General features: G+C 60.0%; 52 protein-coding genes and 2 tRNA genes (1 of these 54 only partly in view). 39 read left to right on the top strand and 15 right to left on the bottom strand.

Translation table 11 applies throughout. The features are described from left to right. The 6 genes from nuoK to IGW03_RS15785 all read left to right on the top strand — a co-directional run. Positions 1–299: the 3' portion of an NADH-quinone oxidoreductase subunit NuoK gene (gene nuoK, locus IGW03_RS15810; protein WP_040040991.1), read on the top strand. 10 nt of this gene lie to the left of the window's left edge; 299 of the gene's 309 nt are visible here — the last part of the coding sequence; its start codon lies beyond the left edge, outside the window; its stop codon occupies positions 297–299. Between the two features lie 28 nt (positions 300–327). Further along, positions 328–2,403: an NADH-quinone oxidoreductase subunit L gene (gene nuoL / locus IGW03_RS15805; protein ID WP_194723532.1), complete on the top strand. Its 2,076-nt coding sequence runs from the start codon at positions 328–330 to the stop codon at positions 2,401–2,403. Between the two features lie 27 nt (positions 2,404–2,430). Then, positions 2,431–3,921: an NADH-quinone oxidoreductase subunit M gene (locus IGW03_RS15800; protein WP_194723531.1), complete on the top strand. Its 1,491-nt coding sequence runs from the start codon at positions 2,431–2,433 to the stop codon at positions 3,919–3,921. A 48-nt stretch (positions 3,922–3,969) separates the two neighbouring features. After that, complete coding sequence (gene nuoN, locus IGW03_RS15795) at positions 3,970–5,451, top strand: NADH-quinone oxidoreductase subunit NuoN (protein ID WP_194723530.1); 1,482 nt, start codon at positions 3,970–3,972, stop codon at positions 5,449–5,451. A gap of 14 nt (positions 5,452–5,465) precedes the next feature. Continuing rightward, on the top strand, positions 5,466–5,771 hold the full coding sequence (locus IGW03_RS15790; protein ID WP_194723529.1) for a DUF2818 family protein: 306 nt from the start codon (positions 5,466–5,468) through the stop codon (positions 5,769–5,771). A gap of 67 nt (positions 5,772–5,838) precedes the next feature. Continuing rightward, positions 5,839–6,387, top strand: a complete 549-nt coding sequence (locus tag IGW03_RS15785) for an NUDIX domain-containing protein (RefSeq protein ID WP_194723528.1) — start codon at positions 5,839–5,841, stop codon at positions 6,385–6,387. A 72-nt stretch (positions 6,388–6,459) separates the two neighbouring features. On the opposite strand, the gene IGW03_RS15780 is transcribed toward IGW03_RS15785, so the two are convergent. Continuing rightward, entirely contained in the window at positions 6,460–8,136 is a 1,677-nt protein-coding gene (locus IGW03_RS15780) for an electron transfer flavoprotein-ubiquinone oxidoreductase (protein ID WP_194723527.1), read from the bottom strand. A 162-nt stretch (positions 8,137–8,298) separates the two neighbouring features. Between IGW03_RS15780 and IGW03_RS15775 the strand changes: the two genes are divergently transcribed. Then, positions 8,299–9,075: an SDR family oxidoreductase gene (locus IGW03_RS15775; RefSeq protein ID WP_194723526.1), complete on the top strand. Its 777-nt coding sequence runs from the start codon at positions 8,299–8,301 to the stop codon at positions 9,073–9,075. 40 nt (positions 9,076–9,115) lie between these two features. Continuing rightward, positions 9,116–9,529, top strand: coding sequence for an acyl-CoA thioesterase (locus tag IGW03_RS15770; protein ID WP_194723525.1), 414 nt, complete (start codon positions 9,116–9,118; stop codon positions 9,527–9,529). Positions 9,530–9,570: 41 nt separating this feature from the next. Here the strand turns inward: IGW03_RS15770 and IGW03_RS15765 are convergent, their stop codons facing one another. Then, positions 9,571–10,131 carry a LuxR C-terminal-related transcriptional regulator gene (locus IGW03_RS15765; protein ID WP_194723524.1) on the bottom strand — a complete coding sequence of 187 codons (561 nt, stop codon included), beginning with the start codon at positions 10,129–10,131 and terminating at the stop codon, positions 9,571–9,573. 130 nt (positions 10,132–10,261) lie between these two features. Between IGW03_RS15765 and IGW03_RS15760 the strand changes: the two genes are divergently transcribed. Beyond that, positions 10,262–10,960: a CoA transferase subunit A gene (locus tag IGW03_RS15760; protein ID WP_151634072.1), complete on the top strand. Its 699-nt coding sequence runs from the start codon at positions 10,262–10,264 to the stop codon at positions 10,958–10,960. A 14-nt stretch (positions 10,961–10,974) separates the two neighbouring features. Next, positions 10,975–11,628: a 3-oxoacid CoA-transferase subunit B gene (locus tag IGW03_RS15755; RefSeq protein ID WP_194723523.1), complete on the top strand. Its 654-nt coding sequence runs from the start codon at positions 10,975–10,977 to the stop codon at positions 11,626–11,628. Between the two features lie 142 nt (positions 11,629–11,770). On the opposite strand, the gene IGW03_RS15750 is transcribed toward IGW03_RS15755, so the two are convergent. Beyond that, positions 11,771–12,565 carry a 3-hydroxybutyrate dehydrogenase gene (locus tag IGW03_RS15750; protein WP_194723522.1) on the bottom strand — a complete coding sequence of 265 codons (795 nt, stop codon included), beginning with the start codon at positions 12,563–12,565 and terminating at the stop codon, positions 11,771–11,773. A gap of 112 nt (positions 12,566–12,677) precedes the next feature. On the opposite strand from IGW03_RS15750, the gene IGW03_RS15745 reads away from it, so the two are divergent. The 3 genes from IGW03_RS15745 to IGW03_RS15735 are packed head-to-tail and all read left to right on the top strand — an operon-like array spanning position 12,678 to position 16,234. Beyond that, on the top strand, positions 12,678–13,559 hold the full coding sequence (locus IGW03_RS15745) for an alpha/beta fold hydrolase (RefSeq protein ID WP_194723521.1): 882 nt from the start codon (positions 12,678–12,680) through the stop codon (positions 13,557–13,559). Positions 13,560–13,594: 35 nt separating this feature from the next. Next, on the top strand, positions 13,595–13,957 hold the full coding sequence (locus IGW03_RS15740; protein ID WP_194723520.1) for a RidA family protein: 363 nt from the start codon (positions 13,595–13,597) through the stop codon (positions 13,955–13,957). 12 nt (positions 13,958–13,969) lie between these two features. Then, entirely contained in the window at positions 13,970–16,234 is a 2,265-nt protein-coding gene (locus tag IGW03_RS15735) for a RelA/SpoT family protein (protein WP_194723519.1), read from the top strand. Positions 16,235–16,283: 49 nt separating this feature from the next. Here the strand turns inward: IGW03_RS15735 and IGW03_RS15730 are convergent, their stop codons facing one another. Next, positions 16,284–17,216: a cation diffusion facilitator family transporter gene (locus tag IGW03_RS15730; protein ID WP_194723518.1), complete on the bottom strand. Its 933-nt coding sequence runs from the start codon at positions 17,214–17,216 to the stop codon at positions 16,284–16,286. Between the two features lie 104 nt (positions 17,217–17,320). Here IGW03_RS15730 and IGW03_RS15725 point away from each other — a divergent pair. From IGW03_RS15725 to IGW03_RS15640, 18 genes are all read left to right on the top strand, one after another. Beyond that, a tRNA-Val gene (locus IGW03_RS15725) sits at positions 17,321–17,397 on the top strand. Positions 17,398–17,610: 213 nt separating this feature from the next. Next, entirely contained in the window at positions 17,611–19,518 is a 1,908-nt protein-coding gene (gene thrS, locus IGW03_RS15720) for a threonine--tRNA ligase (RefSeq protein WP_194723517.1), read from the top strand. A 59-nt stretch (positions 19,519–19,577) separates the two neighbouring features. After that, positions 19,578–20,099 (top strand): translation initiation factor IF-3, encoded by a 522-nt coding sequence (gene infC, locus IGW03_RS15715; protein WP_194723610.1) that lies wholly within the window; start codon positions 19,578–19,580, stop codon positions 20,097–20,099. A gap of 174 nt (positions 20,100–20,273) precedes the next feature. Continuing rightward, positions 20,274–20,471 carry a 50S ribosomal protein L35 gene (rpmI, locus tag IGW03_RS15710; RefSeq protein ID WP_132259957.1) on the top strand — a complete coding sequence of 66 codons (198 nt, stop codon included), beginning with the start codon at positions 20,274–20,276 and terminating at the stop codon, positions 20,469–20,471. Positions 20,472–20,493: 22 nt separating this feature from the next. Then, the gene (gene rplT, locus IGW03_RS15705; RefSeq protein ID WP_194723516.1) at positions 20,494–20,853 is read left to right on the top strand and encodes a 50S ribosomal protein L20; all 360 of its coding nucleotides are present in this window, start codon (positions 20,494–20,496) and stop codon (positions 20,851–20,853) included. Positions 20,854–21,080: 227 nt separating this feature from the next. After that, positions 21,081–22,097: a phenylalanine--tRNA ligase subunit alpha gene (pheS, locus tag IGW03_RS15700; protein WP_194723515.1), complete on the top strand. Its 1,017-nt coding sequence runs from the start codon at positions 21,081–21,083 to the stop codon at positions 22,095–22,097. Between the two features lie 170 nt (positions 22,098–22,267). Next, entirely contained in the window at positions 22,268–24,694 is a 2,427-nt protein-coding gene (gene pheT, locus IGW03_RS15695) for a phenylalanine--tRNA ligase subunit beta (protein WP_194723514.1), read from the top strand. A gap of 40 nt (positions 24,695–24,734) precedes the next feature. Next, positions 24,735–25,148, top strand: coding sequence for an integration host factor subunit alpha (locus tag IGW03_RS15690; protein WP_194723513.1), 414 nt, complete (start codon positions 24,735–24,737; stop codon positions 25,146–25,148). 10 nt (positions 25,149–25,158) lie between these two features. Further along, complete coding sequence (locus IGW03_RS15685) at positions 25,159–25,581, top strand: MerR family transcriptional regulator (RefSeq protein ID WP_194723512.1); 423 nt, start codon at positions 25,159–25,161, stop codon at positions 25,579–25,581. An 837-nt stretch (positions 25,582–26,418) separates the two neighbouring features. Then, positions 26,419–27,870, top strand: coding sequence for a sigma-54 interaction domain-containing protein (locus IGW03_RS15680; protein WP_194723511.1), 1,452 nt, complete (start codon positions 26,419–26,421; stop codon positions 27,868–27,870). A gap of 269 nt (positions 27,871–28,139) precedes the next feature. Further along, a complete protein-coding gene (gene fabG / locus IGW03_RS15675) occupies positions 28,140–28,877 on the top strand; it encodes a 3-oxoacyl-[acyl-carrier-protein] reductase (RefSeq protein ID WP_194723510.1) in 738 nt (245 codons plus the stop codon). Positions 28,878–29,006: 129 nt separating this feature from the next. After that, positions 29,007–31,142 carry a 3-hydroxybutyrate oligomer hydrolase family protein gene (locus IGW03_RS15670; protein WP_194723509.1) on the top strand — a complete coding sequence of 712 codons (2,136 nt, stop codon included), beginning with the start codon at positions 29,007–29,009 and terminating at the stop codon, positions 31,140–31,142. Between the two features lie 277 nt (positions 31,143–31,419). Then, positions 31,420–32,193: an ABC transporter ATP-binding protein gene (locus tag IGW03_RS15665; protein ID WP_194723508.1), complete on the top strand. Its 774-nt coding sequence runs from the start codon at positions 31,420–31,422 to the stop codon at positions 32,191–32,193. Then, a complete protein-coding gene (locus IGW03_RS15660) occupies positions 32,193–32,903 on the top strand; it encodes an ABC transporter ATP-binding protein (RefSeq protein ID WP_194723507.1) in 711 nt (236 codons plus the stop codon). Before IGW03_RS15665 ends, IGW03_RS15660 begins: the two co-directional genes overlap by 1 nt. Before the next feature lie 63 nt (positions 32,904–32,966). After that, positions 32,967–34,181 (top strand): ABC transporter substrate-binding protein, encoded by a 1,215-nt coding sequence (locus IGW03_RS15655; RefSeq protein ID WP_194723506.1) that lies wholly within the window; start codon positions 32,967–32,969, stop codon positions 34,179–34,181. A 234-nt stretch (positions 34,182–34,415) separates the two neighbouring features. Next, positions 34,416–35,300, top strand: a complete 885-nt coding sequence (locus tag IGW03_RS15650) for a branched-chain amino acid ABC transporter permease (protein ID WP_194723505.1) — start codon at positions 34,416–34,418, stop codon at positions 35,298–35,300. A 153-nt stretch (positions 35,301–35,453) separates the two neighbouring features. Next, positions 35,454–36,467: a branched-chain amino acid ABC transporter permease gene (locus IGW03_RS15645; RefSeq protein WP_194723504.1), complete on the top strand. Its 1,014-nt coding sequence runs from the start codon at positions 35,454–35,456 to the stop codon at positions 36,465–36,467. Between the two features lie 73 nt (positions 36,468–36,540). Further along, entirely contained in the window at positions 36,541–37,623 is a 1,083-nt protein-coding gene (locus tag IGW03_RS15640; protein WP_228535588.1) for an ABC transporter substrate-binding protein, read from the top strand. Between the two features lie 180 nt (positions 37,624–37,803). Here IGW03_RS15640 and IGW03_RS15635 read toward each other — a convergent pair whose 3' ends face one another. Beyond that, positions 37,804–39,210: an erythromycin esterase family protein gene (locus tag IGW03_RS15635; protein WP_194723502.1), complete on the bottom strand. Its 1,407-nt coding sequence runs from the start codon at positions 39,208–39,210 to the stop codon at positions 37,804–37,806. A gap of 221 nt (positions 39,211–39,431) precedes the next feature. Here IGW03_RS15635 and IGW03_RS15630 point away from each other — a divergent pair, with 221 nt between their 5' ends. Next, positions 39,432–39,869: a CBS domain-containing protein gene (locus IGW03_RS15630; RefSeq protein ID WP_194723501.1), complete on the top strand. Its 438-nt coding sequence runs from the start codon at positions 39,432–39,434 to the stop codon at positions 39,867–39,869. Positions 39,870–40,135: 266 nt separating this feature from the next. On the opposite strand, the gene IGW03_RS15625 is transcribed toward IGW03_RS15630, so the two are convergent. Then, entirely contained in the window at positions 40,136–40,372 is a 237-nt protein-coding gene (locus tag IGW03_RS15625) for a hypothetical protein (RefSeq protein ID WP_194723500.1), read from the bottom strand. On the opposite strand from IGW03_RS15625, the gene IGW03_RS15620 reads away from it, so the two are divergent. After that, on the top strand, positions 40,371–42,632 hold the full coding sequence (locus IGW03_RS15620) for a putative bifunctional diguanylate cyclase/phosphodiesterase (protein WP_194723499.1): 2,262 nt from the start codon (positions 40,371–40,373) through the stop codon (positions 42,630–42,632). The two genes, IGW03_RS15625 and IGW03_RS15620, sit on opposite strands and share 2 nt — an antisense overlap. A gap of 8 nt (positions 42,633–42,640) precedes the next feature. On the opposite strand, the gene IGW03_RS15615 is transcribed toward IGW03_RS15620, so the two are convergent. Next, positions 42,641–43,342: an SOS response-associated peptidase gene (locus tag IGW03_RS15615; protein WP_228535586.1), complete on the bottom strand. Its 702-nt coding sequence runs from the start codon at positions 43,340–43,342 to the stop codon at positions 42,641–42,643. Between the two features lie 372 nt (positions 43,343–43,714). Between IGW03_RS15615 and IGW03_RS15610 the strand changes: the two genes are divergently transcribed. Together IGW03_RS15610 and IGW03_RS15605 are read left to right on the top strand one after the other, a co-directional pair. After that, complete coding sequence (locus tag IGW03_RS15610; protein WP_194723498.1) at positions 43,715–44,191, top strand: hypothetical protein; 477 nt, start codon at positions 43,715–43,717, stop codon at positions 44,189–44,191. A 120-nt stretch (positions 44,192–44,311) separates the two neighbouring features. Beyond that, positions 44,312–44,788, top strand: a complete 477-nt coding sequence (locus IGW03_RS15605) for a type VI secretion system amidase effector protein Tae4 (protein ID WP_194723497.1) — start codon at positions 44,312–44,314, stop codon at positions 44,786–44,788. 308 nt (positions 44,789–45,096) lie between these two features. Here the strand turns inward: IGW03_RS15605 and IGW03_RS15600 are convergent. Continuing rightward, positions 45,097–45,173 (bottom strand) — tRNA-Pro (locus tag IGW03_RS15600). A 74-nt stretch (positions 45,174–45,247) separates the two neighbouring features. Next, positions 45,248–46,210 (bottom strand): Bug family tripartite tricarboxylate transporter substrate binding protein, encoded by a 963-nt coding sequence (locus tag IGW03_RS15595; protein ID WP_194723496.1) that lies wholly within the window; start codon positions 46,208–46,210, stop codon positions 45,248–45,250. Positions 46,211–46,379: 169 nt separating this feature from the next. On the opposite strand from IGW03_RS15595, the gene IGW03_RS15590 reads away from it, so the two are divergent. Next, positions 46,380–47,507: a M14 family metallopeptidase gene (locus IGW03_RS15590; RefSeq protein WP_194723495.1), complete on the top strand. Its 1,128-nt coding sequence runs from the start codon at positions 46,380–46,382 to the stop codon at positions 47,505–47,507. A 2-nt stretch (positions 47,508–47,509) separates the two neighbouring features. Then, positions 47,510–47,974: a CYTH domain-containing protein gene (locus IGW03_RS15585; RefSeq protein ID WP_194723494.1), complete on the top strand. Its 465-nt coding sequence runs from the start codon at positions 47,510–47,512 to the stop codon at positions 47,972–47,974. Between the two features lie 374 nt (positions 47,975–48,348). Here the strand turns inward: IGW03_RS15585 and IGW03_RS15580 are convergent, their stop codons facing one another. The 6 genes from IGW03_RS15580 to IGW03_RS15555 form a co-directional block, all read right to left on the bottom strand. After that, entirely contained in the window at positions 48,349–49,596 is a 1,248-nt protein-coding gene (locus IGW03_RS15580; protein WP_194723493.1) for a DUF2863 family protein, read from the bottom strand. A 242-nt stretch (positions 49,597–49,838) separates the two neighbouring features. Beyond that, positions 49,839–50,045 carry a hypothetical protein gene (locus IGW03_RS15575; RefSeq protein ID WP_194723492.1) on the bottom strand — a complete coding sequence of 69 codons (207 nt, stop codon included), beginning with the start codon at positions 50,043–50,045 and terminating at the stop codon, positions 49,839–49,841. Between the two features lie 243 nt (positions 50,046–50,288). After that, positions 50,289–53,003: an aconitate hydratase AcnA gene (acnA, locus tag IGW03_RS15570; RefSeq protein ID WP_194723491.1), complete on the bottom strand. Its 2,715-nt coding sequence runs from the start codon at positions 53,001–53,003 to the stop codon at positions 50,289–50,291. 138 nt (positions 53,004–53,141) lie between these two features. Next, the gene (locus tag IGW03_RS15565) at positions 53,142–53,639 is read right to left on the bottom strand and encodes a hypothetical protein (RefSeq protein ID WP_194723490.1); all 498 of its coding nucleotides are present in this window, start codon (positions 53,637–53,639) and stop codon (positions 53,142–53,144) included. Between the two features lie 59 nt (positions 53,640–53,698). Further along, positions 53,699–54,670 carry an HpcH/HpaI aldolase/citrate lyase family protein gene (locus IGW03_RS15560; protein WP_194723489.1) on the bottom strand — a complete coding sequence of 324 codons (972 nt, stop codon included), beginning with the start codon at positions 54,668–54,670 and terminating at the stop codon, positions 53,699–53,701. A 182-nt stretch (positions 54,671–54,852) separates the two neighbouring features. Further along, positions 54,853–55,842, bottom strand: coding sequence for a malate dehydrogenase (locus IGW03_RS15555; protein WP_194723488.1), 990 nt, complete (start codon positions 55,840–55,842; stop codon positions 54,853–54,855). Between the two features lie 294 nt (positions 55,843–56,136). Here IGW03_RS15555 and IGW03_RS15550 point away from each other — a divergent pair, with 294 nt between their 5' ends. Continuing rightward, complete coding sequence (locus tag IGW03_RS15550; RefSeq protein WP_194723487.1) at positions 56,137–56,928, top strand: GntR family transcriptional regulator; 792 nt, start codon at positions 56,137–56,139, stop codon at positions 56,926–56,928. A gap of 155 nt (positions 56,929–57,083) precedes the next feature. Beyond that, positions 57,084–57,312, top strand: a 229-nt coding sequence (gene sdhC / locus IGW03_RS15545; RefSeq protein WP_194723486.1) for a succinate dehydrogenase, cytochrome b556 subunit, incomplete at its 3' end; no start/stop codon positions are given.

The raw sequence follows: 57,312 nt of genomic DNA, 5'->3' as shown, positions 1-57,312 counted from the left end.
CACTTGCACATTACCTGATCCTTGGCGCGATCCTGTTCGCCATTTCGATCGTCGGCATCTTCCTTAACCGCAAGAACATCATCGTGCTGCTGATGGCAATCGAACTGATGCTGCTGGCGGTGAACATGAACTTCATCGCCTTCTCGCATTATCTCGGCGATGCGGCAGGACAGATTTTCGTCTTCTTCATTCTGACGGTGGCTGCAGCGGAATCCGCGATCGGTCTTGCCATCCTGGTGGTTCTGTTCCGTAATCTGGACACCATCAACGTGGAAGATCTCGACAGTCTCAAAGGTTAACCAGAAAAATAAACGGATAAGGTCCATCATGGCGGGGCAACTCAACCCACATCTACTCTTGGCCGTGCCTCTGGCACCACTCGCAGGCTCTGCAATCGCAGGCCTGTTCGGCACCAAGTTTTTCGGCAACAAGATCGGCCGCACCGCGTCGCATTCCGCGACCATCCTCGGTGTTCTGATCGCATTCATCATTTCCGTTCAGACGCTGCTGGCAGTCATGGACGGCGCCACCTACAACGGCACCATCTACAACTGGATGACGGTGATGGGGCTGAAGCTGGAGATCGGCTTCCTGGTCGACAGCCTGACCGCAATGATGATGTGCGTGGTGACGTCCGTGTCGCTGATGGTGCACATCTACACCATAGGTTACATGGCCGATGATGAAGGCTACAACCGCTTCTTCTCGTACATCTCGCTGTTCACCTTCTCGATGCTGATGCTCGTCATGAGCAACAACTTCCTGCAGCTGTTCTTCGGCTGGGAAGCGGTCGGCCTGGTGTCCTACCTGCTGATCGGTTTCTGGTACACCCGTCCGACAGCGATCTACGCAAACATGAAGGCCTTCCTGGTCAACCGCGTGGGTGACTTCGGCTTCATCCTGGGCATTGGTCTGCTGCTGGCCTACGCCGGTTCGATGAACTACGGCGAAGTGTTTGCGAAGAAGGAAGAATTGGCTGCGCTCACCTTGCCGGGCACCGACTGGATGCTGCTCACCGTGGCATGCATCTGCCTGTTCATCGGCGCCATGGGCAAGTCGGCCCAGTTCCCGCTGCATGTCTGGCTGCCCGATTCCATGGAAGGCCCGACGCCGATTTCCGCGCTGATTCACGCTGCGACCATGGTGACGGCCGGCATCTTCATGGTGACGCGCATGTCGCCGCTGTTCGAGCTGTCCGATACCGCGCTGTCCTTCGTGCTGGTGATCGGCTCGATCACTGCATTGTTCATGGGCTTCCTCGGCATCATCCAGAACGACATCAAGCGCGTGGTCGCTTATTCGACGCTGTCGCAGCTGGGTTACATGACAGTCGCCCTCGGCGCATCGGCATACTCCGCAGCCGTGTTCCACCTGATGACCCACGCGTTCTTCAAGGCACTGCTGTTCCTCGGCGCGGGTTCGGTCATCATCGGCATGCATCATGACCAGGACATCCGGAACATGGGCGGCCTGCGCAAGTACATGCCGATTACCTGGATCACCTCGCTGCTCGGTTCGCTCGCGCTGATCGGAACGCCGTTCTTCTCCGGTTTCTATTCGAAGGACAGCATCATCGAGGCGGTGCATGAAACCCACATCTGGGGTTCCGGCTTTGCCAATTTCGCAGTGCTGGCAGGCGTTTTCGTCACGGCTTTCTACTCCTTCCGCATGTACTTCCTCGTGTTCCACGGCGAAGAGCGCTTCGGCAAGGCGCATGATCATCACGGGCACCACGGCCATGATGCGCACGATGCACATGAAGAGCATGACAACGCGCATGACGCACACCATCACCATGGTCTTGCACCGGGCGAGAAGCCGCATGAGTCCCCGTTCGTCGTGACTCTGCCGCTGATCCTGCTTGCGATTCCTTCGGTTGTGATCGGTTTCCTCGCCATCGGTCCGATGCTGCACGGCGACTTCTTCAAGAACGTCATCTTCGTCGGCGAAACGCACAAGGCGATGGAAATCCTGACCGAAGAATTCCATGGCGCGGTTGCCATGGGCATCCATGCGTTCACTACCGCGCCGTTCTACCTGGCGCTGGCCGGTGTCGTTGCTGCCTATTACTGCTACATGGTCAACCCCAGGGTTCCCGCGTGGTTCTACAGCAAGTTCCATGGCATCTACACGATCCTGGAAAACAAGTACTACATGGACAAGTTCAATGAAGTAGTGTTCGGCGCCGGCGCCCGCGTCCTCGGAGGAGGGCTGTGGAAAGTGGGTGACCGGACGCTGATCGATGGTCTGATCGTCAACGGCAGCGCCAAGGCGGTGGGCTGGTTCTCCACGGTGATCCGTCACCTGCAGTCCGGTTACATCTACCACTACGCCTTCGTGATGATCATCGGCGTTCTGGGCTTCCTGATCTATTTCATGCCGTTCCCGTCGTTTGCCAAATAAGTTGGCGAAGTAGAGCAAATAAAAACCATGATGCAGTCAACTTTTCCTCTCTTGAGCCTTGCGATCTGGTGTCCGATCGTATTCGGCATATTCGTCCTTGTATTCGGCAAGGACGACAATCCCGGCCTGGTGCGCGGAGTCTCGCTGATCGGTTCGATCATCAGCTTCCTCGTCACCTTGCCGCTGATTAACCAGTTCGACAGGACAGCGCACGGCATGCAGTTCGTCGAAAAGGCTTCCTGGATCGAGCGATTCAATGTCCAGTACCTGCTCGGCGTCGACGGCATTTCGATCTGGTTCGTCCTGCTGACCGCCTTCATCACGATCATCGTGGTCATCGCCGGCTGGGAAGTGATCGAGAAGCGCGTCGCTCAGTACATGGGCGCGTTCCTGATCCTGTCGGGCCTGATGATCGGCGTGTTCTGCGCGCTCGACGGCCTGCTGTTCTACGTGTTCTTCGAAGCGACCCTGATCCCGATGTTCATCATCATCGGTGTCTGGGGCGGTGCGAACCGCGTCTATGCGGCAATCAAGTTCTTCCTCTATACCTTGCTCGGCTCGCTGCTGACGCTGGTGGCGCTTCTGTACCTGTACTTCAAATCCGGCGGCAGCTTCGAAATCCTGACCTGGCACAAGCTGCCGCTGCCGCTCGACGTGCAGATCCTGATCTTCCTTGCCTTCCTGATGGCTTTCGCGGTCAAGGTGCCGATGTGGCCTGTGCACACCTGGCTGCCCGACGCCCACGTCGAAGCACCGACTGGCGGTTCCGTTGTGCTGGCCGCGATCATGCTGAAGCTGGGCGCCTACGGCTTCCTGCGGTTCTCCCTGCCGATTGCGCCGGATGCCAGCCATAGCCTGTCGGGCTTCATCATCACGCTGTCCCTGATCGCGGTGATCTACATCGGCCTGGTCGCCCTGGTGCAGGCCGACATGAAGAAGCTGGTGGCGTATTCATCGATTGCGCACATGGGTTTCGTCACGCTCGGCTTCTTCATGTTCAACGACATGGCAGTGCAGGGCGGTATCGTGCAAATGATTTCCCACGGTTTCGTGTCGGGCGCCATGTTCCTTTGCATCGGCGTACTGTACGACCGCATGCACTCCCGCCAGATCGCCGACTACGGCGGCGTAATCAATACCATGCCCCGCTTCGCCGCATTCTTCGTGCTGTTTTCGCTGGCCAACTGCGGCCTGCCGGCCACTTCCGGCTTCGTCGGCGAATTCATGGTGATCCTGGGCGCGGTGAAATTCAACTTCTGGATCGGCCTGCTCGCCGCGACGGCGCTGATCTTCGGCGCAGCGTACTCGCTGTGGCTGGTCAAGCGCGTTGTCTTCGGTGAAATCGGCAACAAGCACGTGGCCGAGCTGACCGACCTGAATGCCCGCGAATTCTTCATGCTGAGCGTGCTGGCCATCGCCGTGATTGCGATGGGCGTCTATCCGGCACCGTTCACCGATGTCATGCAGATTTCCGTCGATGACCTGCTTAAGCATGTCGCGATCTCCAAGCTGCAATGACCGGCATCCTGCTGAATGCATGAATGAACGCACAATAGCGACGACAAGATGAACACTGTAAATTTCGCACCGGTTTATCCGGAAATCTTCCTGCTGATAGCGACGTCGGCCATTCTTCTGATCGACATGTTCGTGAAGGATGGCAAGCGCCACGTCACCTACGCGCTGACCATTGTCACGCTGCTGGTCTGTATTGCGCTGAATGCGGCCGATTACGCCAATCCGACGGCATATACCTTCAATAACATGTTCGTGTCGGATGCGATGTCGAACTTCCTGAAGATTTGCTCGTACATCGCGATGGGCGTGACACTGATCTATTCCCGCCAGTACGCCACCGAGAGGGGCATGCTGAGCAACGGCCTCGGGGGAGAGTTTTATGTCCTCGCCCTGTTCTCGCTGCTGGGCCAAATGGTCATGATCTCGGGTAACAACTTCCTGATCATCTACCTGGGCGTTGAGCTCATGTCGCTGGCAACCTACGCGCTGGTGGCGCTTCGCCGCGGCAATGCGGTGTCGACGGAAGCGGCGATGAAGTACTTCGTCCTCGGCGCGCTGTCCTCGGGCTTCCTGCTGTATGGCATGTCGATGCTCTACGGCGCAACCGGCTCGCTCGACCTCACCGAAGTCGCGAAGGCGACGGCTTCCGGCAGCGTCAACAAGACGGTGCTGGTGTTCGGTCTCGTGTTCCTGGTAGCCGGTCTGGCCTTCAAGCTGGGTGTCGTGCCTTTCCACATGTGGGTGCCCGACGTGTACCAGGGTGCTCCGACTGCGGTCACGCTTTTGCTCGGCGGCGCGCCCAAGCTGGCCGGCTTCGCCATCTGCATCCGCCTGCTGGTCGAAGGCCTGTTCCCGCTCGCGATCGACTGGCAGCAGATGCTGACGGTACTTGCGGTCCTGTCCATGGCGGTGGGTAACATCACAGCCATCGTGCAGACCAACCTGAAGCGCATGCTGGCCTATTCCACCATCGGCCAGATGGGCTTCATGCTGCTGGGCATGCTGGCCGGCGTCGTGAACGGCAATGCCTCCTCCGCCGCAAATGCCTACAGCTCGGCGATGTTCTATTCGGTCGCCTATGTGCTGACCACATTGGGCACCTTCGGTCTGATCATGCTGCTGGCACGCGCCGGTTTCGAAGCCGAAAGCATCGACGACTTCAAGGGCCTGAATCAGCGCAGCCCCTTGTTCGCCCTGGTCATGCTGATTTTGATGTTCTCGCTCACCGGCATTCCGCCGACAGTTGGTTTCTATGCCAAGCTGGCGGTTCTGCAGGCGGTGCTGAGCACAGGCCAGGTCTGGCTTGCGGTGCTGTCGGTGCTGCTGTCCCTGATCGGCGCGTTCTACTATCTGCGCGTGGTGAAGGTCATGTACTTCGATGACCCGGTGGACAACAGCAAGATCGAGGTTCCGGGCGACATGCGTCTCACGCTGACGGCCAACGGCCTGGCGGTGCTGGTCCTCGGCATCCTGCCCGGTCCGCTGATGGCGCTCTGCGCAACGGCCATGGTCAGAACCCTGTCTTCCTGAAGCGATATAACGCAGTGGATGTTTCGCTTTCAGCGTGGTTTGTCATCCTGTTGGCGGCAGTTGCCGCCAACCTCCCGTTTGTCAATGAACGTGTCCTGGGAGCCCTGCCTCTCAGGCGTCCCGTTAAATCCCTCTGGCTCCGGCTGCTCGAACTCATCGTCCTGTACTTCATCGTGGGCGGCATTGCCTATCTGATCGAATCCCGGATCGGCAATACATTTGCGCAGCGGTGGGAGTTCTATGCCATCACGGCGTGTCTTTTCCTGGTTCTCGCCTTTCCCGGCTTCGTTTTCCGTTATCTGCGCAAGCACCATGGTTGATTTGCTCTAAGGTCTGCAGCGGTCGAGCCCTTACAATGGTGGCTTTCTTTTGTGGAATAGGGCAGGCATGGATTTGAAAGAGACCCAGGTCGACACCGAAGTCGCCTATGACGGACATTTTCTCAAGGTTCAGCGCGACACCATCCGTCTCCCCGACGGCAAACTGACCAAGCGCGAGTACATCACGCATCCCGGCGCGGTCGTGATTCTTCCCCTGCTGGATGACGGATCGGTACTGCTGGAGCGGCAGTTCCGCTATCCGATGCATGATGTGTTCATCGAATTCCCGGCCGGAAAGATAGACCCGAATGAAGATCCGCTGGAATGCGCGAAGCGCGAATTGCAGGAAGAGACCGGATATACGGCGACAGACTGGCATTTCCTCTGCACGATCCACAATGCCATTGCCTACTCGGATGAACACCTCGACATCTTCCTGGCGCGCGGCCTGACTGCCGGCGAACGCAAGCTGGATGAAGGCGAGTTCCTGGAGACCTTCACCGCCACGGTTCCGGAGATGCTCGAATGGGTAAGGACAGGGAAAATCACCGACGTGAAAACCGTGATCGGCAGCTTCTGGCTGGAGAGGATCATCAGCGGTCAATGGAAACCGTGAGCGGGTTCTTTCGTCGTTGCACAACCTTTCCATATGAAAAAAGAGCCGCATCCGCGGCTCTTTTTTATTGCATCACATGTTCGGATAATTCGGTCCGCCGCCGCCTTCGGGCGTGACCCAGACGATGTTTTGGGTCGGATCCTTGATGTCGCAGGTCTTGCAGTGCACGCAGTTCTGCGCATTGATCTGCAGGCGGTCCTGGCCGGCATCGTTCTGCACATACTCGTACACGCCCGCCGGGCAGTAGCGCTGTTCCGGCCCCGCATACTGCGCCAGGTTGATGTTGACCGGCACGCTCGGGTCCTTGAGCGTCAGGTGCACCGGCTGCTCTTCTGCATGGTTGGTGTTCGAAATGAACACCGAGGACAGGCGGTCGAAGGTCAGCTTGCCGTCGGGCTTCGGATAGACGATCGGCTTGAAGTCCGATGCCGGGCGCAGGCATTCGTGGTCGGCGTGCTTGTGACGCAGTGTCCACGGCGCCTTGCCGCGGAACAGCACCTGGTCGATGCCCACCATCAGCGTGCCCTTGTACAGGCCCTGCGTCATGAAGGGCTTGAAGTTGCGGCCCTTGTACAGCTCTTCATGCAGCCAGGAGGTCTTGAAGGCTTCCGGATAGGCGGTCAGTTCATCCTGCGCACGGCCGGCGCCCAGTGCCTCGAACGCCGCTTCGGCCGCCATCATGCCGGTCTTCATCGCCGCATGGCTGCCCTTGATGCGCGACGCGTTCAGGAAGCCCGCATCGCAGCCGATCAGCACGCCGCCCGGGAAGGTCAGCTTGGGCAGCGATTGGAGGCCGCCGGCCGTCAGCGCCCGCGCGCCGTAGGAGATGCGCTTGCCGCCCTCGAAGTACTTGCGGATTTCCGGATGCGTCTTGTAGCGCTGGAATTCCTCGTACGGCGACAGGTAGGGGTTCTGATAGGCGAGACCCACCACGTAGCCGACTGCGACCTGGTTGTTTTCCAGATGGTACAGGAATGAGCCGCCATAGGTATCGGCATCGAGCGGCCAGCCGGCGGTATGGATCACCAGACCCGGCTTGTGCATCTTGGGATCGATTTCCCACAGCTCCTTGATGCCGATGGCATAGGTCTGCGGATCGGACTCCTTGTTGAGCTGGTACTTGGTCATGAGCTGCTTGCCGAGATGGCCGCGCGAGCCCTCGGCAAAGAAGGTGTACTTCGCATGCAGCTCCATGCCGAGCTGGAAGGCATCGGTCGGATTGCCTTCGCGGTCCACGCCCATGTTGCCGGTGGCCACGCCCTTGACGGAACCGTCGTCGTTGTAGAGCACCTCGGCCGCCGGGAAGCCGGGGAAGATTTCCACGCCGAGCGATTCGGCCTGCTGGCCGAGCCAGCGCACCACGTTGGCCAGCGAGATCACATAATTGCCGTGGTTCTGGAAGCAGGCGGGCAGTGCCCAGCCGGGGGTCTTGGTGGCTTTCTTTTCGGTCAGGAAGAGAAACTGGTCTTCGGTGACGGGGGTGTTGAGCGGGGCGCCGAGTTCCTTCCAGTTGGGAAACAGCTCGTTCATGGCGATCGGATCCATGACGGCGCCGGAGAGAATATGCGCGCCGACTTCGGAGCCTTTTTCCAGCACGCAGACGGCGACCTCGCGGCCCTGTTCGGCGGCCAGTTGCTTGAGTCGTATGGCTGCTGACAGGCCGGCCGGGCCGCCGCCGACGATGACGACGTCGTATTCCATCGCTTCGCGCGGGCCGTATTGTTCTATCAGGTTTTGGGTCTGCGTCATGGTCTCACCAAGGTAGTTTAGAATTATCGAACGAACGTGCTAATTGTCGTGGATTTTGCGATTGAACGCTAGACGCCACGCTCTAATTGCCGCTCTTTCATGTAATGATAACGTCTTGCCAGAGATGTAAGCCGAATCAGGAATCAATAAAAGGAGAAACTTGTGGGGATTGAAGTCAATTTTGAGGGCAAAATTGCCCTCGTCACCGGCGCATCCAGCGGTTTGGGCGCACGTTTCGCCAAGGTTCTTGCACAAGCCGGCGCACAAGTGGTGCTCGCTTCGCGCCGCCTGGACCGGCTCAAGGAGTTGCGTGCCGAAATCGAAGCCGGCGGCGGCGCCGCACATGTCGTCTCGCTGGACGTCACCGACTACGGCAGCATCAAGGCTGCCATCGCCCACGCCGAGACCGAGGCCGGTCCCATCGATATCCTGGTGAACAATTCCGGCGTCTCCACTACCCAGCGCCTCGTGGACGTCACCCCCGAGGACTATGCCTTTGTGGTGGATACCAACCAGCGCGGCGCATTCTTCGTCGCGCAGGAAACCGCCAAGCGCATGATTGCGCGCGCCAAGGGTGATCCCAAGAAACAGCATCGCATCATCAATATCGCCTCCGTCGCCGGCCTGCGCGTGCTGCCGCAGATCGGCATCTACTGCATGAGCAAGGCGGCGGTCGTGCACATGACCAAGTCCATGGCAGTGGAGTGGGGCCGCTTCGGGATCAATGTCAATGCCATCTGTCCCGGTTACATCAGTACCGAAATCAATGAAGACTACTTCGCGACCGAACACGGCCATCAGCTGATCGACATGCTGCCGCGCAAGCGCCTGGGCCGGCCGGAAGATCTGGACGGCCTGCTACTGCTGCTCGCCGGCGAGGAATCCCGCTTCATGAACGGCGCCATCGTGACCGCCGACGACGGCATGGCCGCGTATTGATCCGCGCACTGACAGCGCTCCTTACCCATAACTGATACCGATGACAGCAAAAAAACTGGTCCATACGCTGCGCATGCCCATCCGCTGGGGCGATATGGACGCCATGGGACATGTCAACAACACGGTGTACTTCCGCTATCTGGAGCAGGCCCGCATTTCCTGGTTCGTGGAAGCCGGCTGCGAGCCCGACCCGAGCGGGGAAGGGCCGGTCATCGTCAATGCGCGGTGCACCTTCATCAAGCAGTTGAAGTATCCGGGTGACATCGAGATCCGTACCTATGTCGGGGAGCCCGGACGGTCCAGCTTCGAGAGCTACCAGGAAATCCGCCGCATCGACGAGCCGGACGTGATCGCCGCGGAAGGCGGTGCCAAGATCGTCTGGGTCGATTTTCCCAAGGAAAAATCGGCGCCGCTGCCGGAGCGCATCCGGGCGCTGCTCGCCACGCCGGAATAGACGGCGAGATCAGCATTTCCTGGTTAGGGCGCGGGGCTGGATCAGCCTGTCACGCCGACCAGGCGGTGCACCAGCTCGCTTGATGTCGCCGCCGAAAACTTGCGCATCAGCTTGGCGCGGTGCATTTCCACGGTGCGCGGGCTGAGCCCGACCTGGCGGGCGATCAGCTTGCTGGTCTTGCCTTCGACCAGCAGGGCGGCGATCTCGCGTTCGCGCGGGGTCAGCTCGGCCGTCACCGGCCGTTTGGCGCTCAGATCCTCGAAAGTCCAGATACCGGCCGCATGCGGGTCGTCATGGATCAAGGAACGTCCGCTCACATGGCACCAGAATAGCTCCTGGTTCGCACGCTTCATGATGCGCTCGTCCGAATAATGGCCCTTGGCGCTCATGATCGGCACGATGCGGGCACCGGTGCGCTCGAACTCGTCCAGGGTGGGGTACAGCACCAGGAAGGATTTTCCGATGAGGTCGCCCGCCTGATAGCCGAACATGCGGGCCAGCGTGTCATTGCAGGCCTGGATCACGCGATGGTGGGAAACGCACATGCCGACCGGGGCATGACGGAAGATTGTCTCGTAATCGATAGTTGGAAATGCGCTCATTCTTCCTCGGGGCGCTTGCTTAAGGCGGAAAATTCGTATTTTTACGGTATTGCATGGCCAAGTCCACCATCTTATGCTGGCGGACACATTAGAACAGCCTACGGGCACTTTATACAAGAAGAGGGTCGGTATGAATAAAGTTTATCCGGATGCCGCCAGCGCGCTGGCCGGCATCGTCAAGGACGGGCAGACTATCGCCGTGGGTGGCTTCGGCCTGTGCGGCATTCCCGAGGCGCTGATCGCGGCATTGCGCGACTCCGGCGTGCAGAACCTGACGGCGATCTCCAACAATGCCGGCGTCGATGGTTTCGGCCTCGGCCAGTTGCTGACGACGCGCCAGATCAAGAAAATGATCGCTTCCTACGTCGGCGAGAACAAGGAATTCGAACGCCAGTACCTGGCAGGCGAACTCGAGCTGGAATTCACACCCCAGGGCACGCTGGCCGAAAAGCTGCGCGCCGGCGGCTCCGGCATCCCGGCCTTCTTCACCAAGACCGGCGTCGGCACTATCGTCGCCGACGGCAAGGAAGTGCGTGAATTCGACGGCGAAAAATACGTGATGGAGCGTTCGCTGGTCGCCGACGTCTCGCTGGTCAAGGCCTACATGGCCGACAAGGTGGGCAACCTGGTGTTCCGCAAGACCGCGCGCAACTTCAACCCGAACGTCGCCATGGCCGGCAAGATCACCGTGGTCGAAGTGGAAAAGCTGGTGGAGACCGGCGAGCTCGATCCCGACCAGATCCATACTCCAGGCATTTTCGTGCACCGCATTGTCGTCAACGCGACGCCCGAAAAACGTATCGAACAACGCACAGTGCGTGCAAAGTAATCTGGAGAACGAACATGGCATGGACTCGTGATGAAATGGCTGCACGCGCAGCGAAGGAACTGCAGGACGGCTTCTATGTGAACTTGGGCATCGGCCTGCCGACCCTGGTGGCGAACTACGTTCCCAACGATATGGAAGTCTGGCTGCAGTCGGAAAACGGACTGCTCGGCATCGGCCCCTTCCCGACGGACGATGCGGTCGATCCCGACCTGATCAACGCCGGCAAGCAGACCGTGACATCGCTGCGCGGCTCGTCCTTCTTCAGCTCGGCGGACTCGTTCGCGATGATCCGCGGTGGCAAGATCAACATCGCCATCCTGGGCGCAATGCAGGTAAGCGAGCAGGGCGACTTGGCTAACTGGATGATCCCCGGCAAGATGGTCAAGGGCATGGGCGGTGCGATGGACCTGGTGGCAGGCGTGGGCCGCGTCGTCGTGCTGATGGAGCATGTGGCGAAGGCCAAGGATGGCTCGACATCGCACAAGATCCTGAAGAAGTGCGACCTGCCTCTGACGGGCGTGGGTGTCGTCGACCGCATCATCACCGATCTCGGCGTCATCGACGTGACGGACAAGGGCCTGAAGGTGGTTGAACTCGCTCCTGGCGTCACCAAGGAAGAACTCGTCGAGAAGACCGGCGCCGAACTGGACGTCAGCGCGATCGCCTGATCCGCATCCGTATAGCTTCTCGATAAAAAACGGTGCCTGCGAGATGCAGGCACCGTTTTTTTTATTGGCCAAGCAGAGAGGCTTGCTGAAGGAGGGCTGGCATGCCGAAGGCCGGGGTGCAGCGGCATGCGATGGGATGCGTTTATTGAGCGACCCAGCCGCCGTCCATGTTCCATGCCACGCCGCGCACCTGAGACGCCGCATCGCTGGACAGGAAGATTGCCAGGTCTCCGAGCTGTTCGGGCGTGACGAAGTCGCCCGACGGCTGCTTTTCCGAGACCAAGGCCTTCTTCGCCTCTTCGTTTGAAATGCCTTGCTGTGCGGCGCGCGCATCCACCTGCTTTTGCACCAGCGGCGTCAGCACCCAGCCGGGGCAGATCGCATTGCATGTCACGCCGCTGTGCGCATTTTCCAGAGCGGTCACCTTGGTCAGGCCGACAATGCCGTGCTTGGCGGCGACATAAGCCGACTTCTGCGCAGAACCGACGAGGCCGTGCACCGATGCGATGTTGAGAATCCGTCCCCAGTTCTTTGCCTTCATGGACGGCAGCGCAAGCCGCGTAGTGTGAAATGCGGAGCTCAGGTTGATCGCGATGATGGCATCCCATTTCTCTACCGGGAAATCTTCCACGTTCGCCACATGCTGGATACCGGCATTGTTGACGAGAATGTCCACGCCACCGAACTTCTCTGCGGCAAATTTCATCATGGCTTCAATATCGCCAGGCTTGGACATGTCGGCGCCGTGGTAAGCGGTCTGGACGCCAAAGTCGTTTCTGACCTGGGTTTGCAGCGCTTCAATTTCACTCGCGTCGCCGAAGCCGTTGAATACGATATTTGCTCCCTGCTCGGCAAACTTCCTGGCGATGCCCAGTCCGATCCCTGACGTCGACCCGGTGACAAGCGCCGTTTTTCCCTGATGCATAGTGCCCTGCATGATTTCTCCTGCGAATGAAATTTTGGATCTGAGCCGAAGTTACATAGAATTTTAAGCGGAACGCCCATTAAAATGTGAGAATGGCAATCAGATTCGCTGATTCGACACAAATATGACCCAAGCCCAGATTAAATCAGTGCAATGCCTGTCTCCGTCCGGGCTGCACCGGATGGCTTACAAGGAGTGGGGCGATCCCGCGAACGGCAAGGTGCTGGTCTGCGTCCATGGCGTGACGAGGATATCCGACGATTTCGACAGGCTCGCTGCGTCGCTCTGCGCCGAGTACCGTGTGGTCTGCCCGGATGTGGTAGGACGAGGCCGCTCCGGACGGCTGAAGAATCCGCTGCATTACCAGGTGCCGCAGTATGTCTCCGACATGGTAACGCTGCTCGCCCGGCTGAATGCCGAAACCGTGCACTGGGTTGGCACGTCGATGGGCGGCCTGATCGGAATGAGCCTGGCGTCGCTGCCGGACAGCCCGATCCGCCGCCTTGTCCTCAATGATGTCGGGCCGGCGCTGAATCCGGAAGCGATTGCCAGGATCGGACAGTACATCGGCCAGGACGTGCGTTTTGCGAGCTTCGAGGAAGGCGCGCGGTACATACGCGAGATCTCGCTGCCTTTCGGTCCGCACAGCGAGGATGAGTGGCGCAAGCTTGCCGCGGATGTGCTCCGGCAGAACGAAGAAGGGCAATGGGTGCGGCATTACGATCTCGGCGTGGCAGAGCCTTTCAAGGCTGCAACGCCGGAATCCGCCAAGCAGGGAGAGGCCCTGTTGTGGATGGCCTATGATGCCATTGCCTGCCCGACGCTGCTGCTGCGCGGTGAACAATCCGACCTGGTATCGCATGAGACCGCGCTTGCGATGGCCTCGCGCGGCCCGAAGGCGAAGCTGGTTGAACTGCCCGGCGTGGGACATGCTCCCACCCTGATGCAGGAGCCGCAGATCCGGATCGTCCGGGAATTTCTGCTGGAACAGAATGAACCAAACTGAACAAAACGTTTCCTGAATTCTTGAAATAAGCACCTATGGACATACAACGTCTCCATGTCGGCAAGACTCTTTCCGAGGCTGCCGTCCACAACGGCACGGTCTATCTCGCAGGTCAGATCGCGGAAGACCTGACCCAGAACATCGAAGGCCAGACGCGCGAAGTGCTCGGCCACATCGACAGGCTGCTGGCCGAAGCCGGCACCGACAAATCGCGTATCCTGATGTGCCAGATCTATATTGCGGACATCAAGGATTTTGCCGGGATGAATGCTGTCTGGAACGAATGGGTCGCAGAAGGAAATTCGCCTCCGCGCGCCACTGTCCAGGCCAAGCTCGCCAAGCCGGAATGGCTGGTCGAGATGGTGGTCACAGCCGCGCTCCAGGGCGCGGAGGAATAAAAGCTCGTTTTCATGGTTTCGATTGTTGCCTCACCCAGTGAAACGCATGTGCAGCTCACCGCCGGCCTGACCGCCGAGGATGGGGCGCGCGTGCTCGACGCGCTCGCATTTGTCGAGCCGATCTACCGCGACCATCTCGTGGTGACGGGGCAGGATGCGTTCGCCTTTTCGCAGGGCGTGGCAACCACGCTTGCACTGCTCAACACCGATACCGACTCGCGCATCGCTGGCCTGCTTTTCGAACTGGCGGAGTTCGATCCTGCCGCCTACGACTGCATCGAGGAGCGCTTCGGCAAGGAAATTTCCGATCTGGTGACCGGCATCCGCACGCTGATGAAGCTGCATGGGCAGACCTTTTTCGGACAAAAGGAAACGGCGCGCGGCAAGAATGCCTCGCTGCAGGCGGCCGAACAGCTCGAAACGCTGCGCAAGATGCTGCTGGCCATGGCATCCGACATGCGCGCGGTGCTGGTCCGGCTGGCTTCCCGCATCACGACGCTGCGCTATTTCGCCGAGATCAAGCTCGAAGACGAGAAGACCTACAACTATGCGCGCGAGACGCTGGACCTCTATGCGCCGCTGGCGAACCGTCTCGGCATCTGGCAGCTCAAGTGGGAACTGGAAGATCTTGCATTCCGCTTCATCGAGCCGGCTACCTACAAGCGCATTGCGAAGATGCTTGAGGAAAAGCGGCTCGAGCGTGAAAGCTTCGTCGAAAACGCCATCAACCGGCTCAAGTCCGAACTGGCGGCTGCCGACATCAAGGCCGACGTCTTCGGGCGGCCCAAGCACATCTACAGCATCTGGAACAAGATGCGCGGCAAGGCGCTGGATTTTTCCGAGCTCTATGATGTGCGCGCATTCCGTGTAATCGTCGACGACGTCAAGAGCTGCTATACCGTGCTCGGCCTTGTCCACAACATCTGGGCGCCGATTCCCGCCGAGTTCGACGACTATATTTCCCGGCCCAAGTCGAATGGCTACCAGTCCCTGCATACGGTCGTCGTCGGCGAGGACGGCAAGGCGCTGGAAGTGCAGATCCGCACCCATGAAATGCACCGCTTCGCCGAGTATGGCGTCGCCGCGCACTGGCGCTACAAGGAGAGTGGAGGCTCCGGCTTCGCTGCCCAGAAATACGATGAGAAAATCGCCTGGCTGCGGCAGCTTCTCGCCTGGAAGAGCGAAATCACCGATGCGATGGTGGAGCATGATGACATCCAGCGCGAATGGGTCGAAAAGCTGAAGTCGGCGGCGCTGGACGACCGCATCTATGTGCTTACGCCGCAGGCGCGCGTGATCGAATTGCCGTCCGGCGCGACACCCATCGATTTCGCTTACCACCTGCATACCGACGTCGGACACCGCTGCCGCGGCGCCCGCGTCGACGGCTCCATGGTGCCGCTCAACACGCCGCTGAAGAACGGGCAGACGGTGGAAATCATCACCGCGCGCGGCGCCAGTACGCCGCAGGGGCCGTCGCGCGACTGGCTCGGCCCGGGTTATGTCGTCAGTCCGCGTACGCGTGCCAAGGTCCGTGCATGGTTCAATGCGATCGACCAGCAGGAAACCCTGTCCCATGGCCGGGCCATGGTCGAGAAGACCTTGCAGCGCGAAGGCCGCACGGCGATCAATCATGAAGAACTTGCGCACAAGCTGGGCTTTGCGAAAAGTGAAGAACTCTTCCTCGCAGTGGGCAAGGAAGAGTTCAGCCTGCGCAATATCGAATTGCTGCTGCATGCGGAAGACCCGCAGAAGAACCCGCCGAAACATGCTGCCGACGCCGATACCGTCATTCCCAACAAGAGCCGCGCATCGAGCGTTGCCCAGGGTGCCCGCTCGGGCGTACTCGTGGTCGGCACCGACGGCCTGCTGACCCAGCTTGCCCGCTGCTGCAAGCCGGCGCCGCCCGATGAAATCGTCGGCTTCATCACGCGCGGCAAGGGCGTATCGATCCATCGCGCCAACTGCAAGAACCTCGCGCAGATCCGCAAGAATGCGCTCGAGCGCGTCATCCAGACCACCTGGGGCGAGCCCGGCAGGGAAACCGTCTATCCGGTCGACATCTTCATCCTGGCAAGCGATCGCCAAGGTTTGCTGCGCGATATTTCGGAAATCTTTTCGCGTGAAAAAATCAATGTCATCGGCGTCAGCACCCAGAGCGCGAAGGGCCAGGCCCGCATGGCGTTTACAGCGGAGATTTCCTCGACGGCGCAGCTGCAGAAAGCGCTCGGCATCATCCACGACGTTGCGGGCGTACTGGAAGTGCAGCGGCAATAGATAGCAGCCGCTGCCAAACTTCGCCTCCGTTGTTCAATTGCTTAGCCGGTCATTCGCCCTCGACCATCCTGGGCAGTTCCGGCTGCAGCGTCACATGGTCGATATGGTGGCGCGTCAGCAGCACATGCCTGATATCGCGCAGTATCTCCGGCCAGCGCTGCAGGTCGCCGATTTCCACGTGGCCGATCAGCGCGGGCTCTCCCGGCGTCATTTCCCAGACATGCAGGTCATGCACCGACCGTACGCCCTCGACCGCGGCCAGATCCGAACCGACCTGCAGGTAGTCGATATGGCGCGGCACGCCTTCCATCAGAAAGTGGTATGACTCGCGCAGGATGCCAATTGTCGATTTCAGCAGCAGCAGGCTGACAGCAATTGAGAGGAGGGGGTCGGCCGGCAGCCAGCCGGTGAAGTAGATCACCACCCCGGCCGCGATCGCTGCGACCGATCCGAGAAGATCGCCCATCACATGGACCAGGGCGGCACGGGTGTTGACGCTGTTTTTGTCCTGCGACAGCAGCCATGCCACGGCAAGATTGATCGCCAGGCCGATTGCGGCCACCACGAAGACCGTCTGCCCCTGCACTGGCAGCGGTTCGCGCAGGCGGACAAAGGCCTCATAAGCTATCCATCCGATCAGTACCAGCATGGCGAGGGCATTGATGAAGGCGGCGAGAGCTTCCGCGCGGCCGAGTCCGAAGGAGTTTTTCGGCGAGGGCGGCCTGCGCGCAATGAATTGCGCCAGCAGCGCGAAGACGAGCGATGCGCTGTCGGTCAGCATGTGGCCGGCATCGGAAATAAGGGCCAGCGAGTTCGACACCAATCCCGCGAAGGCCTCCACCGCCGCAAACACCAGCGTCAATCCGGCCGCTGCGGCCAGTACTTTCGGATTGCGGCCGGTCAGCTCATGGCGATGCGCTGCATCGCCCGCGCGGTGGGCATGCAGTTCGCGGGCGAGGGGAGTGCCGGGGTGTTCACGCATATCAGGATCATAACGGATTCGCCATGCATTGCCCCTGTCGGCAGCCACGGGATTGAATTATGGCTAGCAAATTCAAAATTTTGCCGCTATAATTTCGCTTCTTTAGGCTCGTAGCTCAGCTGGTTAGAGCACTACCTTGACATGGTAGGGGTCGTTGGTTCGAGTCCAATCGAGCCTACCAACGAACAGCAGTACATTTGTAAGAGTGAGAAAGGCAATCCCGGTTATGACACCGCGAACTACAACCGCAAAGGTTTTAGTGCGACGCTAGTCGGGATCTTTTTCGTCTTTGCAAATTTGAAAAAGCGCGGCTAGTCCGCGTTTTTTTTCGTCCGCAGTTTTTAACACTAAGTCTAGCGTCAGTAGCAATTCCCTCGCTGGCATGGAGAGCAAAATGGTATCAGTCCGACTTCCAGATGGTTCGCAACGGCAATTCGATTCCGCAGTCACCGTCGCCCAGGTTGCCGCAAGCATCGGCGCAGGCTTGGCAAAGGCCGCCCTGGCAGGCAAGGTGGACGGCAAGCTGGTCGACACTTCCTATCTGATCGAGCGCGATGCCGATCTGGCAATCGTCACCGACAAGGATCCGGATGGCCTAGACGTCATCCGCCATTCGACCGCGCACCTGCTCGCCTATGCCGTCAAGGAATTGTTTCCCGAAGCGCAAGTCACCATCGGTCCGGTGATCGAGAACGGCTTCTACTACGATTTCTCGTACAAGCGTCCGTTTACTCCGGAAGACCTGCAGGCCATCGAGAAGAAAATGGCCGAGCTGGCCAAAAAGGATGAACCGGTCACCCGCAAGGTGCTACCGCGCGACGAGGCGGTTGCGTATTTCAAGTCCATCGGCGAAGCCTACAAGGCCGAGATCATCGAGTCCATTCCGCAGGGCGAAGACGTTTCGCTGTATTCCGAAGGCGGCTTCACCGATCTCTGCCGCGGCCCGCACGTGCCTTCGACCGGCAAGCTCAAGGTCTTCAAGCTGATGAAGCTGGCCGGCGCCTACTGGCGCGGCGACTCGAAGAACGAGATGCTGCAGCGTGTCTATGGAACGGCATGGGCGAAGAAGGAAGACCAGGAAGCCTACCTGCACATGCTGGAAGAGGCTGAAAAGCGCGATCACCGCAAGCTGGGCAAGGCGCTCGACCTGTTCCATTTCCAGGACGAGGCACCCGGCCTGGTGTTCTGGCATCCGAAGGGCTGGACCGTCTGGCAGCAGGTCGAGCAGTACATGCGCCATGTCTATCGCGAGAGCGGTTACCAGGAAGTCAAGGCGCCGCAGATTCTCGATCGGTCCCTGTGGGAAAAGACCGGCCACTGGCAGAACTACCGCGAAAACATGTTCGTCACCGAATCGGAAAACCGCAATTACGCGCTCAAGCCGATGAACTGCCCGGGCCATGTCCAGATTTACAACTCCGACCTGCGCAGCTATCGCGACTTGCCGCTGCGCTACGGCGAATTCGGCCAGTGCCACCGCAACGAGCCTTCGGGCGCACTGCACGGCATCATGCGTGTACGCGGCTTCACCCAGGATGACGGCCACATCTTCTGCACCGAGGAGCAGATCCAGGGCGAAGTGACTGCATTCCACGAGCAGGCGATGAGCGTTTACAAAGACTTCGGCTTCTCGGAAATCGCGATCAAGCTCGCCCTGCGGCCGGACAGCCGCATCGGCTCCGATGAAACCTGGAACCATGCAGAGGAAACCCTGCGCTCTGCATTGCGCGCCTGCGGCGTGACATGGGAAGAGCTGCCGGGCGAGGGTGCTTTCTACGGACCGAAGATCGAATACCACCTGAAGGATTCGCTCGGCCGTCCGTGGCAGGTCGGCACGATGCAGGTCGACTTTTCGATGCCGGGCCGCCTCGGTGCCGAATATGTTGCCGATGACAACACCCGCAAGGTGCCGGTCATGCTGCACAGGGCGATCGTGGGTTCGATGGAACGCTTCGTCGGCATCCTGATCGAAAACCACGCCGGCGCACTCCCGCTGTGGCTGGCCCCGGTGCAAATCGCGGTGCTCAATATTTCCGACGCCCAGTCTGATTATGCGCAAAACGTTGCACAAAACCTGAAAAAACAAGGGTTTAGGGTGCACCTCGATTTGCGTAACGAGAAAATAACCTATAAAATACGCGAGCATTCCGTCAAAAAGCTGCCTTACATCGTCGTCATCGGCGACAAGGAGCGGGATGCCAACACAGTGGCCGTGCGTGCGCGGGGCAACGTCGATCTGGGTGTCATGCCCGTCGATGCACTGGTGGACCGCCTGAAACATGAAGTGGACACCAAAGCCTGAGGACTTCCTCCTGAGCGCGATAGCACGGCTTAGTTATTTGATTTTTAAAGGAAACTGCAATAGCTACTGACAAGTCGCATCGCATCAACGGCGAAATCACTGTGCCGCAACTGCGTTTAACTGGTGTGGATAACGAGCCGCTGGGCATCGTTAGTCTTGCTGAAGCCTTTCGCCTCGCTGAAGAGGCGAATGTGGACCTGGTGGAAATCGCGCCGACTGCGCAGCCGCCGGTCTGCCGCTTGATGGATTACGGCAAGTTCAAGTACCAGGAGCAGAAAAAGGCCCACGAAGCGAAGCTCAAGCAAAAGGTTATCCAGGTCAAGGAAGTCAAATTCCGCCCGGGTACCGATGATGGTGATTACAACATCAAGCTGCGTAATCTGACCAAGTTCCTGGAAGAAGGGGACAAGACCAAGATTACTCTGCGCTTCCGCGGTCGCGAGATGGCTCACCAGGATATCGGCATGCGCATGCTGGAGCGATTGAAGGCCGATCTGGAGCCGTACGGTCAGGTCGAGCAGTTTCCCAAGATGGAAGGCCGCCAGATGGTGATGGTACTGGCGCCCAAGAAGAAAAAATAAACAAAGAATTCGCATCGGTCGCCAGCCGTCCATGATGGAGGCGAGCCGTCCGATGCCGATCGCAGGAGGGAAGCCTCACTGCAAAACAAGTGAAAGCAGGCATCCAAGTGCAATGAAGTATTGCCACCTGCAATCATGCTAAAAACGGAGCTGTCCGAGAGGACAGATATTGCTATGCCTAAAATGAAGACGAAGAGCAGCGCAAAAAAGCGCTTCCGCGTACGTCCGGGCGGTACTGTCAAGCGCGGTCAAGCCTTCAAGCGTCACATCCTGACCAAGAAAACCACCAAGAACAAGCGCCAGCTGCGCGGTGCAGTGGACGTTCATGAGACAAACATGAACTCCATCCGTGCGATGATGCCTTTCGCCTAACCCTACATAAGAAGGAGCTACCATGCCTCGAGTAAAACGTGGGGTTACCGCACGGGCCCGTCACAAGAAAGTCCTCGACCAAGCCAAAGGCTACCGTGGTCGTCGCAGTACCGTTTTCCGTATCGCCAAGCAGGCGGTCATGCGCGCAGGCCAGTATGCCTACCGCGATCGCCGCAACAAGAAGCGCGTATTCCGCGCACTGTGGATCACCCGTATCAACGCGGCATCGCGTGAGCACGGCGTTACCTACAGCGTATTCATGAACGGTCTCAAGAAAGCCAACATCGAACTCGACCGCAAGGTTCTGGCCGATATGGCTGTGATGGACAAGCCGGCGTTTGCCGCGATTGTCAAACAGGTGAAGGCCAACATCGCTGCTTGAACGTTGTGATCGCGTGCGTCGCCTCGCCGGCGGCGCTGCACTGAAAAGCGGGGCAAAGGTCGACACCTGTGCTCCGTTTTTTTTTGAGCTTTCGCTTTGATGTTTTTCTGATGTTTTACTGATGTCGCAAAGCGCGTAACGCTGCTCCGCACATTGCTTCACATTGCGTCCCCGACTTATCCGGCGCAGACATCGATACCGATACATTTTCACGGGCAAACAGCCGCATGACTTCCCTAGAACAAATCGTCGCCCAGGCGCAAACCGATTTTGCAGCAGCCGATGACGCTGCCGCGCTTGAGAACGCAAAAGCAAAATACCTCGGTAAGACGGGACAAATCACTGAACACATGAAGGGCCTCGGCAAGCTGGCGCCGGAAGAGCGCAAGGCCCAGGGCGCCGTCATCAACGCAGCCAAGGAGCAGATCGAGGCAGCACTGAACGCGCGCCGCGACGCTCTCGCCAACGCCCAGATGGAGGCGCGCCTCAATGCCGAAGCCATCGACGTCACGCTGCCCGGCCGCGGGCGCGGCAAGGGCGGCATTCATCCGGTCATGCGGACCTGGGAACGTATCGAACAGATTTTCGGCTCCATCGGTTTCGACGTCGCGGACGGCCCGGAAATCGAGAACGACTGGACCAACTTCACCGCATTGAACAGCCCGGAAAACCATCCGGCCCGTTCCATGCAGGACACCTTTTACATTGACGGCAAGGATACCCAAGGCAAGCCGCTGCTGCTGCGCACGCATACCAGCCCGATGCAGGTACGCTATGCGCGCATGAACAAGCCGCCAATCAAGGTCATTGCGCCGGGACGCACCTATCGTGTCGACAGCGATGCGACGCATTCTCCGATGTTCCACCAGGTCGAGGGTCTCTGGATCGATGAAAACATCAGCTTCGCCGACCTCAAGGGCGTGTACCTCAACTTCGTCAAGGCATTCTTCGAAACCGACGACCTGCAGGTGCGTTTCCGTCCGTCCTATTTCCCGTTCACCGAACCCTCGGCCGAGATCGATATCGCCTTCGGCAGCGGTCCGCTCAAGGGCCGCTGGCTGGAAGTGTCCGGCGCGGGGCAGGTGCATCCGACCGTGGTGCGCAACATGGGCCTCGATCCAGCCCAGTACATTGGATTTGCATTCGGCTCGGGCATTGAGCGCCTGACCATGCTGCGTTACGGCATCAATGATCTGCGCCTGTTTTATGAAGGCGATCTGCGATTCCTGAAGCAGTTCAACTAAAAAGAATACAGAAGCGCTTCCAGAATATTTTCATTGCCCCGGACCCTGCGGGCCCGCATGAACGCCGTGAAGATGATCGATGCCGCGGCATCGGCCGGCGGTCCGGCAAGCAAGGAAAGGGAAGCGCGGAAGTGATGTGTACCGTAATTCAGAATATCTGAAGGCTTACCATGCAATTTTCCGAGAGCTGGCTCCGTACCCTGGTTGATCCGAAGATGACGTCGGACGAGTTGTCCCACCTCCTGACCATGTCGGGACTTGAAGTGGAAGACGTCGATCCCGTTGCGCCGCCGTTTTCCAATGTCGTCGTCGCCAGGGTGGTCGAGGTGGCCAAGCATCCCAATGCCGACCGCCTGAATGTGTGCCAGGTCGATGCCGGCACCGGCACCCTGCTCAATATCGTCTGCGGCGCGCCGAACGTGCGCGCGGGCCTGAAGGTCGCCTGCGCGATGGCCGGCGCCAAGCTGCCGCCCGGCGACGACGGCAAACCGTTCGAAATCAAGGTCGGCCAGCTGCGCGGCGTGGAATCGCAGGGCATGCTCTGCTCGGCGCGCGAACTCAAGCTGTCCGAGGAAAACTCCGGCCTGCTCGAGCTGCCCGACGATGCACCGGTCGGTCAGAACTTCCGCGACTACTACCAGCTGAACGACCTGAAGTTCACGATCAAGCTCACGCCCAACAAGGCGGATTGCTTGTCCGTGCTTGGCGTCGCACGCGAAGTCGCCGCACTGACAGGCACGCCGCTCAGAGTACCGACGTACAAGGCGGTTGCCGTCAACACCGACGAAAAGCTGCCGGTCAAGGTGTCTGCACCTGACCTGTGCGGACGCTTCTCCGGCCGCATCATCCGGGGTCTCAATGCGCGTGCGCAGACGCCCGACTGGATGAAGCGCCGGCTCGAGCGCAGCGGCCAGCGTCCGATCTCGGCGCTGGTCGATATCTCCAACTATGTGATGCTCGAACTTGGACGTCCGAGCCACGTATTCGACCTGCAAAAGATCCACGGCGGCCTCGATGTGCGCTGGGGCAAGGCGGGCGAAACGCTCAAGCTCCTGAACGGCAATACGGTCGAAGTCGATGACTGGGTCGGCGTCATTGCCGACGACAAGGAAATCGAATCGCTCGCCGGCATCATGGGCGGCGACTCGACGGCCGTGACGCTCGATACCACGGACATCTATCTTGAAGCCGCTTTCTGGTGGCCCAATGCCATCCAGGGCCGTGCGCGCCGCTACAACTTCTCGACCGATGCGGCGCATCGCTTCGAGCGCGGCGTCGACTATGCGACGACCGTGGAGCATATCGAGCGCATTACCGCGCTCCTCGTGGAAATCTGCGGCAACAAGGACACGAAGGTCGGTCCGGTCGACGACCATGTGGTCAATCTGCCGCAGCGCAAGCCTGTCACCGTGCGCACCGCGCGCGCGGCCAAGGTGATCGGCGTGCCGGTCGGCGACGAGCAGATCGCAGACATCTTCACGCGTCTCGGCCTGCCATTCACACAGGAGCAGGGCGCATTCACTGTCACCCCGCCTTCGTATCGCTTCGACATCGAAATCGAAGAAGACCTGATCGAGGAAATCGCGCGCGTCTATGGCTTCGAGAACATTCCGGCCCTGGCGCCGGTCGCGGCCAACACCATGCGCATCGCGCCTGAAAACACGCGCTCGCTGTTCGCCATCCGCCGCCAGCTGGCGGACGCCGATTATCAGGAAGTCGTGAACTTCAGCTTTGTCGAGGAAAGCTGGGAAGCCGATTTCGCCGGAAACACCAATCCGATCCGCCTGCTCAATCCCATCGCGAGCCAGATGAGCGTCATGCGTTCCACGCTGGTCGCGAGCCTGGTCGCGAATGTGCGCTACAACCTCAACCGCAAGCTCAACCGCGTTCGCGCCTTCGAGATCGGCGCCGTCTACCTGCGCGCCGATACCACCCAGGACGGCGCCTTGTCGGTGGCCGGCTACGAACAGCCCAAGCGGGTCGCCGCGATCGCCTATGGCCAGGTGGCGGAAGAGCAGTGGGGTCTGCCGGCGCGCAATGTCGATTATTTCGACGTGAAGGCCGATCTGGAAACACTGTTCGCACCTGCGGAGCTGCGCTTCGTCAAGGCAGAGCATCCCGCGCTTCATCCCGGCCGTTCCGCCAACGTACTGCTCGGCGACCGTGTGGTCGGCTTCATCGGCGAATTGCATCCACGCTGGCAGCAGAAATACGATCTGCCGCTGGCGCCGGTGGTATTCGAGGTGGATGCCGCTGCGCTGCAGACGCGCAGCCTGCCGGCCTACCAGGAAATTTCCAAGTTCCCTGCGGTCACGCGCGACATCGCCGTCGTCGTCAAGCAATCGGTGCCGGCGCAGGCGCTGATCGATTCCTTTATTGCCGAGCGTCAATCCAACCCTGCCTGTGCTATCATGCAAGCCATTGTTTTATTTGATGAATATCGTGGCAAAGGCTTGGCGAATGACGAAAAAAGTCTTGCTTTCCGATTCACCTTGCAAGATACTCAAACTACCCTGCAAGACGAAAAAGTCGAGGCTGCAATGGCCGCTTTCATTGCGTCGGCCGAGAAGCATCATGGCGCAAAATTGCGAGCATGAATGGTAGTCAACTCAGCAGGGCAGGGACGACATAACCACTATGAATGACGTGAACTCAGCCGAATTTCAATCCGTCTTGGCCGCCGACCTCAATCGCGCTATGCAGGAGGCGAAAGCCCGTACTCAGGCTGAAAAGGAATTACCCACGCTGACCAAGGCCGAACTTGCAGAACTCCTGTTCGAGCAGGTCGGCCTCAACAAGCGCGAAGCAAAGGACATGGTCGAAACCTTTTTCGACGAAATCCGCAATGCGCTTGAGCGTGGCGAGTCGGTGAAGCTGTCGGGTTTCGGCAATTTCCAGTTGCGCGACAAGCCGCAGCGGCCTGGCCGCAACCCGAAAACCGGCGAAGAGATTCCCATCACCGCGCGCCGGGTTGTGACCTTCCATGCCAGCCAGAAGCTCAAGGGCATGGTGGAAGTCGCGAGCCACAAGCCGCTTGCCCGCGTCGCCTGATTCCTGATCCATGAACGAGCGCGCCAATAAGTCCGAAGCCGTGGTGTTGCCGCCGATTCCGGCGAAGCGCTACTTCACCATCGGCGAAGTCAGCGATCTGTGCGGCGTGAAGCCGCATGTATTGCGTTATTGGGAGCAGGAGTTCACCCAGCTCAAACCGGTGAAACGCCGAGGGAACCGGCGCTATTACCAGCATCACGAGGTTCTGCTGATCCGCCGTATCCGCGAACTGCTGTACGAGCAGGGATTCACCATCAGCGGTGCGCGCAACAAGCTCGACACCCGCATGAGCGGTGCAAGTGCGGCGGTCACCGTGCATGCAGCAAGTCCGGCGGAAGACATTGCACCCGCAATGGACGGACCGGCGGTGGGAATGAGCGTGGTCGCGATCAGGAATGAGCTGTACGCGATTCTTAACCTCTTGAAGCGTTAGGAATCGCAGAAGGGCTGGCGTTGATGGCCGTTCACTCTTTCGCAAGTCAGGAAAAAGCAAGAGCCGCTGTTGCGGCTCTTTTTCTTTGCGCTGCAGCATTCGCCTCATGCCCTTGGCTTTAGCCAAACCAACAGACCATTTGCTGCAGTGCGATCTATTCATTTGCAGGCAATTGAATAGACAACGGGACTCCAGCAGCAAGCGAAAGGTTCTTCGATACCGACAATTCATCTTCTCTCCTTAAACGACGCGAAGGCTGTGTTTCGCAAAACATCCGTTTGCGCTGCCATAGCCGGTTCGGCTTGGAAGCCGAACCGTGGCAAGCGAAGCGGGGGCGGAAGTGAGGAGGACTGCAACAACGCAGGAGGTCTCGCTATTCCCCTCATCCCCAACCCTTCTCCCGCTTGCGGGAGAAGGGAGGCGGACGGCGCTGGTGGAAAGTACGGAGAATGAAACCCCTCTCCCGCAGGCGGGAGAGGGGCCGGGGTGAGGGGAATTGCCAAGACCGCAGGAGGACTTGCATATCCACCCCTTACCCCTGTCCCTTGCTCCGCGCCCCACGATGTGGTTTGCAAGCCAAATCGGCTTCAGCAGCGCAAACCGCTGGTTTGCGAAACCCTGCCTTCGCCTCGCCTGAGGCAGAGGGGAGGTCAAGCGCTTCGACCAAATGTCAAAAGACTGTCCTTGTTCACCTGTCACCTAGTAGAACTGCGTAGTCAAAACTTCTCCGGTCGCCTCTATAATCAGCTACGTTTTTGTACCATGGTACACAGGGGGCATGCATGTCATGCATGCCGGCTTGGACCGTGAAATCCAATCGGGAATCCAGGAGGAGAAATGAAGACGTCTATTGCTGCTTCCTGGGATGTCGACGGCATTCAACGGCTCGGGATGGAATCCCTGCTCGACCTGCTGGATGAATCCTGCGAAGGCACGATGGCAGTCGATGACCAGGGCCGCATCGCATGGATGAACGAGAAGTATGCATCCTTCCTAGGCCTGAAAGGGCCGGAGGAAGCGCTGGGCAAACCCGTCGAAGAAATTCTGCCCAACAGCCGGATGCGCGAAGTGGTGCAAACCGGCAAGCCCATCCTGCTCGATATCATGATGATCCACGACCAGCCCCTGGTCGTGATGCGCATACCGCTCAAGGACGATTCCGGCAAGGTCATCGGCGCCCTCGGCTTTGCACTCTACGACCGGCTGCAGCGGCTCAAGCCGCTGGTGTCGAAATTCTCCGAACTCCAGTGGGCACTGGCCAATACCCAAAAGGAGCTTGCCCAGCTGCGGCACACGAAATATTCGATATCGAGCTTTGTCGGCGTCAGCCCGGTGTCGCTGGAACTCAAGCATCGCGCGCGGCGGGCGGCGCAGCTCGATACCACCGTCCTGCTGCTCGGCGAAACCGGCACCGGCAAGGAATTGCTCGCGCACGGCATTCATGCCGCGTCCGGCCGGGCGGGACGGCCTTTCGTCGGCATCAATATCGCCGCCGTACCCGATACGCTGCTGGAATCCGAGTTCTTCGGCGTGTCGCCGGGCGCCTACACGGGCGCGGACCGCAAGGGCAGGGAAGGCAAGTTCAAGATCGCCGACGGCGGCACGCTGTTCCTGGATGAAGTGGGGGACATGCCGCTGCAAGTGCAGGCCAAGCTGCTGCGCGTGCTGCAGGAGCAGGAAATCGAGCCGCTCGGCTCCAACAAGGTGACCAAGGTCGATGTGCGCGTCATTGCGGCGACCAGTCACGATCTGAAGCAGCTGGTCGCCGAAGGCAAGTTCCGGTCGGATCTGTATTACCGGCTGAATGTGCTGCCCATCGTGCTGCCGCCGCTGCGCGAGCGGGTCGCGGACCTCGATGCCTTGTGCGAACACCTCCTCGAACAGATCGCCACCCGCACAGGCATGCCGCAGCGCGAGCTGACGCCGTCGGCGCGGGCGCTGCTCGCGTCCTACAGCTGGCCTGGCAACGTGCGCGAACTGCGCAATGCGCTCGAACAGGCCGGCATGCTGACCGACAGCCTCGCGCTGTCGGCGGAAGACTTCGCCGGCATCCTGAGCAGCGGCGAAGCGTCGCCCGCACCCGCCGGGCCGGCGCCGTCGGAGGACGGCACATCGCAGGCGGAAGACGTGCGTCCGCTGGCCGAAAGCATCGCAGAACTCGAGCGCAGGTCCATCAAGACTGCGCTTGAAAAGACACACGGCAACAAGGCGCTGACCGCGCGCATGCTGGGGATTTCGCGCGCCACGCTCTACCAGAAAATTATCGATTACAAGATAGTGTCTGATTAATAGACAGGTGTCTGAAAATCAGACACTTCAAAAATTATGTTATTTATCAATGACATATCGAGATATAAATTTGAAGTGTACAGCGGCTGAACACAAATGCTTAACGGAAATATGAGAAACAGCTGTCTTTGGGCCTTGTATTAGAGAAAAAATCAATATAATCAAAGACTTAATGTTGCTGGCACAACCCTTGCAATACATGCTCCAAGACGACAAAACGCAAACCAACTATAAGTGCGTTGCAGTGTTGAAGCAAACAAGGAGACAAAGTGCGGCTTGCAAACAAAGTGGCTCTGATTACCGGAGCCGGCCGAGGGATCGGCAAGGCCACAGCCCTCAAATTCGCCAGGGAGGGCGCAAGGCTGGTGGTCTGCGACCTCGATGACGGCGTCGCCGAAACAGTCGCCCAGATCCGCCTGCAGGGAGGCAGCGCGATCGGCTATACCGTCGACGTCACCAAGCCGGAAAGCATCGAGGCCATGGTCGTCGGCGCGCTTTCCACTTACGGACAGATCGATGTGCTGGTCAACAATGCCGGCATCGTGGCCGACGCCCAGCTGAAGCGGATGACCGATGACCAGTTCGACCGGGTCATCGACGTCAATCTCAAGGGTACCTATAACTGCACCAAGGCCGTCATCGACGCGATGATCGAGCGCAAGGGCGGCGTGGTGCTCAATGCCTCTTCCATCGTTGGCATCTACGGCAATTTCGGCCAGACCAACTATGCGGCCAGCAAGTTCGGCGTGATCGGCATGGCCAAGACCTGGGCGCGCGAACTCGGCAAGCACAACATCCGCGTCAATGCGGTCTGCCCCGGCTTCATCGAAACCAGCATTCTCAAGTCGATGCCTGAGAAGGTGATCCGTTCGCTCGAGGAGCGCGTGCCGCTCGGTAGGCTCGGCAAGCCCGAGGAAATCGCCAATACCTTCGCTTTTCTCGCATCCGACGAGGCGAGCTATATCAACGGCGCGGTCATTGAAGTCTGTGGCGGCATGACGCTGTAAGCCATTCACAGAACATTCACGGACACAAGGGATGCCATCGAATTCATGCATGTTTTGCAGTAGGTAGTTCCGTAGAAAAACCACAATGCATCGGCCAATGAAGGCCGATCAATTCAAGGAGCGAGACACATGGCAATACGTAAAAGAATCGGTTTCACCTCGGTCGTCGCGGCCGGCATACTGGCCGGATGCGGCGGTTCGGATGCGCCGCCCGAAAATCTCAACGCCAAGCCGAGCTATCTCGGTAATGTGCAGAAGACCAGCTATGACGGCGTCAGCAACGACCTGCTGACTGCGGGCCTGGGCCGCACCGGCCTGGCAGGCGCTGCGCCGACCTATGCCGACCCGGCCAATCCGACGGCGGTGGAGCTGCGCCGCGCCGCCATCTACTCGAACTACCGCGCCCTGATCGACCCCAGCGCCAACGGCGGCTACGGCACACTCTACGGCCCGAACGTCGACAATGCAGGCAATGCCACGCTGGGCGAGGGCAGGATCGCCGGCGACGAATACATCGCCTATGCCGATGACGACACAGGGCAGGTCAACGTGACGATGATGGTGCAGATCCCGGCCAATTTCGACAAGGCCAACCCTTGCATCGTGACCGCGACGTCCTCCGGTTCGCGCGGCGTGTACGGCGCGATCGGCACGGCCGGCGACTGGGGCCTCAAGCAGAAATGCGCGGTGGCCTACACCGACAAGGGTAGCGGCATGGGCTTCCATAACCTGCAGGCCAATACCGTCAACCTGATCAACGGCACGCGTTCGACTGCGGCCGCAGCAGGCAAGAATTCCAATTTCACCGCCAATCTCACTGCAGCGGAACTGGCCGCCTTCAATACAGCGACGCCGAACCGCTTCGCCCTCAAGCAGGCGCATTCGCAGCAGAACTCCGAGAAGGATTGGGGCAAATACACGCTGCAGGCCGTCGAGTTCGCGTTTTACGCACTGAACGACAAGTTCGGCGATGTCGCGCGCGACGGCACCAGCCGCCTCAACACCATCACGCCGGCCAACACGCTGGTCATCGCTTCGAGCGCCTCCAACGGCGGCGGTGCGGCGATCCTCGCAGCCGAGCAGGATACGCGCGGCCTGATCGACGGCGTCGCCGTGTCCGAGCCGGTGACCGAGGTTGCACTCAATCCTGCGCTCAGCATCCGCCGCGGCAATACGCCGGTAACACGCGCCGGTCTGGGCCTGTATGACACGCTCACCATCGGCAACCTGTACCAGCCTTGCGCGGTGCTGTCGTCTTCGCTGACGTCGTCGCCGATGCTGTCCACGCTGATCAGCCCGGCACTCGCGACCAACCGCTGCGCATCGCTGCGGGCCAAGGGCTTGCTGACTGCCACGACGGTCGCCGCGCAGGCGGACGAGTCGCTGCAGAAGCTGCGCGAAGCCGGCTTCGAAAGCGACAGCGATCTGCTCCAGGCCAGCCACTACGGCACCTACGCCATCCTCGCGCCTTACTACGCCAACATGTACGGCAAGTTCAGCGTCAGGGACAACGTGTGCGGCTACAGCTTTGCACCGACAGTCGCTACCACCGGCGCGCTGACGACATTGACCGCGGCGCAGGAAGCCCAGCTGTTCGCTACCGGCAACGGCACCCCGAGCGGCGGCATCAGCCTGGTGAACAACAATGCCGTGGGCGGCCCGGTTGCCGATGCCTTCTCGGTATCGCCCTCGACCGGCGTTGCGGACTACAACATCGACGGCGCGATCTGTCTGCGCAACCTGGCCACCGGCACCGACATCACTACCGGCCAGCCGCTCACCGGCCAGGCACTGGCGAACTCGGACCGCGTACGCGCCGGCATGCGTGAAGTCCTGCGCAACGGCAACCTGCGCGGCAAGCCGGCAATCATCGTCCACGGCCGCAACGATGCGCTGATTCCGGTGAACCACAACTCGCGTGCCTACTTCGCAGCCAACAAGGCGGCCGAAGGCGCGGCAAGCAAGCTGTCGTACATCGAGATCACCAACGCCAACCACTTCGATGCCTTCCTCGGTTTCCCGGGATATGACTCACGCCTGATCCCGATCCATCGCTATCACATCCAGGCGATGAACATGATGTATGCGCATCTGAAAAATGGCGCGGCGCTGCCGCCGAGCCAGGTAGTGCGCACCGTGCCGCGCGGCGGCACAGCGGGCGCGGCGCCGGCGATCACGGCAGCCAACGTGCCGCCGATCCAGGCGACACCGGCGGCGGGGAATCAGATCGGGTTTGCGAATAACACCGTGACGATTCCGGAGTGAGTGATTAACCGCCAAAGGTAGTCAAGGCCTTGAATACTCCTTCCCCTTCAAGGGGAAGGTTGGGATGGGGATGGGTTTCAAATTCGGCACCTAAACCCATCCCCACCCCAACCCTCCCCTTGAAGGGGAGGGAGCGAAAAGGTTCGTGACGATCACAGGTAGTGAACGAAATAAACCGGCGGACAACAGCAGTTCGCGCCGCCTGCAGGATTCAAGCAAGTCAACGCACGGCCACAGCGCAGTGCGACAGATTCGGCAGCAACACTGGAGAAAAAGCATGGCAAGCGAAGTCATACTCGAAACGCAGAACCTGACCAAGGGGTTCAAGGGTTTCATCGCAGTAAACGACGTCAACTTCAAGGTCAAGCGCGGGTCCATCCACGCCCTGATCGGCCCGAACGGTGCGGGGAAGACCACCTTCTTCAATCTGCTGACGAAATTCCTGACGCCGACCGCGGGCAAGATCCTCTACAACGGCGACGACATCACGTCGCTGGCGCCGGAGCAGATCGCGCATCGCGGCGTGATCCGCTCGTTCCAGATCTCCGCCGTGTTTCCCCACCTGACCGTGCTGGAAAACGTACGCATCGGCCTGCAGCGCGGCCTCGGCACCTCCTTCCATTTCTGGAAGAGCGAGCGCACGCTGAACCGCCTCAACGACCGCGCGATGCAGCTGCTGGCGGAAGTCGACCTGGAAAGTTTCGCCGATACCGTCACCGTCGATCTGCCCTATGGCCGCAAGCGTGCGCTGGAGATCGCCACCACGCTCGGCATGGAGCCGGAGCTGATGCTGCTCGACGAGCCGACGCAGGGCATGGGCCATGAAGACGTGCACCGCGTCACCGACCTGATCAAGAAGGTCTCGGCCGGCCGCACCATCCTGATGGTGGAACACAACATGAGCGTGGTGTCCGGCATCTGCGACAAGATTTCCGTTCTTCAGCGCGGCGCGCTGCTGGCTGAAGGCACGTACCAGGAAGTATCAAGCAATCCGCAGGTCATGGAAGCCTACATGGGCACCACCTCCGGGCAACTCGAAGGAGCACATTGATGGCCGCAGCAGCACTCGAAATCCGCAATCTCAAGGCATGGTACGGCGAGTCGCACATCCTGCACGACGTCAACCTGGAAGTGAAGCAGGGCGAGGTCGTCACGCTGCTCGGCCGCAACGGCGCCGGACGCACCACGACGCTGCGCGCGATCATGGGCCTGACCGGAGCCCGCAAGGGATCGATCAAGATCAACGGCACAGAATCGATCGGCCTGCCGACGCACAAGGTAGCGCATCTTGGCCTGGGCTACTGCCCGGAAGAGCGGGGCATCTTCTCGTCGCTGTCGGCCGAGGAAAACCTGATGCTGCCACCGCTGGTCTCGAAGTCCTCCAAGGGCATGACGATCGACGAGATCTATGAAATCTTCCCCAACCTGGAAGAGCGCCGCCACAGCCAGGGCACGCGCCTGTCGGGCGGCGAACAGCAGATGCTGGCGGTAGCACGCATCCTGCGCACCGGCGCCAAGCTGCTCCTGCTGGACGAAATTTCCGAAGGCCTGGCGCCGGTCATCGTGCAGGCACTGGCCCGCATGATCACCATGCTCAAGGCCAAGGGCTACACCATCGTCATGGTGGAACAGAATTTCCGGTTTGCCGCACCCCTGGCGGACCGGTTTTACGTGATGGAGCATGGACACATCGTCGAGTCTTTCGCTGCATCCGAACTGGAATCGAAGATGCCGGTGCTCAACGAGCTGCTCGGTGTCTGATCGACATACCAATAACGCAATAACAACGCACCAACCGACACGACCCACAACAGAGGAGAAGTTATGAAACTCAAGGCCAAAGTGATCTCGCTCGCCGTCGCAACCGCATTTTCCGCAGGCTTCGCTGCCACAGCGTCCGCGCAGGTATCCGGCGATGTGATCAAGATCGGTCTGCTGACCGACATGTCCGGCGTGTATGCCGACGTCGACGGTCCGGCAGGCGCCGAAGCCGTGAAGATGGCGATCGCCGACGCAGGCGGCAGCATCAACGGCAAGAAGATCGAATTCGTCGTGGCCGATCACCAGAACAAGGCCGACATCGCCGCTTCCAAGGCGCGCGAATGGTTCGACCAGCAGGGCGTGGACATGTTGATCGGCGGCACCAACTCCGGCGCCAACCTGGCGATGGCCAAGATCGCAGCCGAAAAGAAAAAGGTGTTCTTCTCGGTCGGCGCAGGCACGGCCCGCCTGACCAATGAAGACTGCTCGCCGTACACCGTTCACTATGCCTACGACACCATCGCGCTGGCACGCGGCACCGGTTCCGCGCTGGTCAAGCAGGGCGGCAAGGACTGGTACTTCCTGACCGCCGACTATGCGTTCGGCGCTTCGCTGGAGAAGGATACCGCCGACGTGGTCAAGGCTTCCGGCGGCAAGGTGCTGGGCGCGGTCAAGCATCCGCTGTCGGCGTCCGACTTCTCGTCCTTCCTGCTGCAGGCGCAGTCGTCCAAGGCACAGATCGTCGGCCTGGCCAATGCCGGCGGCGACACCATCAATGCGATCAAGGCCGCCAACGAGTTCGGCATCACCAAGTCCGCCAAGCTGGCCGGCCTGCTGATGTTCATCACCGACGTCCACTCGCTCGGCCTGGACCTGACACAAGGCATGTACCTGACCGACGGCTGGTACTGGGACCAGAATCCGGAAACACGCGCCTGGTCGAAGAAGTTCTTCGACAAGATCAAGCGCATGCCGACCATGCTGCACGCAGCCGACTACTCGGTCACCGCGCAGTACCTGGCAGCGGTCAAGGCAGTCGGCGGCGACGATGCCGACAAGGTCATGGCGCACCTGAAGAACACCAAGATCAACGACGTGTTTGCCAAGAATGGCGTGATCCGCCCCGACGGCCGCATGGTGCATGACATGTACCTGATGCAGGTGAAATCGAAGGCCGAATCGAAGTATCCGTGGGATTACTACAAGGTCGTGCAGACCATCCCCGGCGACCAGGCCTACGCCACCAAGGCCGAGACCAAGTGCTCGCTGTGGAAGTAAGTTCCTGAAGTTGCGTAGCCCGGTGCATGCGGATCTTGCATCGCCGGGTCGTGTTTCACGCTCGATGCAGTCGTGAATGACGGTTTCCTCTCGCAGGGGAGGGCTGGCATGCCGGACAGGGGGCCGAGCCTTCCTGAGCCGATTGTATGGATCTTCTGTCGCCATGCCCGCCATCCCCTGCACCAAGAGGAAAAAGATCAAGTCGCTTCGCATCGGCCTCAATTTTTATCGACTATGGAAATCTTCGGCATCCCCCTGCAGGCAATGTTGAGCCAGCTTCTGCTCGGCCTCGTCAACGGCTCGTTCTATGCGATGCTGTCGCTCGGTCTGGCCGTCATCTTCGGCCTGCTCAATGTGATCAACTTCGCACACGGCGCGCTGTACATGATGGGCGCTTTCCTCGCCTGGATGGGCCTGAACTACCTGGGCGTCAACTACTGGGTGATGCTGATCGCCGCACCTGTCCTGGTCGGCCTGTTCGGCATCGTGATCGAAAAGACGATGCTGCGCTGGCTGTACAAGCTGGACCACCTCTACGGCCTGCTGCTGACCTTCGGCATCACGCTCATGCTCGAAGGCCTGTTCCGCTCCTTCTATGGCGTCTCAGGCCAGCCGTATTCGGTGCCTGACGCACTGATGGGCGCAACCAACCTCGGCTTCATGATCCTGCCCAACTACCGCGCATGGGTGGTGGTGGCCTCGATCGTGGTCTGCCTGGCGACCTGGTTCGTCATTGAAAAAACCAAGCTCGGCGCCTACCTGCGCGCCGGCACCGAGAACCCCAAGCTGGTGGAAGCCTTCGGCATCAACGTGCCGCTGATGGTGACCCTGACCTACGGCTTCGGCGTGGCGCTGGCGGCATTCGCCGGCGTGCTTGCGGCGCCGGTCATCCAGATCTCGCCGCTGATGGGCTCCAACCTGATCATCGTGGTGTTTGCGGTGGTGGTGATCGGCGGCATGGGCTCGATCATGGGTTCCATCATCACCGGCCTGGGCCTTGGCATCATTGAAGGGCTGACGCGGGTGTTCTATCCGGAGCTGTCGGCCACCGTGGTGTTCATCATCATGGCCATCGTGCTGATGATTCGTCCCGCCGGCCTGTTCGGCAAGGAGAAATAAGCCGCTTGCGGATGAATGCCTCCGGTTGCGCCGCGCCGTCATTCCGAACGCGGCGCGGGGCGCAACTGGGCTGCCTGCGAAAGTTTTCGTGAGCAGGTAAGGGCAGCAGTAACTCTTCGTTCGGAGTGACAGGTTTCAACAAAGGTAGTGATTATGAACAAGAAAGTCGGATACGCGATTGCGCTGGCAGCGGCCCTGGTAGCCCCCTTCGTCGTCTACCCGGTGTTCCTGATGAAGGTGCTGTGCTTCGCATTGTTTGCCTGCGCCTTCAACCTGCTGATCGGCTTCACGGGACTGCTGTCCTTCGGCCACGCGGCCTTCTTCGGTATGGCCGGTTACGTCGCGGGGCATGCGATCAAGGTGATGGGCCTGCCGTTTGAAATCGGCCTGGCGGCCGGCGTTGCAGTCGCCGCGCTGATCGGCGTGGTGATGGGAGGTTTGGCGATTCGCCGCCAGGGCATTTACTTCACGATGATCACATTGGCGCTGGCACAGATGCTGTACTTCGTCTGCCTGCAGGCGCCGTTCACCGGCGGCGAGGACGGCCTGCAGGGCGTGCCCCGGGGAAGCCTGCTCGGCATGATCGATCTGTCGAGCGACATGACGATGTACTTCGTCGTGCTGGCGATCTTCATCGCAGGTTTCGCGCTGATCACCCGCACCGTGCATTCGCCTTTCGGCCAGGTGCTCAAGGCCATCAAGGAAAACGAGCCGCGCGCGATCTCGCTCGGTTACGACGTCGACAAGTACAAGCTGCTCGCCTTCGTGCTGTCCGGCGCGCTGGCAGGCCTGGCCGGGGCGACCAAGACCGTGGTGCTCGGTTTCGAGACGCTTACCGACGTGCACTGGTCGATGTCCGGCCTGGTGGTGCTGATGACGCTGGTAGGCGGCCTCGGCACGCTGAGCGGCCCGATCGTCGGCGCGATCCTGATCATCGCACTGGAAAACAAGCTGGGCGACTTCGGCAACTTCCTGGCTGCGGTCAGCGGCATCGAGTGGTTCCGTTCGATCGGCGAATCGGTGACCATCGTGACCGGCTTCATCTTCATTGTCTGCGTGCTGGCCTTCCGCCGCGGCATCGTCGGCGAGCTGCTCGAGTTTTCGAAGCGGCGCAAGCCCGCGGCTGCGCCCATGTCAGCACCGGTGATGAAGACAATGGAGGGATAGCATCATGGAACTACCGGGCTGGTGTCGGTTGGCAGCAGGATGGTTCGCAACGGTATTTGCAGCATCTTTTGCAATGAGCGCGGCAAGCGCGAATGACATCGTCATCGGCCAGGTAGCTCCCTTGAGCGGAGTGCTGGCCGACACCGGCCGGGAAATGGTGCTCGGCGCCAAGGTGTATTTCGAGCAGGTCAACGAGCAGGGCGGCATCCATGGCAGGAAGATCCGCCACGTGGTCAAGGATGATGGCTACAAGGTCGAGGAAACGGTCAGGCTGACGCGCGAAGTCATCGACAGGGATGGCGCGATGGCGCTGATCGGCTTCGCCGGCACCGGCAATGTCGCCGAACTGCTCAGCCAGAAAGTGCTGGAGCAGGCGAACATTGCGCTGGTGGCGCCTTACACCGGCGGCGAGGTGCTGCGCACGCCGTTCAACCCCTACATCTTCCACATCCGCGCCGGCTATGCGGATGAGGCGGAAGGCATCGTCAACCAGCTGGCGATGCTGAACATGAAGCGCATCGGCGTCATGTATCAGGATGACCCGTTCGGACGGGCCGGGCTGGCGGGCGTGGAAGCGGCATTGAAGAAGCGCGGGCTGGAGCTGGCCGGCACCGGCGCCTACGAAAAGAATACCGACAACGTTACCGAAGCGGTGAAGGCGCTGTCCAAGGCGAACCCGCAGGCGGTGGTGATGATTTCGGTGAACAAGAGCACCGCCGCCTTCAGCAAGCAGATGCGTTCGGCATCGACGGTGGCGCAGCTGGTGAACATCTCGGTGGTCAATCCGCGCGAGATCGCGCGGCTGATCGGCCCGGAACAGGCACGGGGCATCGGCGTGGCGCAGGTGATGCCGTACCCGTTCACCGCATCGACGGCGATCGCGAAGGAATACCAGCAGGCGATGAAGAAGCACGCGCCGGCGGGAGCCGAGCTGTCTTACACCAGCTTCGAGGAATTCATCGGCGCCAAGGTGCTGGTCGAGGGCTTGAGGCGCGCAGGGGCGAATCCGACGCGGGAGAAAGTGATCCGCTCGCTGGAGACGCTGGATAACTACGACACCGGCGGTTTTTCGGTACGTTTTTCACCGACCAGCCGCATCGGTTCGCGCTTCGTGGAGATTACGGTAATCGGCAGGGAAGGGCGGTTGCTGCGCTGAGCATTTGGAAGAATCAACGTGCAGGCCCTTCATGCCGGGACCCAGGTTTGCAGCATGCAGTAAGCAGTAAGCAGTAAGCAGTAAGCAGTAGATGGAGCGGTTGTTTTAACTTCCCCAGCAGTTCAGGGTTACGTTCGCGTAACCCTTTTTTTGCGCTCCCCACCGGTGCCGGCATCGGCATCAGATCCCGGTCGGATAAGTCTCGGGCGCTTCGTCGTGCTGAGGCTGGACCACCGATTCCAAAGGACGCAGTGCGTGCGTGGTATCGACATGGATGACGGCATCGAACTGCTGCGACAGCGAGGCATGGAAATAATGGCTCATGCGCTCGTTCTCCGGCAGGTAGATCACGCCGATGGCCCGCTCCAGCCGCCTTTCCTGCAGCAGCTCCGACAGATATCGCCGGTCGCGCATCCTGAGAAAGAATTGCTTCAGGCCGGTATCGTGCAGCAGTCTTTCATAGCTGTGTGCGAGCGAGGCCCGCACCGATTTTTTCTCGGCGGGTGCATCCCACTCCGACGCGGCGGTCACCGTGCCGTCGTGCGTGGTGAAGCCGAGCAGAAAGGTTTCGGCCAAGCCGTGCCGCTCGCGCACCAGCTGCCCGAGATTGAGCTGGCCGTGATCGCCCATCTCGGTCGCGCGGGCATCGCCGATATGCGAGTTGTGCGCCCACACTACCACCTTGGCCGCGCTGCCCTTGCGCTTGGCAATATGCGCACGCAGGGCGTCGAGCGTATCGGCCATGTGTTCGTCGCGCAGATTCCATGACGCATTGCGGCCGAGGAACATGGTGCGGTAATACGCTTCGGCATTCTGCGCCACGCGCGCGTTCTGCTGCGCATAGAACAATTCATCCGCCGCGTTGTCGCCGTCCAGGTCGGCGTAGCGTCCGGCTTCCGTCGTCATGGCCACCAGCTGGCGAATGACCTCGTCCTCGCAATCCTTGCGCATGCCGAAGGTGGCCGCATAGCCATAGCGCTGGGGGTCTTCGGCAAGATGGTCGAAGCAGGCATAGCGGGCGCGCGCCTCGCGTGCCGCTTCCGGGTCGACGGTGGACAGGTAGCGCACGACTGCTTCCATCGAATTGCGCAGGCTGTACAGGTCGAGCCCGTAAAAGCCGATGCCGTCCTGCTGCCGTGCATCCTGTGCTCCCTGGTGAGAACCTTCCTGGCGTTCCTGGTTATGCTGCTTCAGCCAAGCCACCAGTTCGACAATTTCGGTATTGCGCCACATCCACTGGGGAAAGCGTTCGAAGCCCTGCAAGGCTTGCCGAGGTTCCGACGCGGGCGTGTCTCCGAGGGTGACGGCAGCGGCCGGAGCAGTCTGCGAGGCACGGACATAGCGGCTGACGCGCAGGGCATCGGGCCAGTCGGCTTCGACGGCAATCGCGTCAAAGCCTTTTTCGGTAATCAGGCGCTTCGTGATTTCTGCGCGGATACGGTAGAACTCGCGGCTGCCATGCGTGGCTTCGCCAAGCAGTACGATGGAAGCTTCGCCGACCTCTTCGACCACGCGGCTCAAGTGATCGAGTTCGGTCAGGGGAAACGCTTCGCGTTGCAGCGCTTCAATGATGGTTTGGTCTGACATGATGCGATTCCGACGGTTTTATTCGCTTCGGTTGTCTCGCACCGTGATAGTTCCATCGGTGCCCTCCGCCAATGGACAGCATGGACGTCCTCGGGCATGGCGCTTGCAGCAGTGCCGTTCCGGACATTGAAGGCGCAGTGCCGGCCTGATTCCCATGCGGCCCACGCGACCCTGGAATGCAAATCCGGCGCGGCTTTCCAATTTTTTCAAAGGAGTCAGTCATGCAAACCATCTCCGACATCATGACGCGCGACGTACGCAGCGTATCCCCGCAGGAAACCGTCATGCGCGCCGCCCAGATCATGGATGAACTCAACGTGGGATCGCTGCCTGTCTGCGACGGCAGCAAGCTGATCGGCATGGTCACCGACCGCGACATTACCGTTCGAGCCACCGCCGCCGGCATGGCGCCCGACCAGGCGCATGTGAGCGATGTCATGTCGCAACAGGTGCGCTGGTGCTTTGAAAACCAGCCTGTCGACGAAGTGATGGACCAGATGTCCGACTCGCAGATCAGGCGGGTGCCGGTACTCGACCATGACAGCCATCAGCTGATCGGCATCGTTTCGCTCGGCGATCTCGCGACCAAGCATTCCGCCGAAGTGGACCGTACGCTGGAAAACATATCCGAACCCTCGCAGCCGGACCGGCCGCACTGAGCTGTTGGCCGGTTCTCCGTCCTTCATCCCTCATCCTCATCGCGAAGCTTGACGCTTCGCGATGGCGGGCAAGGCACAAGTGCTGCGTTGCGGCACCCATGATCGACTTCGCATAATCCTGTTGTGCAGTGCATTGAACATACGTTGATTGCGTTTTCGCAAACGGCCGACAGGAAGCAGTCAGCTACAATCTTTCCTTGTGGAAAACATGTCACTTAGGATATCTTCATAAAAAATGCCGAAGCGTGGCAGCTGCGATCTCGAATTCAAAAATGCAGCTGTTCCACAGAAATTCTGGTTAGAAGGGGAGACAAAACAATATGCAATCCACCATGCATGGAAGAGCCAGAGCAGGCCTCTTCACAGTGCTGCGCGCTTGCGACCGGAAGCCGCGCGTACTTTCGGCTGTTCATGATTGCCTCAATGGCGTTGCCGCCTGACGGAATCAACAGGGCACCCAATGCCTCACTAACCTGAATCCACCGATTTAGCCGATCATTCATGGCCCCTCATACCGGCAAATTCAACGCGAACCGCGACCGCAGCCTCGCCAAAGACAGGCAGCAGCTGCGCATGCGCCGTTTTTCGATGGCGGCCCTGTCCGCCGTCGTGACCTTCCTGATGCTGGGCACGCTCTACCTGCACGGCCTGATGGACGGCCGCACCATTCTTGCCGGCGCAACTGCCATGGGCGTCGGCCTGATCGGCTTCTTCATCGCCTTCAAGCGCGGCTGGAACCTGAAATTCCGCGACCCCAGCCTGACCGGTCCGATGATGCTGCTGTCGGCCGCCGTCGTGTTCCTGATCATGTTCGATTCCTCCACGGCGCGCGCCACCATGGGCGCCTATCTGTGCGTGATCATGCTCTTCGGCGTATTCCGCTATCCGACCCGGGTGCTGATGAACGCCGCCGTCGTCTTCCTCTGCATCTATGCCTGCATGCTGGGCGTGCTCTGGCTGCGCGGCGCACAGGCCAACGACATGGCGATGGACATCGGCCGCCTGATCGTAATGGCCTGCGTGCTGCCGCTGTTGGCCTGGGTGGGCGGACACATCAACAGCCTGCGCAACACCCTGCATAGCCGCAAGGTCTTCTTCCAGACCATCTGGGATACCTGTAACGACGTGGTCGTGGTGATGGACGGCGAGGGCATCATCCGCTACACCAATCCGGCCATGAAGGACGTCTTCGACCGCGACCCCGCAGCGATGATCGGCATGCATGCCGGCAGCCTGCAGCCCGCGCATGTGGATGTCACCCATCGCCTGCTGCATGCGGTGCAGACGCTGGAAGGCCCGGGCGCAAAAGCCAGCTTCGAGACCGAAGGCGTGCGCGCCGACGGCACGCGGCTGCCGCTGGAAATCACGCTCAGCCGGGCCTATCTCGACAGCGCCGACATGGTGGTTGCCTTCCTGTCGGACATTACCAAGAGAAAAATGGCGGAAGACCAGATCAAGCATCTGGCCCAGCATGATCCGCTCACCGGCCTGCCAAACCGCATGATGATGCATGAGCGCCTGGCCCATGCGCTGGCGCTGGCAGCGCGGCAGCAGGGCGCGGTATGGGTGCTGTTCCTCGACTTCGACCGCTTCAAGCTGATCAACGACAGTCTCGGCCACAAGGTCGGAGACATCGTGCTCACCACGCTGGCGGCGCGCATGGTGGAAGTCTGCCGCGAAACCGATACCGTCGCCCGTCTCGGCGGCGATGAATTCGTGATGGTTCTGTCCGAGACGCGGGGCGGCAAGCTGACTGAAAGCATCATCGAAAGGCTGATGGACAAGCTGGCCAAACCCATCCATGTGAACGGCCATGAACTGATGCTCACCGCAAGCATCGGCATTTCCGTCTTCCCTGAAGACGGCGCCACGGTCGACAGCTTGGTCGAACATGCCGACGTCGCCATGTACCGCGCCAAGCAGAACGGCCGCAACAATTTCTGCTTCTACACCGCATCGATGAACGATGCCGCCATCGCCCGCCTTGAAATGGAAAGCGATCTGCGCAATGCCCTGCAGCGCGGCGAATTCCGCCTGCATTACCAGCCGCAGGTGGATGTCGCCACCGGCGAGACGGTGGGTGCGGAAGCGCTGCTGCGCTGGCAGCATCCGGACAAGGGCCTGGTGCCGCCGGCAGCCTTCATCCCGCTGGCGGAAGAAACCGGCCTGATCGTGCCCATCGGCGCTTGGGTCATCCGTGCCGCCTGCGAACAGCAGCGCAAATGGATGAGCGCCGGCCTGTCGCCGATGCGCATCTCGGTCAACCTGTCGTCGCGCCAGTTCGCGGAAGACGACCTGGTGGAAACCATTCAATCCATTCTCATCGAAACCCGCATCGACCCCGGCTATCTCGAACTCGAGCTGACCGAGAGCATGCTGATGAGCGATGTCGACCTTGCCGAGAAGCGCCTGGCCGAACTCAAGAAGCTCGGCGTGCATCTCTCCATCGACGACTTCGGCACCGGCTATTCAAGTCTCGCCTACCTGAAGCGCTTCCCGATCGACGTGCTCAAGATCGACCGCTCCTTCGTCAAGGACCTGTCGAAGGAAGACAACAGCAAGGCCATCGTCATGGCCATCATCACGCTGGCCAAGGCTATGAAGCTGCACGTGGTTGCCGAAGGGGTGGAGCTGCTGGAGCAGGAAGAGTATCTGCGCCAGGCATGCTGCGACCGCATACAAGGCTATCTCGTCAGCGCGCCGCTGCCTGCGGTGGAGTTCGAGGAAACGTTCTTGGAAAAGGGTGTGCTGCAGCCGGCATGAGCCGGCATTCAAAACAGCGATTGCTGAGGCGCAGCTTTGCCCGACTTCGGACCGGCGGGATGCGCGACCAGCATCTCGGCCGGATAGCGCTCGAAGAAGGTTTGTGCCTCATCGACAGGGCAGTGCAGCCAGTCGTCATACTGGTCCGGCCGCAGGATCACCAGCATGCGCTTTTCATCATCGGGCTTGTGAAACCGCTGCATCAGCGGATGGCCGTCGGCATTGATGGTCAGCATGGAAAACGATAGCAGCGCCAGCCCGTCCGGCCCCGCCTGTTTGTGCTCCCAGATTCCGGCAATGCCCAGCGGGCTGCCGTCCGCATTCATGATTTCCCAGCGCTCGGCCTTCCCGGTTTCATAAGACGGCTCGAACACCGAAGCCGCCGGGATGATGCAGAATTGGCCGTGCTTGAAGGCATGGCGGAAACTTGGCTTGGAGGCCACGGTTTCGGTGCGTGCATTGTAGGTCTGCCGCGCCAGCTTCGGCTCCGCCCAATGCGGCACCATGCCGAACATCCCCAGCGCACAGGCGCGGTCGCCCACCGCCGCATCGGCCCGCGGCAGCCGGACCATCGGCGACATATAGCCGGGATAGGACTCGGCGACATAGTCGGAATCGGGCGGCGCAACCTGGAAATGCTGGCGCAACTGGTCGTGGGTGGAGGGAATGTAATTGGCGCACATGAAGAAATTGTAATGCGGTTTTGTCAAGCCGGTTGTCGGTTTAAATCAAGACAAATTGCAGGTTCGAGAAGATTGGAAAAAAGAAACCCTGCAATGCCAACCGAAGAACCCTGCGGTCTTCACCCCCCGCCACCCGAACTCCCTCTCCCGCAGGCGGGAGAGGGCAGGGGTGAGGGCGCCAGCAAAACCACAAACATCAATGATCCCAACGCCTTACATCAATTCCTTGGGTCAATAAACATTACCTCCAAATCTCAAAGGAACCATACGCAGACTGACACCACTCATCGATAGATAAAAGCGCGTTGTTCCAAGCTTCGCATGCCGACCGAATCAGGGGTCGCTGCAGTCCGCAGCAAGGTCCGGCATTGCAAGCTACTTACCCTATCGGGAGATGCTATGGTGACGAACGTAACCAACAACAGTTTTATACCGAATACAGATTCCCTCTTTCAGAACTTTGGCGATTTCGGTACACAGTTCACTAACTCACATACCTCGTCCGTTACTGATCCCATGGGCACTCCAGACCTAGGCATTACGGATGAAACGTCCAGCAGCCTTGGAAAACGTGCTGAATGGGATCAGGAATTTGAATCCGTTCTTGCGAAAGGCGACGGCAATGCCGCCGTCTATCGAATCAAACAGGGCCTCGACAACAAACTGATTTCGAAGGACGAGGCGATAGCACTTGCGAAACAAGTGCAAGAGGCGGCAAATGCCGCAGGAGGAGGGCGAATCAATGGCGAAATGCGAAATGCCTTGAAGGAGGCGCTCGGTACGGATGTTGATCACATCAGTAAGGGCAAGACCAGACCCCAGATGGGTTGGGAAAAGGTATGGAACGGGTTTTTGAAATTTTTGGGACTGGTGTGATGTGTTCGGCAGGAGCTGAATTAATTTAGGAGAGCCGGCTACCCCGCAGCCTCGTCTTTGACTACGTCGGATTCCTTGCATTAAATTGTTATTCAAGCAACTTTAACGAAAGGATATTCGATGCCGGCATTTGCCAATCTATGGCGCAATCATCCGAAAATTCGAGGTGAAGAGCCACTCCTCAACCCCGCCGCCTACCCCAACCAATGTGCAATCAACTTGCATGCAGCGCTATCGCGTTCAGGATTCAACATGAAGACATTCACTGGAACGCTCTCATGGCAGAAGGACAGAACGAAATATGCAATCCGGGCGCAGGAAATGGCAGACTGGCTAGCGAGACCGGGTATTCTTCAAGGAGGTGCGAAGAAATTTTCCGGTAAAGAGGCGTTTGAAAACATGGCTGCCAAAACAGGAATCGTCTTTTTCCAGAATTACTGGGGACCAAGCGAGCAGGGTGATCATATCGACTTATGGAACGGGTCTCGGCTTACCGATTGGACATCGTGGATTCGAATTCAGGCGGGAATTAATATTCCGGGCGTGTGGTCGGATTATAAGAAGGCGAAATCAGTCTGGTTTTGGGCGGTGGCATGATGGCGCGCGTTCTCCTGGTACTGGGAGGTATGATCCTTGGGGCTGCCGGTGCGTACTGCTTTTTCTGGACCGCCGGATGGGCCTTTGGGCCGCTCTATGCGAGTGAAGGAGATATGTCTCGGAACGTTAAGTTTTTTTTGCTTAGTACCGGAATAGGAATTGCCCTTGGCGGGTGGCTCGGGAATAGGGCTTTTAAACGATACCTACTGCGCCGATAAACAGAGCATCATTAAACATAGACTAAATTATAAAGTTCATGAAGACAAAAAGGGGTTACAGATTTGAATCTGTAACCCCTTTGATTTTCTTGGTCGGGGCGAGATGATTCGAACATCCGACCCCTTGCACCCCATGCAAGTGCGCTACCAGGCTGCGCTACGCCCCGACGAAGCCCGCATTATAGCAGAGGCATTGCGATTTCCGCCACGCATCCGTGAAGGAAATCCTTGTTTCATGTCATCAATCGATTTTCGCCCCGGTGCGGCGGATGATCGGCTCCCATTTTTTCGCCTCCGCAGCGAGCAGCGACCGGAAGGCATCCGCCGATCCGCCTGCAGTTTCCAGCCCGGCATTGTTGAAGCGCGCCTTCACGTCCGCCTGCTTCAGGATGGAGTCGATGTCAGCATTGAGCCGCTGCACGATGTCTGCCGGCGTGCCCCTAGGAACGAGCACGCCGTTCCAGGTGATGGATTCAAAACCGGGCAGGCCGGCTTCGGCCACGGTGGGCAGGTCGGGCAGCAGGGAGAAGCGGCTCGGACTGGTAACGGCGAGGGCCTTGATCTTGCCGCTCTTGATTTGCGGCATGATCACTGACGGCACCGAAAACAGTATCTGGGTTTCACCGGTCATCAGCGAGAGGGCAGCCGGCGGCGCGCCGTTGTAGGGGATATGGACGATGAAGCTGTTGGTCATGGTCTTGAACAGTTCCATCGTCAGGTGCGACGAGGAGCCGTTGCCGACCGAGGCGTAGTTGAGCTTGCCCGGGCGCTGCTTTGCATAGCTGATCAGCTCGCCCACCGTCTTCACCGGCACATCGCTGCTGACGGCCAGCACATTGGGCTGCGAGCTGGTCTGGATCACGGGCACAAGGTCTTTCTGCGGATCGTAGGGCAGGCGGGTCAGGAACTGGGTGTAGGCAAGCGGTCCGTTGTAGGACATCAGCCAGGTATGGCCGTCGGGCGCGGCGCGGGCGACGTTGCCGGTGGCGATGGTGCCGGCGCCGCCGGGAATGTTTTCAATCACGATCGGCTGGCCGATGCGGTCCTTGAGCTTGTCGCCGATGGTGCGGGCAATGACATCCAGCGAGGAGCCGCCGGGCGCGGCGACGACGAAGCGGATGGGCTTGCTTGGCCAGGTCTCGGCCACCGAGGCGGATGCCGCAGCCAGGAGCAGGGTGGCGGCAAGAAGCTTGCGGAAGAACATGATCGTGTTTGTGGAATAGAATCGGAACCGTAGGATAGCATCCGGGTCTGCTTCCTCGGAGCACCGTTCCTTGCGCAGTCCGGCAGTGGGCAAGTCAGCCGGCGATGGCGCTGGCTACGCCGGCCTTCACCGTATCAGACCTCTTCAGACTTCTTCAGACTAGAACAGCATGCCGATCAAGATCAGCCATCAATTCGATGCCGGAGCGATTGAAGTGATTCGCGCCGAGCAACCCGACGCCATTGAACTCAACCTGCGCAAGGATTCGCATGCGGAGGTGTTGCAGTGGTTTTATTTCCGCCTGCAGGGCGCGCGCGGGCAGGCCTGCACGATGCGGCTGCTGAACGCATCGCAGGCCGCCTTTCCCGGCGGCTGGAACAATTACCAGGCGGTCGCCAGCTATGACCTTGAACACTGGTTTCGCGTGCCGACCAGCTATGACGGCAAGGTGCTGACGATTGCACATACGCCTGAGCGCGACAGCATCTATTATGCCTATTTCGAGCCTTACTCCTGGGAGCGGCACTTGCGGCTGCTGGGACGGGTCGCGGCGTCGCCCGAGACGCGGGTGCTGGACATCGGCAGCACGGTCGACGGGCGCGACATGAATGTTGCGGTGATCGGCAATCCCGATGCGGAGAAGAAGATCTGGGTAATCGCGCGCCAGCATCCCGGCGAGACCATGGCGGAATGGTTCGTCGAAGGCATGCTGGAAGCGCTGCTGGACAGGCACAATCCGCATGCACGGCATCTGCTGCAGAAGGCGGTGTTTTACGTGGTGCCCAACATGAATCCGGATGGCTCGGTGCGCGGTAATCTGCGCACCAATGCGGCCGGCGCCAACCTGAACCGGGAATGGATGCAGCCTTCGCTGGAGCGGAGCCCGGAAGTCTTCGCGGTCCGCAACATGATGCATGAGGTCGGCTGCGACCTGTTCCTCGATGTGCATGGGGACGAGACGCTACCCTATGTGTTCGTGGCGGGCTGCGAAATGCTGGAAGGCTTCACAGAGACACAGCAGGCGGAGCAGCAGGCGTTCATCGAAAGCTTTGCGCGCTCCAGCCGCGACTTCCAGACGGTGCATGGCTATGAGGCCAGCAAGTACAGGGAAGAGATGCTGCAGCTGGCATCGAAGTATATCGGCCATACCTTCAAGTGCATTTCGCTGACGCTGGAGATGCCGTTCAAGGACAACGCCGATCTGCCTGATCCGGGAGCGGGGTGGAACGGTGCGCGCAGTGCGCGCCTTGGCGCAGCGGTGCTGCAGCCCATGCTGGATGCGCTGGAGAGGGCTTAGTCATGGGCGTGGAAATCGAACGCAAATTCCTGGTGCGCGGCGAGGAATGGAAATCGCTGGGCAATGGCGTGCTGCTGCGGCAGGGATATTTGTCGTCGCAGCCTGAGCGCATCGTGCGGGTGCGGATTGAAGGTGACCGGGCGATGATGACGATCAAGGGGCGGTCGGTCGGGGCTTCGCGAGGAGAATGGGAGTATCCGCTGCCGATGGAGGATGCGCGGGTTTTTCTTGATCAGCTTTGCGAGCGGCCTATTATCGAGAAGCATCGCTATCGCATTGTGCATGAAGGCATGACCTGGGAAGTCGATGAATTCATGGGGGAGAATGCGGGGCTGGTGGTGGCGGAAATTGAGCTCGAGTCAGAGGGGCAGGGGTTTGAGAAACCGGAGTGGGTGGGGGAGGAGGTGACTCAGGATGCCCGGTATTTCAACTCGAATTTGTTGCGGCATCCGTATTCGAAGTGGTAGGTGGGAGGCTTGTGGTTATTGAAGTCTGACCTTGCCTCGCGACTCGTTGGTTGCTCTTCATCGGATTGGAGGTAGGGTCGACAATACGACTACATCTGCATATCCTTTGTAGCTCCTCCCCTTTCAAGGGGGAGGCTGGGAGGGGGATGGGGTCAAATGACGCAGCTGAAACCCATCCCCACCCCAACCCTCCCCTTGAAGGGGAGGGAGTGTTCAAGCTAGCGCAAACTTCTGTGCCTGACTCGGCCTCTGCTTTCCGGTAGATGCGACTCACTCGAAGCTCATGTGGGAGCATTCATATGTGCTATCAAGGCGCTTGATCTGCAGCCTATTTGAACTCAAAGCTGCATCAATGCGCCATCATCATCCCATCTTCAATGAAAATGCCCGGCCCCCGCCGGCGCATCCTCGGGCATCTCCGCATGCACCAGTTCCGCCTCCGCATCCGGATACAGCGGTGCGCCGCAGTCGTCGCAGAACTCCATCGGGAACTGTTCGTTGTGCCGCTTGATATGCGTGATGCCGCAGGCGCGCAGCAGCGCGATGATCTGTTCCAGCGGCGTGCGGACGTCGGTGTCGAGCAGCTCCGGCGTGGTCAGCGATTCGAAGCTGGTGACGGCGGCGATGTCTTCGTCCTCGGCGCCGTACAGCGGCCAGACGATGCCGTAGATGACTTCCGGGTTCTGGCGCAGCGTGAAGGCAATCCGGTATTCGTCGACGCCTTCCTCGCCCGGCTCTTCGCTGAAGCTGCCGATGATGGCGCGCAGCCCGCTGGCTTCGATGCCCAGCGTGAAGGTGAGGTAATGCACGGCCGCGCGGATCGAGGCAGGGCGGATCTGGCGGTCGGCTTCGCGGCAGGCGACGTAATAGGCTTCCGGCATCAGCAGCTCGATGCCGCAGCCCGGCAGCAGCGAAACGATGTTCGGTGTGGCCTGCTTGCGCCAGTGCTCGAGCGCGCGTTCGCGTTCGTTCGGATGAAGGCTGGCTTGCCAGCCGAACAGGGGCGCGCCCACCGGGGCGGCGACGGCGGCAAGCAGATAGCGGGTATCGGCTAGGAAGGGGGCTGTTTCCGGAGCATTGCCCTGCGTGCGCACCGACGTGCCCTTGACGGCAGCCTGCGCCATGCGCTGCGTGAGGCTGTAGGTCTCGGCATGGGTGCGCGGCAGCTGGTCGATGGAAAACAGGGTCGGCGCCATGGACAGCCGGGTGTCCGGAGCAAGCAGGTGTCCATGCACATGGGCGCACAGGGTGTTGCGCATGTCTTCGCTGATCGGGCCGGATGCAATCGTGAACCGGGTCCAGGCAAGGATGGGAATGGCGATCAGCAAGGCCTGGTAGGTGACGCCTTCATGCTCGACGAGGCAAGACTCGCTGCAGGCTTCCACCGCTTCCATCAGCGCATCGTAGGCCGGCAGGTCTGCCTTGTACAGATGCTCCAGCGCGGCTTCGATACTGTCCTGGTGCGCTCCCTTGAGCGTCTTGTGGAGCAGCAAGTCGAGCGACTGCTCCCAGATGCGCTCTTCCATCCTGCTGGCTGCCTGCGACATTCCTTGTGCAAGCGAAACCAGACGCTGACTGTCCGACGATAGCCTGTTGAGGGAACTCTTGGAGATACGACGCATGGTTAACCTGATTCAAAAAGGGAACATGATTGTAGATGATTCAACAGCTTGCCATCAAAATGGGCGGGATGGAAGGAAAGGGATCAAATGCCGGCGATGCCGCGAGGCGAGAAATATCATTGCGCGATGCAAATACCGGCTATACCTGAACCTCGAAGTGCACCGGCCAAAAATGCAGTATAGGTCCTAAAAAACGAAAAGCCGCATGAACGATCATGCGGCTTGCCGTAAAGCAGGATTGGTTACTTGGATGCGGCGGGCGCAGCCTCGGAGGGGGCTGCCGGTGCGGCAGGCGCAGCCGGTGTTGCCGGCGTCGATGCCGAGCCGTGCGCTTCGGTAGGATTGTGGCCGGCGGCTTCACCCTGCATGTCGATCTTGTCGCCGCCTTTCATGATGACGAACAGGGCGAGCAAGGCAAATGCGATGAATGCAACAAAAATCTTCCACATGGAAACGTCTCCTTCAGGTGATTGAATGCTGAAATCGGAATGCCGCCGGACGAAGCCGGTTAGCGGCACTGAATCGGTTTTGAGTTTGTCTTGGCGCAAGCATAGCCGTGCATGCTTACAGCTGCCTTGCATTTCAACTGTCAAGAACCGGAGACAGCGAGAGGGTGGGATGGGCGACGCGGAGTAAGAGGGGGGCTGCCGGCGGGCCGGAATGTCGGCCCGCCGGATGCGCGTTGGCTCAGGTCAGGCTGCGAGCAGCTGACGCAGCACGAAGGGCAGAATGCCTCCGTGCTTGTAGTAGTCCACTTCGATCGGAGTGTCGATGCGCAGCAGCAGTTCGACTTCCTGCTTGCTGCCGTCGGCACGGTTGATCACCAGGGTGGCCTTCTGCTGCGGCTTGAGCTCGCCCTCGAGACCCTGCAGGTCGAAGGTTTCGTTGCCGGTGATGTTGAGCGACTGCGGGCTGTCGTCGCCGAGGAACTGCAATGGCAGCACGCCCATGCCGACCAGGTTGGAGCGGTGAATGCGCTCGAAGGAACGCGCGACCACAGCCTTGACGCCCAGCAGCAGGGTGCCTTTCGCGGCCCAGTCGCGGGAGGAGCCGGTGCCGTACTCTTCGCCGGCGAACACCATGGTCGGCACGCCGTCGCCGATGTACTTCATCGCCGCGTCGTAGATCGACATCTGTTCGCCGCTCGGCTGGTGAATGGTAAGGCCGCCTTCGACGCGGGAGCCGTCTTCCTTCGGCGGGATCATCAGGTTCTTGATCCGCACGTTGGCAAAGGTGCCGCGCATCATCACCTCATGGTTGCCGCGGCGCGAGCCGTAGGAATTGAAGTCGGCCTTGAGCACGCCGTTCTCGATCAGCCACTTGCCTGCCGGGCTGGATTCCTTGATGGAGCCGGCGGGCGAGATGTGGTCGGTGGTGATGGAGTCGCCGAACACGCCGAGCGCGCGGGCGCCGGAAATGGCCGAGTCGGCAGCCTTGGGCTGCATGTCGAAATCGCTGAAGAACGGCGGTTCCGCGATATAAGTGGACTTTGGCCAGTTGTAGACGTCGCCCTGGGCAATGCCCTTGATCTGCTGCCACAGCTTGCCGGGCGCCGCCTGCACGTTGGCGTAGTTGCCCTTGTACTTGCCGGGGTTCATCGCAAACTTGGCAACCAGCTGGTTGACTTCCTGCGAGTTCGGCCAGATGTCGCCGATGTAGATGTCGCGGCCGCCCTTGCCCTTGCCGACCGGCTCGGTCATGAGATCCTTGAGCACCGTGCCGGCGATCGCGTAGGCGACCACCAGCGGGGGCGAGGCGAGGAAGTTGGCGCGGATGTTCGGATGGATGCGCGCCTCGAAGTTGCGGTTGCCGGACAGGACCGCGGCCGCAACCACATCATTGTCGACGATGGCTTCGTTGAGTTCGGCCGTCAGGTCGCCGGAGTTGCCGATGCAGGTGGAGCAGCCGTAGGAGGTGACCACGAAGCCGAGCTTCTCGAGGTAGGGCAGCAGGCCGGCCGCTTCAAGATAGTCGGTGACGATGCGCGATCCGGGCGACAGCGAGGTCTTGATGTGCGGCGCGACGGTCAGTCCTGCCTCCACCGCCTTCTTCGCGAGCAGGCCGGCGGCCAGCATCACGTTCGGGTTGGAGGTGTTGGTGCAGGAGGTGATCGCGGCAATCAGCACGTCGCCGTTGCGCAGCGCGACGCCGTCCTTGGTCTGGTAGCTGGCTTCCAGGTCTTCGGGCTTCTTGTTGAAACCGTTCTCGGCCACGGGCTTGGAGAAGAGTTCGGTGAAGTTCGACTTGACGTTGCCGATTTCGATCCGGTCCTGGGGGCGCTTCGGTCCGGCCAGCGACGGTGCCACCGTGCCGAGGTCGAGCGTGACCACGCTGGAATAGTCGATATCGCCTTCACGGGGCGTGCCGAACATGCCCTGCGCACGGAAATATCCCTCGAAGGCATCGATCTCGGCCTTGCTGCGGCCGGTGCCTTCAAAATATTCGATGGTGGCTTCGTCCACGGGGAAGAAACCCATGGTGGCGCCGTATTCCGGTGCCATGTTGCCGATGGTGGCGCGGTCGGTAGTCGACAGGGAGGCCACGCCGTCGCCGAAGAATTCCACGAACTTGCCGACGACCTTTTCCTTGCGCAGCAGTTCGGTAATGGTCAGCACCAGGTCGGTGCCGGTGACGCCTTCGCGCAGCTGGCCGGTCAGGTTCACGCCGACGACGTCCGGCGTCAGGAAGTACACCGGCTGGCCCAGCATGCCGGCTTCGGCTTCGATGCCGCCCACGCCCCAGCCAACCACGCCGATGCCGTTGATCATGGTGGTGTGGGAGTCGGTGCCGACGAGCGTGTCGGGGTAGTAAATGTCAGCCTTCTTGTGCACGCCGCGGGCCAGGTATTCGAGATTGACCTGGTGGACGATGCCGAAGCCGGGCGGCACCACGCCGAAGGTGTCGAAGGCCTGCATGCCCCATTTCATGAACTGGTAGCGCTCGTTGTTGCGCTGGAATTCCAGTTTCATGTTGAGGTCGAGCGCGTTCTTGACCCGGGCGTAATCGACCTGGATCGAGTGGTCGACGACGAGGTCGACGGGAACGAGCGGTTCGATGTTCTTGGGCTTCTTGCCCATTCTGGAGGCGACGCCGCGCATGGCGGCGATGTCGGCGAGCAGGGGAACACCGGTAAAGTCCTGCAGAATGACTCGGGCGACGACGAAGGGAATCTCATCGACGCGGGCGGCGGTGGGCTTCCAGTTGGCAAGCTGGCGGATGTGCTCTTCCGTGACTTTCTTGCCGTCGCAGTTGCGCAGCACCGATTCCAGCACGATGCGGATCGAGACCGGCAGACGCGAGATGTCGACGCCCAGGCTCTCGCCCAGCGCGGGGAGCGAGTAAAGCTTGCCTTTCCTGGAACCGGAGATGCTGAATTCCTTGAGCGTGTTCAGAGTGTTGTGAGACATGGGTTCTCCTTAAAATTATTAGAACTGAACCAATACTTGCAACTTTAACCCAACCCCGGGCGCCATGCCCGCGCTCCGGTCAACCCGGCGGCGGAAAGGCAGCGGATATCCGCGGGAAAAGTCCCGCGTCGAGCGAGATCAGCCTTTTTCCGCGGTCTTCGCCTGCATCTGCTCGAGGTTCTTGCACTCGTTGGCCAGCTGCAGGCCTTTCTTCGAGTCGAGCAGCATGCCCTTGGCAGGGATGCCGATCCAGACCAGGCCCTGCTTGGTGTTCTCGAAGCGGTGCGCGCCGGTGGTGGTGGTCACGCGTGTCATGTGATGCAGCTTCTTGTTCCAGCGGAGGGCGATCTGGTCCTGATCTGCCATCTGGTAGATGGTGAGTTTGTTGCCGAGTTCACAATCGTACGCGGTGGGTGTCAGACCGGCGATTTCCGGTTCTTTGGCGTCGTCGTCCGCCGCTGCAGCGCCGGCTGCTCCCGCGGCACCGGCAGCAGCTGCCGCTTTCTTGCCGGCAGTCTTCTTGGCAGGGGCCTTCTCTTTTTTCGTGGTTTGGGCTGGCGCAGCGGTTTCCGCGATGGCGGGCATGCCGAGGGCAACCCCGGTGACGAGAAGGACGATGGCGGATATGGTTTTCATGAAAAATATTCCCTTAAGTGCGCGCCGGGTTGGGGAAGTCGGTCAAGCGGTCGCGCGTGCTACAACAGACTACCTGCGGATTCGGGCAGCAGCATGCCGCTCGCTTTTGCCCGCTGCAGGACAGTCCAATAGTAGCGGTAACTGGCCCGGTCATGAAGCTTGCCGTTGTATTTTATTGGTCCCCACTGTGCGGCCTGGGCGTCGGTCAGGATATTGACGGCCTCGTTGACTTCCGAACCGCGCGGCGACAGCGCCTTGACGATGGGCTTGATCTGGTCGGGATGGATGCTCCACATGCGGGTGAAGCCGAGTTCGCCGGCCGCGCGCGTGGCATCATTGGCAACCACGGCGGTATCCTTGATCTCGGTGGTGACGTTATGGGAGGGCACCTTGCCATGGGCATGGCAGGCAGCCGCCATCTCGAGCTTGGCCCGTACCACCAGCGGATGGGTGAACTGGCCGGGCGAGCGCATGGCGGTGCCGGGGATGGCGCCGTAGTGGGCGGACACGAAATCCATGATGCCGAACGACAGGCACTGGACCTGCGGCAGCGCCGCGATCTTCTGGACTTCGGCCAGCGCGCCGTGGGTTTCGATCAGCACGTGGAGCGGCAGGTCGGCACGGCCGGCTTTCTTCGCATGCCGGTTGATGACGGTGATGGCTTTCTTGACATCGGCCGCGCCCTCAACCTTGGGCAGCACCATGTAGGCGAGCCGCGGCGCGGCAATGCTGCAGATGATCTCGACATCCTGCTCGAAGCAGGGATGGGTGAAGTCGTGGACCCGCGCACCGATGCGCCCGAAACGGTTCTCTTCGCCGGCGATGAGTTCGGCGGCCAGGCGCGCATGCGCCTCCTCGTTGCCGGCGCTGGCGCCGTCCTCGCAGTCGAAGGTGATGTCGAAGATGGGGCCGAGCTCTTGTTGCAGGGCAAGCGACTTGCGCATGAGCTTTTCGGAGCCGGCATAGTGATCGCAGACCGGGATGCCGGCCGGCATGTGCGTACCCTGGAACAAGACCTCGGAAGGATGCATAGTGGGTGTATCCGTCAATAGGCAATGCGTCGATGACGCACTGGTTGCGTTGGCTGTATTTGTTGTAATGCTTGCATCGATTGCATCGGCTGAGGATGCGTCGAATCCGCGTTATGCGGTTCAAAAATGAACATGCCGGGATATTCCCGGCATGCATCATTCAACAGCGCATGAGGTCCGGCTTAGCCGACCAGATGCTTGACGCCGTCGCGCTCTTCCTGCAGTTCCTTCAGAGTCAGGTTGATGCGCTCTTGCGAGAACGCGTCGATCTGCAGGCCCTGGACGATCTTGTACTCGCCGTTTTCAGTGGTGACCGGGAAGCCGAACATCGTGCCTTCCGGGATGCCGTAGGAGCCGTCGGACGGGATGCCCATCGTGGTCCACTTGCCGTTGGTGCCGAGCACCCAGTCGCGCACGTGGTCGATGGCCGCATTGGCAGCGGACGCCGCGGAAGACAGGCCGCGCGCTTCGATGATCGCTGCGCCGCGCTTGCCGACTGTCGGCAGGTAGACGTCCTTGGTCCATGCCTGGTCGTTGACCAGATCCTTGGCGGGCTTGCCGTCGATCAGGGCATTGGTGAAGTCGGCGTACATGGTCGGGGAGTGGTTGCCCCAGACGCAGAGCTTCTCGATGGAAGTGATCGGCTTGCCGACCTTGGCTGCCAGCTGGGACAGCGCGCGGTTGTGGTCGAGGCGCAGCATCGCTGTGAAGTTCTTGGCCGGCAGGCTGGGAGCCGATTTCATGGCGATGTAGGCATTGGTGTTGGCCGGGTTGCCGACGACCAGCACCTTCACGTTGCGGGAAGCGACGGCGTCGAGCGCCTTGCCCTGCACGGTGAAGATCTGCGCATTGGCTTCGAGCAGGTCCTTGCGCTCCATGCCGGGGCCGCGCGGACGGGCGCCGACCAGCAGGGCGACGTCGGCATCCTTGAATGCGGTCATCGGATCGCTGTGTGCGGTCATGCCGGCCAGCAGCGGGAATGCGCAATCGTCGATCTCCATCATCACGCCCTTGAGCGCCTTCTGGGCCTTTTCATCCGGGATTTCGAGCAGCTGCAGAATAACCGGCTGGTCCTTGCCGAGCATGTCGCCGTTGGCGATGCGGAACAGCAGGGAGTAGCCGATTTGACCGGCGGCACCGGTGACGGCAACGCGCATAGGGGCTTTAGCCATGATGAATCTCCAAAGTGGGAATGAAAACGGGCGAAGTTTATTCGAATTTCTGCAAGCCTGTAATAATACCAAGACCGCCGAACGACGTCAGACGACGTCGATGTCCTTGTCCAGCCTCAAGGAATGCTGCGGTGACTGCAGCCGGCGGTTTTCTGATGGACACACCTGCAAAGATTGCTCGCGAGTGTAGGCTTGTCGTTACAGTCTGTCAATCTCATCTTATATCTTATATAAGACACATGTCATAGCACTTTTTGCTAGACTGCAAGGCACCTTTTGTGGTGAAATCGCAGTATGAGTTCCGCTACGTCCAATTTGACTGTCAATGGAGCGCCTCCGACAGGCGCAGGGACATCTGCCTCCGGAACTTCTCCCACCTTCAGTCCGCTCTACCAGCAGATCAAGGCGCTGATACTCCAGAGCCTGCAATCGGGCGAATGGAAGCCGGGCGAACTTATCCCCAGCGAAGTCGAACTGGCCCACCGTTTCAAGGTGAGCCAGGGTACGGTACGCAAGGCGATCGACGAGCTCGCTTCCGAGAACCTGGTAGTTCGCCGGCAGGGGAAGGGAACCTTCGTTGCCACGCATCACGAGGCGCGTGCGCAATACCGATTCCTGCGGTTGATGCCGGATGCCGGCGAGCCGCACAATGCCGACAACAAGATCCTTGAAGTCAAGAGACTGCGCGCGCCTGCGGAAGTAGCGCGCCAACTGGATATGAAGTCCGGCGATTCCGTAATCTTCATCAAGCGCGTCCAGTCCTTCGAAGGCGCGCCCACCATCGTGGAAGAGCTGTGGCTGCCGGGCATGATCTTCAAGGGTCTGACCATTGAGCGCCTGGTTGAGTACAAGGGGCCGATGTACGGTTTGTTCGAGTCGGAGTTCGGCACGAGGATGATCCGTGCCAGCGAACGTATCCGTGCGGTCGCCGCAGACGAGTCCACTGCAAGCTTGCTCAATGTCGAGCAAAATACTCCTTTGCTGAGCGTTGAACGCGTTTCCTACACTTACGGCGACAAGCCGGTGGAAGTGCGCCGCGGGCTGTATCTGACCGACCGTCACCACTATCAGAACGATTTGAGCTGAGGTGGGCAGGGCGTAGGCAGGCGAAGGTGGATTGACACATTTTTCGAAGCGGGCGCTTGCCGAACGAAAAATTGTCGCAGGTAAAGATTGTGGTTGGTGTGCCGCACAAAAATCGGCGAAAATTACGGGATTTTTAAGCTCAGGGAGATTCTCTCATGTCGGAAGCCGTAAAGAAAAATCGGCAAAAATATGGTGTCATGACCTTTGCGGACATTGCGCACTACCGTCTGCCGTTGGCAGCCTATCTGTCCATCCTGCACCGCGCCAGCGGCGCTTTCCTGTTTTTGCTGCTGCCCTTCATCCTGTATCTGCTCGACCGCAGCCTCATGTCCGAGATCTCCTTCGAGTACCTCAAGGGCTTTGTCTCCGGCTGGTTCGTCAAGC

The sequence above is a fragment of the Noviherbaspirillum malthae genome (assembly GCF_015352985.1).
In the GTDB taxonomy this organism is placed as follows: Bacteria; Pseudomonadota; Gammaproteobacteria; order Burkholderiales; family Burkholderiaceae_D; genus Noviherbaspirillum; species Noviherbaspirillum malthae.
This window is presented reverse-complemented; position numbering and strand designations above follow the sequence as displayed.

What these genes read in the sequence shown, in the direction of transcription:
- nuoL (WP_194723532.1), top strand. Translation starts at nt 328, where the DNA reads ATGGCGGGGCAACTCAACCCACATCTACTCTTGGCCGTGCCTCTGGCA.
- IGW03_RS15800 (WP_194723531.1), top strand. Translation starts at nt 2,431, where the DNA reads ATGATGCAGTCAACTTTTCCTCTCTTGAGCCTTGCGATCTGGTGTCCG.
- nuoN (WP_194723530.1), top strand. Translation starts at nt 3,970, where the DNA reads ATGAACACTGTAAATTTCGCACCGGTTTATCCGGAAATCTTCCTGCTG.
- IGW03_RS15785 (WP_194723528.1), top strand. Translation starts at nt 5,839, where the DNA reads ATGGATTTGAAAGAGACCCAGGTCGACACCGAAGTCGCCTATGACGGA.
- IGW03_RS15780 (WP_194723527.1), bottom strand. Translation starts at nt 8,136, where the DNA reads ATGACGCAGACCCAAAACCTGATAGAACAATACGGCCCGCGCGAAGCG.
- IGW03_RS15770 (WP_194723525.1), top strand. Translation starts at nt 9,116, where the DNA reads ATGACAGCAAAAAAACTGGTCCATACGCTGCGCATGCCCATCCGCTGG.
- IGW03_RS15765 (WP_194723524.1), bottom strand. Translation starts at nt 10,131, where the DNA reads ATGAGCGCATTTCCAACTATCGATTACGAGACAATCTTCCGTCATGCC.
- IGW03_RS15760 (WP_151634072.1), top strand. Translation starts at nt 10,262, where the DNA reads ATGAATAAAGTTTATCCGGATGCCGCCAGCGCGCTGGCCGGCATCGTC.
- IGW03_RS15755 (WP_194723523.1), top strand. Translation starts at nt 10,975, where the DNA reads ATGGCATGGACTCGTGATGAAATGGCTGCACGCGCAGCGAAGGAACTG.
- IGW03_RS15750 (WP_194723522.1), bottom strand. Translation starts at nt 12,565, where the DNA reads ATGCAGGGCACTATGCATCAGGGAAAAACGGCGCTTGTCACCGGGTCG.
- IGW03_RS15745 (WP_194723521.1), top strand. Translation starts at nt 12,678, where the DNA reads ATGACCCAAGCCCAGATTAAATCAGTGCAATGCCTGTCTCCGTCCGGG.
- IGW03_RS15740 (WP_194723520.1), top strand. Translation starts at nt 13,595, where the DNA reads ATGGACATACAACGTCTCCATGTCGGCAAGACTCTTTCCGAGGCTGCC.
- IGW03_RS15735 (WP_194723519.1), top strand. Translation starts at nt 13,970, where the DNA reads ATGGTTTCGATTGTTGCCTCACCCAGTGAAACGCATGTGCAGCTCACC.
- IGW03_RS15730 (WP_194723518.1), bottom strand. Translation starts at nt 17,216, where the DNA reads ATGCGTGAACACCCCGGCACTCCCCTCGCCCGCGAACTGCATGCCCAC.
- thrS (WP_194723517.1), top strand. Translation starts at nt 17,611, where the DNA reads ATGGTATCAGTCCGACTTCCAGATGGTTCGCAACGGCAATTCGATTCC.
- rpmI (WP_132259957.1), top strand. Translation starts at nt 20,274, where the DNA reads ATGCCTAAAATGAAGACGAAGAGCAGCGCAAAAAAGCGCTTCCGCGTA.
- rplT (WP_194723516.1), top strand. Translation starts at nt 20,494, where the DNA reads ATGCCTCGAGTAAAACGTGGGGTTACCGCACGGGCCCGTCACAAGAAA.
- pheS (WP_194723515.1), top strand. Translation starts at nt 21,081, where the DNA reads ATGACTTCCCTAGAACAAATCGTCGCCCAGGCGCAAACCGATTTTGCA.
- pheT (WP_194723514.1), top strand. Translation starts at nt 22,268, where the DNA reads ATGCAATTTTCCGAGAGCTGGCTCCGTACCCTGGTTGATCCGAAGATG.
- IGW03_RS15690 (WP_194723513.1), top strand. Translation starts at nt 24,735, where the DNA reads ATGAATGACGTGAACTCAGCCGAATTTCAATCCGTCTTGGCCGCCGAC.
- IGW03_RS15685 (WP_194723512.1), top strand. Translation starts at nt 25,159, where the DNA reads ATGAACGAGCGCGCCAATAAGTCCGAAGCCGTGGTGTTGCCGCCGATT.
- IGW03_RS15680 (WP_194723511.1), top strand. Translation starts at nt 26,419, where the DNA reads ATGAAGACGTCTATTGCTGCTTCCTGGGATGTCGACGGCATTCAACGG.
- IGW03_RS15670 (WP_194723509.1), top strand. Translation starts at nt 29,007, where the DNA reads ATGGCAATACGTAAAAGAATCGGTTTCACCTCGGTCGTCGCGGCCGGC.
- IGW03_RS15665 (WP_194723508.1), top strand. Translation starts at nt 31,420, where the DNA reads ATGGCAAGCGAAGTCATACTCGAAACGCAGAACCTGACCAAGGGGTTC.
- IGW03_RS15660 (WP_194723507.1), top strand. Translation starts at nt 32,193, where the DNA reads ATGGCCGCAGCAGCACTCGAAATCCGCAATCTCAAGGCATGGTACGGC.
- IGW03_RS15655 (WP_194723506.1), top strand. Translation starts at nt 32,967, where the DNA reads ATGAAACTCAAGGCCAAAGTGATCTCGCTCGCCGTCGCAACCGCATTT.
- IGW03_RS15650 (WP_194723505.1), top strand. Translation starts at nt 34,416, where the DNA reads ATGGAAATCTTCGGCATCCCCCTGCAGGCAATGTTGAGCCAGCTTCTG.
- IGW03_RS15645 (WP_194723504.1), top strand. Translation starts at nt 35,454, where the DNA reads ATGAACAAGAAAGTCGGATACGCGATTGCGCTGGCAGCGGCCCTGGTA.
- IGW03_RS15640 (WP_228535588.1), top strand. Translation starts at nt 36,541, where the DNA reads ATGAGCGCGGCAAGCGCGAATGACATCGTCATCGGCCAGGTAGCTCCC.
- IGW03_RS15635 (WP_194723502.1), bottom strand. Translation starts at nt 39,210, where the DNA reads ATGTCAGACCAAACCATCATTGAAGCGCTGCAACGCGAAGCGTTTCCC.
- IGW03_RS15630 (WP_194723501.1), top strand. Translation starts at nt 39,432, where the DNA reads ATGCAAACCATCTCCGACATCATGACGCGCGACGTACGCAGCGTATCC.
- IGW03_RS15620 (WP_194723499.1), top strand. Translation starts at nt 40,371, where the DNA reads ATGGCCCCTCATACCGGCAAATTCAACGCGAACCGCGACCGCAGCCTC.
- IGW03_RS15625 (WP_194723500.1), bottom strand. Translation starts at nt 40,372, where the DNA reads ATGAATGATCGGCTAAATCGGTGGATTCAGGTTAGTGAGGCATTGGGT.
- IGW03_RS15610 (WP_194723498.1), top strand. Translation starts at nt 43,715, where the DNA reads ATGGTGACGAACGTAACCAACAACAGTTTTATACCGAATACAGATTCC.
- IGW03_RS15605 (WP_194723497.1), top strand. Translation starts at nt 44,312, where the DNA reads ATGCCGGCATTTGCCAATCTATGGCGCAATCATCCGAAAATTCGAGGT.
- IGW03_RS15595 (WP_194723496.1), bottom strand. Translation starts at nt 46,210, where the DNA reads ATGTTCTTCCGCAAGCTTCTTGCCGCCACCCTGCTCCTGGCTGCGGCA.
- IGW03_RS15590 (WP_194723495.1), top strand. Translation starts at nt 46,380, where the DNA reads ATGCCGATCAAGATCAGCCATCAATTCGATGCCGGAGCGATTGAAGTG.
- IGW03_RS15585 (WP_194723494.1), top strand. Translation starts at nt 47,510, where the DNA reads ATGGGCGTGGAAATCGAACGCAAATTCCTGGTGCGCGGCGAGGAATGG.
- IGW03_RS15580 (WP_194723493.1), bottom strand. Translation starts at nt 49,596, where the DNA reads ATGCGTCGTATCTCCAAGAGTTCCCTCAACAGGCTATCGTCGGACAGT.
- IGW03_RS15575 (WP_194723492.1), bottom strand. Translation starts at nt 50,045, where the DNA reads ATGTGGAAGATTTTTGTTGCATTCATCGCATTTGCCTTGCTCGCCCTG.
- acnA (WP_194723491.1), bottom strand. Translation starts at nt 53,003, where the DNA reads ATGTCTCACAACACTCTGAACACGCTCAAGGAATTCAGCATCTCCGGT.
- IGW03_RS15565 (WP_194723490.1), bottom strand. Translation starts at nt 53,639, where the DNA reads ATGAAAACCATATCCGCCATCGTCCTTCTCGTCACCGGGGTTGCCCTC.
- IGW03_RS15560 (WP_194723489.1), bottom strand. Translation starts at nt 54,670, where the DNA reads ATGCATCCTTCCGAGGTCTTGTTCCAGGGTACGCACATGCCGGCCGGC.
- IGW03_RS15555 (WP_194723488.1), bottom strand. Translation starts at nt 55,842, where the DNA reads ATGGCTAAAGCCCCTATGCGCGTTGCCGTCACCGGTGCCGCCGGTCAA.
- IGW03_RS15550 (WP_194723487.1), top strand. Translation starts at nt 56,137, where the DNA reads ATGAGTTCCGCTACGTCCAATTTGACTGTCAATGGAGCGCCTCCGACA.